The organism is Shewanella algidipiscicola, assembly GCF_003605125.1.
Lineage (GTDB): Bacteria > Pseudomonadota > Gammaproteobacteria > Enterobacterales > Shewanellaceae > Shewanella > Shewanella algidipiscicola.
On record NZ_QPQT01000008.1, the window covers coordinates 115,344 to 173,014 of the forward strand.

Annotated in this window: 49 protein-coding genes, 2 tRNA genes and 1 pseudogene (1 of these 52 only partly in view); 7 read left to right on the plus strand and 45 right to left on the minus strand. The window is 45.4% G+C overall.

Translation table 11 applies throughout. The annotated features are described in order from the left end of the window. Positions 1-511 precede the first annotated feature (511 nt). Both nlpI and pnp read right to left on the minus strand, forming a co-directional pair. Positions 512-1,402, minus strand: a complete 891-nt coding sequence (nlpI, locus tag DVO77_RS10460; RefSeq protein WP_110458458.1) for a lipoprotein NlpI — start codon at positions 1,400-1,402, stop codon at positions 512-514. A gap of 129 nt (positions 1,403-1,531) precedes the next feature. Next, the gene (gene pnp / locus DVO77_RS10465; protein ID WP_119978314.1) at positions 1,532-3,634 is read right to left on the minus strand and encodes a polyribonucleotide nucleotidyltransferase; all 2,103 of its coding nucleotides are present in this window, start codon (positions 3,632-3,634) and stop codon (positions 1,532-1,534) included. Positions 3,635-3,828: 194 nt separating this feature from the next. Between pnp and DVO77_RS10470 the strand changes: the two genes are divergently transcribed. Continuing rightward, entirely contained in the window at positions 3,829-5,862 is a 2,034-nt protein-coding gene (locus DVO77_RS10470; protein ID WP_119978315.1) for a putative bifunctional diguanylate cyclase/phosphodiesterase, read from the plus strand. Positions 5,863-5,985: 123 nt separating this feature from the next. On the opposite strand, the gene rpsO is transcribed toward DVO77_RS10470, so the two are convergent. The 14 genes from rpsO to rlmE all read right to left on the minus strand — a co-directional run bounded on the left by rpsO (position 5,986) and on the right by rlmE (position 19,561). Then, the gene (rpsO, locus tag DVO77_RS10475; protein ID WP_119978316.1) at positions 5,986-6,255 is read right to left on the minus strand and encodes a 30S ribosomal protein S15; all 270 of its coding nucleotides are present in this window, start codon (positions 6,253-6,255) and stop codon (positions 5,986-5,988) included. A gap of 96 nt (positions 6,256-6,351) precedes the next feature. Next, positions 6,352-7,299, minus strand: coding sequence for a tRNA pseudouridine(55) synthase TruB (gene truB, locus DVO77_RS10480; protein WP_110458235.1), 948 nt, complete (start codon positions 7,297-7,299; stop codon positions 6,352-6,354). Further along, positions 7,299-7,721, minus strand: a complete 423-nt coding sequence (rbfA, locus tag DVO77_RS10485; RefSeq protein ID WP_110458236.1) for a 30S ribosome-binding factor RbfA — start codon at positions 7,719-7,721, stop codon at positions 7,299-7,301. Before rbfA ends, truB begins: the two co-directional genes overlap by 1 nt. Before the next feature lie 52 nt (positions 7,722-7,773). Then, positions 7,774-10,428: a translation initiation factor IF-2 gene (gene infB, locus DVO77_RS10490; protein ID WP_119978317.1), complete on the minus strand. Its 2,655-nt coding sequence runs from the start codon at positions 10,426-10,428 to the stop codon at positions 7,774-7,776. A 26-nt stretch (positions 10,429-10,454) separates the two neighbouring features. Further along, complete coding sequence (gene nusA, locus DVO77_RS10495; RefSeq protein ID WP_119978318.1) at positions 10,455-11,954, minus strand: transcription termination factor NusA; 1,500 nt, start codon at positions 11,952-11,954, stop codon at positions 10,455-10,457. A 27-nt stretch (positions 11,955-11,981) separates the two neighbouring features. Next, positions 11,982-12,437, minus strand: a complete 456-nt coding sequence (gene rimP, locus DVO77_RS10500; RefSeq protein WP_110458239.1) for a ribosome maturation factor RimP — start codon at positions 12,435-12,437, stop codon at positions 11,982-11,984. Between the two features lie 158 nt (positions 12,438-12,595). After that, positions 12,596-12,672 (minus strand) — tRNA-Met (locus DVO77_RS10505). 103 nt (positions 12,673-12,775) lie between these two features. Continuing rightward, positions 12,776-12,861: transfer RNA gene (locus DVO77_RS10510), tRNA-Leu, on the minus strand. A 118-nt stretch (positions 12,862-12,979) separates the two neighbouring features. Then, positions 12,980-13,324, minus strand: coding sequence for a preprotein translocase subunit SecG (secG, locus tag DVO77_RS10515; protein WP_119978320.1), 345 nt, complete (start codon positions 13,322-13,324; stop codon positions 12,980-12,982). 1 nt (position 13,325) lies between these two features. Next, entirely contained in the window at positions 13,326-14,108 is a 783-nt protein-coding gene (tpiA, locus tag DVO77_RS10520) for a triose-phosphate isomerase (RefSeq protein WP_110458241.1), read from the minus strand. Between the two features lie 182 nt (positions 14,109-14,290). Further along, the gene (glmM, locus tag DVO77_RS10525; protein ID WP_110458242.1) at positions 14,291-15,622 is read right to left on the minus strand and encodes a phosphoglucosamine mutase; all 1,332 of its coding nucleotides are present in this window, start codon (positions 15,620-15,622) and stop codon (positions 14,291-14,293) included. Positions 15,623-15,755: 133 nt separating this feature from the next. Next, positions 15,756-16,541, minus strand: coding sequence for a dihydropteroate synthase (folP, locus tag DVO77_RS10530; RefSeq protein WP_119978321.1), 786 nt, complete (start codon positions 16,539-16,541; stop codon positions 15,756-15,758). 338 nt (positions 16,542-16,879) lie between these two features. Continuing rightward, entirely contained in the window at positions 16,880-18,877 is a 1,998-nt protein-coding gene (gene ftsH / locus DVO77_RS10535) for an ATP-dependent zinc metalloprotease FtsH (protein ID WP_249038152.1), read from the minus strand. Positions 18,878-18,931: 54 nt separating this feature from the next. Continuing rightward, positions 18,932-19,561 carry a 23S rRNA (uridine(2552)-2'-O)-methyltransferase RlmE gene (gene rlmE, locus DVO77_RS10540; RefSeq protein WP_110458245.1) on the minus strand — a complete coding sequence of 210 codons (630 nt, stop codon included), beginning with the start codon at positions 19,559-19,561 and terminating at the stop codon, positions 18,932-18,934. Positions 19,562-19,652: 91 nt separating this feature from the next. On the opposite strand from rlmE, the gene yhbY reads away from it, so the two are divergent. After that, a complete protein-coding gene (gene yhbY / locus DVO77_RS10545) occupies positions 19,653-19,952 on the plus strand; it encodes a ribosome assembly RNA-binding protein YhbY (protein ID WP_110458246.1) in 300 nt (99 codons plus the stop codon). Positions 19,953-20,014: 62 nt separating this feature from the next. On the opposite strand, the gene greA is transcribed toward yhbY, so the two are convergent. The 8 genes from greA to dnaK all read right to left on the minus strand — a co-directional run bounded on the left by greA (position 20,015) and on the right by dnaK (position 31,205). Beyond that, a complete protein-coding gene (greA, locus tag DVO77_RS10550; protein WP_110458247.1) occupies positions 20,015-20,491 on the minus strand; it encodes a transcription elongation factor GreA in 477 nt (158 codons plus the stop codon). A 318-nt stretch (positions 20,492-20,809) separates the two neighbouring features. Next, entirely contained in the window at positions 20,810-24,031 is a 3,222-nt protein-coding gene (gene carB, locus DVO77_RS10555; protein ID WP_119978323.1) for a carbamoyl-phosphate synthase large subunit, read from the minus strand. Positions 24,032-24,051: 20 nt separating this feature from the next. Next, positions 24,052-25,224, minus strand: coding sequence for a glutamine-hydrolyzing carbamoyl-phosphate synthase small subunit (gene carA / locus DVO77_RS10560; RefSeq protein WP_119978324.1), 1,173 nt, complete (start codon positions 25,222-25,224; stop codon positions 24,052-24,054). A gap of 161 nt (positions 25,225-25,385) precedes the next feature. Then, the gene (gene dapB / locus DVO77_RS10565) at positions 25,386-26,201 is read right to left on the minus strand and encodes a 4-hydroxy-tetrahydrodipicolinate reductase (RefSeq protein ID WP_119978325.1); all 816 of its coding nucleotides are present in this window, start codon (positions 26,199-26,201) and stop codon (positions 25,386-25,388) included. 121 nt (positions 26,202-26,322) lie between these two features. After that, entirely contained in the window at positions 26,323-26,940 is a 618-nt protein-coding gene (bamJ, locus tag DVO77_RS10570; RefSeq protein WP_110458251.1) for a BamJ family beta-barrel-assembly machinery protein, read from the minus strand. Positions 26,941-27,021: 81 nt separating this feature from the next. Further along, a complete protein-coding gene (locus DVO77_RS10575) occupies positions 27,022-27,813 on the minus strand; it encodes a M48 family metallopeptidase (protein ID WP_373317373.1) in 792 nt (263 codons plus the stop codon). A gap of 258 nt (positions 27,814-28,071) precedes the next feature. Next, positions 28,072-29,202: a molecular chaperone DnaJ gene (gene dnaJ, locus DVO77_RS10580; protein WP_110458253.1), complete on the minus strand. Its 1,131-nt coding sequence runs from the start codon at positions 29,200-29,202 to the stop codon at positions 28,072-28,074. Between the two features lie 89 nt (positions 29,203-29,291). Next, entirely contained in the window at positions 29,292-31,205 is a 1,914-nt protein-coding gene (gene dnaK / locus DVO77_RS10585; RefSeq protein WP_119978327.1) for a molecular chaperone DnaK, read from the minus strand. Between the two features lie 299 nt (positions 31,206-31,504). On the opposite strand from dnaK, the gene DVO77_RS10590 reads away from it, so the two are divergent. Beyond that, on the plus strand, positions 31,505-32,425 hold the full coding sequence (locus DVO77_RS10590; protein ID WP_110458255.1) for a DMT family transporter: 921 nt from the start codon (positions 31,505-31,507) through the stop codon (positions 32,423-32,425). Between the two features lie 213 nt (positions 32,426-32,638). On the opposite strand, the gene DVO77_RS10595 is transcribed toward DVO77_RS10590, so the two are convergent. The 4 genes from DVO77_RS10595 to DVO77_RS10610 form a co-directional block, all read right to left on the minus strand. Beyond that, positions 32,639-33,913 carry a glutamate-5-semialdehyde dehydrogenase gene (locus DVO77_RS10595; RefSeq protein ID WP_119978328.1) on the minus strand — a complete coding sequence of 425 codons (1,275 nt, stop codon included), beginning with the start codon at positions 33,911-33,913 and terminating at the stop codon, positions 32,639-32,641. 53 nt (positions 33,914-33,966) lie between these two features. Next, positions 33,967-35,085, minus strand: coding sequence for a glutamate 5-kinase (gene proB / locus DVO77_RS10600; RefSeq protein WP_119978329.1), 1,119 nt, complete (start codon positions 35,083-35,085; stop codon positions 33,967-33,969). A gap of 238 nt (positions 35,086-35,323) precedes the next feature. Then, positions 35,324-36,613, minus strand: a complete 1,290-nt coding sequence (locus DVO77_RS10605) for an NCS2 family permease (protein WP_119978330.1) — start codon at positions 36,611-36,613, stop codon at positions 35,324-35,326. A 943-nt stretch (positions 36,614-37,556) separates the two neighbouring features. Next, positions 37,557-39,095 carry a M17 family metallopeptidase gene (locus DVO77_RS10610; protein ID WP_119978331.1) on the minus strand — a complete coding sequence of 513 codons (1,539 nt, stop codon included), beginning with the start codon at positions 39,093-39,095 and terminating at the stop codon, positions 37,557-37,559. 257 nt (positions 39,096-39,352) lie between these two features. Here DVO77_RS10610 and DVO77_RS10615 point away from each other — a divergent pair, with 257 nt between their 5' ends. Beyond that, entirely contained in the window at positions 39,353-40,813 is a 1,461-nt protein-coding gene (locus DVO77_RS10615) for an aminoacyl-histidine dipeptidase (protein WP_119978332.1), read from the plus strand. Between the two features lie 259 nt (positions 40,814-41,072). Here the strand turns inward: DVO77_RS10615 and DVO77_RS10620 are convergent, their stop codons facing one another. Then, on the minus strand, positions 41,073-42,032 hold the full coding sequence (locus DVO77_RS10620) for an alpha/beta hydrolase family protein (RefSeq protein WP_119978333.1): 960 nt from the start codon (positions 42,030-42,032) through the stop codon (positions 41,073-41,075). 99 nt (positions 42,033-42,131) lie between these two features. Continuing rightward, the gene (locus DVO77_RS10625) at positions 42,132-42,674 is read right to left on the minus strand and encodes a DUF4287 domain-containing protein (protein ID WP_119978334.1); all 543 of its coding nucleotides are present in this window, start codon (positions 42,672-42,674) and stop codon (positions 42,132-42,134) included. A gap of 589 nt (positions 42,675-43,263) precedes the next feature. Between DVO77_RS10625 and DVO77_RS10630 the strand changes: the two genes are divergently transcribed. Together DVO77_RS10630 and DVO77_RS10635 are read left to right on the plus strand one after the other, a co-directional pair. Next, positions 43,264-43,539, plus strand: a complete 276-nt coding sequence (locus DVO77_RS10630; RefSeq protein WP_119978335.1) for a tyrosine-type recombinase/integrase — start codon at positions 43,264-43,266, stop codon at positions 43,537-43,539. Next, a pseudogene (locus DVO77_RS10635) lies at positions 43,536-44,640 on the plus strand (IS91 family transposase). The gene DVO77_RS10630 and the pseudogene DVO77_RS10635 overlap by 4 nt, the downstream one beginning before the upstream one ends. 308 nt (positions 44,641-44,948) lie before the next feature. On the opposite strand, the gene DVO77_RS10640 reads toward DVO77_RS10635, so the two are convergent. The 5 genes from DVO77_RS10640 to DVO77_RS10665 form a co-directional block, all read right to left on the minus strand. Beyond that, a complete protein-coding gene (locus DVO77_RS10640; protein WP_162924181.1) occupies positions 44,949-45,188 on the minus strand; it encodes a hypothetical protein in 240 nt (79 codons plus the stop codon). 314 nt (positions 45,189-45,502) lie between these two features. Further along, positions 45,503-45,718, minus strand: a complete 216-nt coding sequence (locus DVO77_RS10650) for a TIGR02450 family Trp-rich protein (protein WP_045572420.1) — start codon at positions 45,716-45,718, stop codon at positions 45,503-45,505. Between the two features lie 215 nt (positions 45,719-45,933). Then, the gene (locus DVO77_RS10655) at positions 45,934-46,221 is read right to left on the minus strand and encodes a hypothetical protein (RefSeq protein WP_119978337.1); all 288 of its coding nucleotides are present in this window, start codon (positions 46,219-46,221) and stop codon (positions 45,934-45,936) included. Between the two features lie 125 nt (positions 46,222-46,346). Continuing rightward, positions 46,347-46,589 (minus strand): hypothetical protein, encoded by a 243-nt coding sequence (locus DVO77_RS10660; protein WP_119978338.1) that lies wholly within the window; start codon positions 46,587-46,589, stop codon positions 46,347-46,349. Positions 46,590-46,739: 150 nt separating this feature from the next. Then, entirely contained in the window at positions 46,740-47,150 is a 411-nt protein-coding gene (locus DVO77_RS10665) for a hypothetical protein (RefSeq protein ID WP_119978339.1), read from the minus strand. Between the two features lie 653 nt (positions 47,151-47,803). On the opposite strand from DVO77_RS10665, the gene DVO77_RS10670 reads away from it, so the two are divergent. After that, positions 47,804-48,244, plus strand: coding sequence for a hypothetical protein (locus DVO77_RS10670; RefSeq protein ID WP_119978340.1), 441 nt, complete (start codon positions 47,804-47,806; stop codon positions 48,242-48,244). Positions 48,245-49,381: 1,137 nt separating this feature from the next. On the opposite strand, the gene dinB is transcribed toward DVO77_RS10670, so the two are convergent. The 10 genes from dinB to DVO77_RS10720 form a co-directional block, all read right to left on the minus strand. Next, positions 49,382-50,461, minus strand: a complete 1,080-nt coding sequence (gene dinB, locus DVO77_RS10675; protein ID WP_110457786.1) for a DNA polymerase IV — start codon at positions 50,459-50,461, stop codon at positions 49,382-49,384. 275 nt (positions 50,462-50,736) lie between these two features. Further along, positions 50,737-51,204 carry a bacterioferritin gene (gene bfr / locus DVO77_RS10680; protein WP_110457787.1) on the minus strand — a complete coding sequence of 156 codons (468 nt, stop codon included), beginning with the start codon at positions 51,202-51,204 and terminating at the stop codon, positions 50,737-50,739. Positions 51,205-51,213: 9 nt separating this feature from the next. Further along, positions 51,214-51,687: a bacterioferritin gene (bfr, locus tag DVO77_RS10685; RefSeq protein ID WP_119978341.1), complete on the minus strand. Its 474-nt coding sequence runs from the start codon at positions 51,685-51,687 to the stop codon at positions 51,214-51,216. Positions 51,688-52,002: 315 nt separating this feature from the next. Then, positions 52,003-52,224 (minus strand): (Na+)-NQR maturation NqrM, encoded by a 222-nt coding sequence (nqrM, locus tag DVO77_RS10690; protein WP_110457789.1) that lies wholly within the window; start codon positions 52,222-52,224, stop codon positions 52,003-52,005. A 104-nt stretch (positions 52,225-52,328) separates the two neighbouring features. Beyond that, positions 52,329-53,345, minus strand: coding sequence for an FAD:protein FMN transferase (locus DVO77_RS10695; RefSeq protein WP_119978342.1), 1,017 nt, complete (start codon positions 53,343-53,345; stop codon positions 52,329-52,331). A gap of 116 nt (positions 53,346-53,461) precedes the next feature. After that, a complete protein-coding gene (gene nqrF / locus DVO77_RS10700) occupies positions 53,462-54,709 on the minus strand; it encodes an NADH:ubiquinone reductase (Na(+)-transporting) subunit F (RefSeq protein ID WP_110457790.1) in 1,248 nt (415 codons plus the stop codon). A 47-nt stretch (positions 54,710-54,756) separates the two neighbouring features. Then, positions 54,757-55,365 carry an NADH:ubiquinone reductase (Na(+)-transporting) subunit E gene (gene nqrE / locus DVO77_RS10705; RefSeq protein WP_110457791.1) on the minus strand — a complete coding sequence of 203 codons (609 nt, stop codon included), beginning with the start codon at positions 55,363-55,365 and terminating at the stop codon, positions 54,757-54,759. Between the two features lie 5 nt (positions 55,366-55,370). Beyond that, positions 55,371-56,003, minus strand: a complete 633-nt coding sequence (locus DVO77_RS10710) for an NADH:ubiquinone reductase (Na(+)-transporting) subunit D (protein WP_110457792.1) — start codon at positions 56,001-56,003, stop codon at positions 55,371-55,373. Continuing rightward, positions 56,003-56,797 carry a Na(+)-translocating NADH-quinone reductase subunit C gene (locus DVO77_RS10715; RefSeq protein ID WP_110457793.1) on the minus strand — a complete coding sequence of 265 codons (795 nt, stop codon included), beginning with the start codon at positions 56,795-56,797 and terminating at the stop codon, positions 56,003-56,005. Before DVO77_RS10715 ends, DVO77_RS10710 begins: the two co-directional genes overlap by 1 nt. Further along, on the minus strand, positions 56,790-57,671 hold the 3' portion of the coding sequence (locus DVO77_RS10720; protein ID WP_110457794.1) for an NADH:ubiquinone reductase (Na(+)-transporting) subunit B. 318 nt of this gene lie beyond the right edge of the window; the window shows 882 of its 1,200 coding nt (coding positions 319-1,200); its start codon lies beyond the right edge, outside the window; the stop codon is at positions 56,790-56,792. Before DVO77_RS10720 ends, DVO77_RS10715 begins: the two co-directional genes overlap by 8 nt.

Here is a 57,671-nt window from a genome sequence, read left to right on the forward strand (position 1 = left end):
GTTGAAAGGCTGGGCGGCATCAGGGTGAGAGATAATAGCGAATGTTCTTCGCTTATTGATTTCGTTAAGGAAAGTCTGGTCAGCCATTAAAAGTTCTTTTTTAGTTGGTACACGAACCGAGCACGCGTTACTGTAACCCATGGGGCGACTGCGTTAACCAATTCGTTAGGTGAATAATCATTGGCGCCTATTTTCACCGATTTAGGCGTTATAAACAATCAATGCGGTGCAGATAGATTGGGCTTTTTTACTAAAACCTAAGATCAAGATGTGAAGTTTAGTGTAACACTAACACTAAACTTCAATCATAAAGACATAAATCTAACGTCATATTACCTAAAGAAATAATGCGATAAGATGTTTATTGTTTGGTATATGACTTATCAACCATTTGAAAATAAAGGTTATTATAAAATAACCTCACTTTTCTCGGTTACAAGAGCAATGATAAGACATTGAACAAATAATCATTCTTCCAGCCAAAACAATGTAATTGATCTCATTAGAATAATCACTCTTGGTTTAAGCTTTGGCTGATTTTAGCTAACTCAACTCTGGCATATCTATGTTCGACAAAATCATAAATATTGGTGGCCAGCGCTAAACGAAAGTAATTAGCCGCATCATTATAGCGCTGCTGCTGTTGTGCCACTTTGGCAATATAAAAATAAGCTTCACATAGTCGCTCAGCATATTCATTAGGGTGTGTTAACCCCTGCTTGGCTAAGTCAAACACTTGTTCTCGGCTAGCATCACCTAAGTAATAGTCAATTATAATCGTTGACCAAGCACTATCTGCCAATTTATGACGGTGGGCCCGTAAATGCTTTTGTGCGCGTTCAATATCGATTTTAGCTTCAATTATGTATAACCATAATGCACGGTAACCATCTTGCTCATCACCATCATAAAAGCTCTGCATATCACTTAGCGCTAACTCATTACGTTCGCCGTAGTAGAGTGCAATACCGCGATTTAAATAGGCATAGTCATAATCGGGGGAAAGATCTAATACGGCATCGAAAGCTTCATAGGCACTCTCAAACTCACCTTCTTGAGTATAATAAATACCAAGAAAATTATAGGCATCGGCTAAATTTGGCTGTAGTTTTAACGCTTGATGAAAATCAATACGGCTTAAAATGCGTAACCCAACACTGTCGTAAATGACACCACGATCATAATGAAAGCGAGCGCGTTGCTCTACGGTCAATTCAGCTGAAGCTAAGATGTCATTTAGGCGGGCAAGGGTCACTTCTAACTTATAATCGGGCATCACTGGTGCAACAATCAGTTGGCCCTGCTCTGCATTTTGTCCTAATTGAGTCGATACACATCCTGTAAGCAGTATACTCAGAGCAGCCATCACCGCGACTGTAGTTGTACGCAATTGATAAGTCATCCATTTAACCTTATTTGCTTCGCTAATAGCCTCAATCATAGCAATCCCTAATAGCAACGGCTATCTGCATTTTAAAAATTCCAATAAAAAAGGAGACCTAAAGGTCTCCTTTAATTAGAAGGCGAAAAATTACTCGCTAGCAGCTTCCGCTTTAGGTTGCGCTTCTTTCATTGAAAGACGCACACGACCTTGGCGATCGACTTCCATTACCTTCACTTTTACATCTTGACCGACTTCAAGGAAGTCAGACACATTCGCTACACGCTCTTCAGCGATTTGAGAAATATGTACTAGGCCATCTTTACCAGGAAGAATGGTAACAAACGCACCAAAATCAACGATACGTACCACTTTACCGTTATATACAGTGCCCACTTCAACTTCAGCAGTGATCTCTTGAATACGACGAATCGCCTCTTGAGTCGCTTCACCGTTTGACGATGCGATCTTAACAGTACCATCATCTTCAAGCTCGATAGTCGTGCCGGTCTCTTCGGTTAGCGCACGGATAGTTGCACCACCTTTACCAATCACGTCACGGATCTTCTCAGGGTTGATCTTGATAGTGGTGATACGTGGAGCGTGATCAGAGATATCGTCACGATGTGAACCAATCGCTTGGTCCATCACATTGAGGATATGTACACGAGCGCCATAAGCTTGTTGCAATGCAATTTGCATGATCTCTTGTGTGATACCTTCAATCTTGATATCCATCTGCAATGCCGTGATCCCGTCACGAGTACCCGCCACTTTAAAGTCCATGTCACCTAAGTGATCTTCATCGCCTAGAATGTCAGAAAGTACGACGAAATTATCACCTTCTTTAACAAGACCCATAGCAATACCTGCAACAGACGTCTTGATCGGAACACCCGCATCCATTAACGCTAACGAAGTTCCACAAACAGAAGCCATTGAACTTGAACCGTTAGATTCAGTGATTTCTGATACGACACGAACACTGTATGGGAACTCTTCAGCAGATGGCATAACCGCATTAATACCACGCCATGCTAGCTTACCGTGACCGATTTCACGACGCTTTGGTGAACCAACCATGCCTGTTTCACCAACAGAGTATGGAGGGAAGTTGTAATGCAACATAAAGCGATTAGTATATTCGCCCATGATGCTATCAACTTTCTGTGCATCGCGCTCGGTACCTAAGGTACAAGTTACTAATGCCTGAGTTTCACCACGAGTAAACAGTGCACTACCGTGAGTACGTGGCAATACGCCAGCCATCACACTCAGTGCACGTACCATATCAGGTTCGCGACCATCGATACGAGGGTTACCAGCGATAATACGGTTACGTACGACACTCTTTTCTAAGCTGCCAAGCAACTTGTCGAGCTCACGTAAATCAACGTTTGCATCTTCTTCAACTAACTTAGCAACGGTCGCTTCTTTTAATGCACTAACGGCATCACGACGTTCATGCTTAGCAGTGATTTGGTATGCCGCAGTCATATCCGCTTCGGCCAATACCTTAATCTTCGCCACTAAGTCTTCATCCGCTTTTGGCGCAGTCCAATCCCAGTCAGGCTTACCAGCTTCTGCTTTTAGCTCGCGAATCGCATCGATAACTAATTGCTGTTGTTGGTGGCCATAAACCACACCACCTAACATAACTTCTTCTGGTAATGCATCGGCTTCTGATTCAACCATCAGAACGGCACCTTGAGTACCAGCAACAATCAAATCAAGCTGGCTATCAGCAAGTTGACTCACATCAGGGTTTAATACGTACTCGCCGTTGATATAACCAACACGAGCAGCACCCAAAGGACCATTGAACGGCAGGCCAGAGATAGCTAATGCCGCAGAGGTACCAATCATAGAAATAACATCAGGATTGATTTCAGGATCGACAGAAAGCACTGTGATAATTACCTGAACTTCATTCTTGAAGCCATTTGGAAATAGTGGACGGATTGGACGGTCAATAAGACGTGCAATCAGTGTTTCGTTTTCAGATGGACGACCTTCACGCTTGAAAAATCCACCAGGGATCTTACCTGCTGCGTATGTCTTTTCCTGATAATTAACGGTTAGCGGGAAAAAGTCACGACCTGGCTCTTCAGCTTTCTTTCCGACAACAGTGACCAGTACTGTTGTATCACCCATACTTGCTAAAACAGCAGCGTCAGCTTGACGTGCAATAACCCCAGTCTCTAATGTGACTGTATGTTGACCATATTCAAAACTTTTTACGATTGGATTCACGTGAACCATTCCTTAATTTAATAACCTTATTTTCCCGTGTAAGTATACTTCAAGTCTATTCAATAGATAAAGAGCACATGTGGATGACAAAGCTTAATCTTTTCTCTAAAGTGGAAAGATTAAGTGGTTTTCTGCAATCTCTAGCGGCTTTTTTTGTAATATACTGTAAAGAGTCGCCAAAATAGGAATGGCAAATGAGCGCGAGTTTCAAGTCATTAACATGGAAACAGACAACCTTAGTGGTATTTTCGGCGCTTTTTTTTGCCATTGCCATTTTCATTGTCGAAATTGCACTCGTCAGCGTTTCGGCCAGACAACAATTGATCGAAGCGCAATTTGAACTACTCAATTCTGTTGAGCAGCCTGCCGCAAACGCAGTATGGGCACTGGACGATCACTTGGCCAAGCAAACCTTAACGGGTGTATTAAAGGTCGAACATGTCGCACAAGCCAGTATACAACTTGAAGACGGCATACAATTTGTCACCATGGCCAATACGCCAAGCGACAGAGGTATCATAGGTCTACTTAGTCAAAGACTGTTTAGTGACCTAAAACAAACATCGCGGACATTACACCGCCCCTCAACATCCGATGTTGCCATATCACCAGAAATTATCGGCACCTTGATTGTTCGTTATAACACTCAACAATTAACCGACTCACTTCTGTCACAGCTTAAATTTAGCTTCTTGGCCACTTTACTAAGGGCGCTGTTGGTAACTTTGGTACTATCGGTACTGTTTCATCGTTTTTTAACTAAACCAATAGCGCAAATAAGCGAAGCGATTGATAAGATTGATCCCGAATCCCCCGATGAAAACTTATTGCCAATGTCACCTGAGCATAAGGATGATGAACTAGGTTTAGTCACCTCTAAATTTAACCAAATCCTCATTCAGTTTGGTCAGACTCAAAATAAACTCCGTAAAATGGCGACCCGTGATCCGCTTACGGGACTTTCTAACCGCACCTTATTACTCGAAACAATCGCCATATCAATACAGCGTGCGCGCGTTCATCAACAAGCTTTTAGCCTACTCTTCATCGATCTGGACCGCTTTAAAAACATTAACGATTCACTGGGACACGCCATGGGGGATCAATTCCTCGCCAGAATCGCTAGAGTCTTAGAACGAGCGATTGGTGACACAGGCACGGTCGCAAGGCTCGGCGGTGATGAATTTGTTATTTTAGCCAATGAAGCTCATACACCAGATCAAGCCGCAGATATAGTCGACAAACTGTTAATGGAACTCAACCTCCCACTGCAACTTAACGAGCACACTATCCATCCTGCGGCATCAGTGGGTATCGCACTATACCCAGATGATGGCTTAACCGCCGAAGACTTGATCCGCCATGCCGATATTGCCATGTATAGCGCCAAAGCAGCCGGAACAAATCAGTGGGCATTCTTTAAACAGCAAATGACTGAGCGCGCCGCTGTAAGGCTAAGAACAGAAGCCTCATTACATGATGCCTTTAAAAACAATGAGTTTTTATTGCACTTTCAACCCAAGTTTAATATTAAAACCGGTGAGGTTGTCGCCTGTGAAGCGCTAATTCGTTGGAAAAAAGAGGAACGCCTGATCAGCCCTATGGCATTTATTCCCATCGCGGAGGAAACTGGCATCATCATTCCAATAGGGCGCTGGGTTATAGAAGAAGCCTGTAAAACTCTCAAGCATTGGCAACGACGCTATAACGTAGCATTACCAATAGCCGTCAATGTGGCCTCACAGCAGTTTGCAGACCCCAGTTTAGTACCCGATATTAAACAGCTCGCCTTGAGGTACCAAATAGAGCCACATTTACTTGAGTTTGAGATCACCGAAACATCATTGATGAATGATATTGAATTAGCCATCAATAAACTTGAGCAGCTAAAGTCGGCTGGTTTTAGTATCGCTGTAGATGACTTTGGTATCGGTTACTCATCTTTGTCTTACCTCAAGCATCTGCCGATCACCACCATGAAAATCGATCGCTGCTTCGTAAATGACTTGCCACACGAAAGTCCGATAGCCTCGACAATTTTAATGTTAGGCCAACAACTTAATTTACACATTGTGGCTGAGGGCATTGAAAATGAGGCCCAATTAAATTGGTTAAAGCAGATGGATTGTGAAATTGGTCAGGGATTCTATTACAGTCAACCGCTGCCATTAGATGAATTTGAAGCTAAGTATATTGCGCCAAACACCGCAACGATTAGTCAGATATAAACCAAAGAACAAGAGAAATAAATAGCGAATATATCGTCTACATTTTTAATTAAGTTTGCTGAAATATAAGCAAAAAAAAGGAGGCTAAGCCTCCTTTATTTACTACCATACACTAATGTAATATTAGCGACGTAGACCTAGCTTTTTGATCAGTTCTTGGTAGCGAACGTTTTCAGTGCGCTTAAGGTAAGCAAGAAGCTTACGACGTGAGCTAACCATACGAAGCAAACCACGACGTGAGTGATGATCATGGATGTGCTCTTTGAAGTGACCTTGCAGATGGTTGATCTGTGCAGTCAAAAGAGCTACTTGAACCTCAGTAGAACCAGTATCATTCTCACAACGACCGAAATCAGCCAAAATTTGTGCTTTTACTTCTGTACTTAGTGACATTTTTATCTCCAAAAATAATATAAATACTTTAGCCGATCACTAACTCAGCCAAAGAGAGCGCGATATAGTAACGATTTTAGCCATCACTTGCAAGCATTAAGCCTGCTCATCACGTAAAACAATCAGGCGCTTGGGCGCTAGCAAACCGTCATCATTCATTTCACCAATACCAACAAATTTGTGCCCATCACCAATGGTAATTCTCACTAATTGGTCAATAGGTAAATTGGCTACCTGAACCGGATTACCATTCATGAGGTAATGCGCCAACTCACTAGATACATTGATCTCTTTAAAGCTACTAACCGCGGTATCCATTGGTAGCAATAACGGGTCGAGTAGCTCTTTCGGTGGGCGCTGCTCACTCTCAGCCTGAGCTAATAGCGCCTCTAGCTGCTCAAGAGTGACCATTTTGTCATAAGGGTAACCTGCCACACCAGTGCGGCGCAGCATGATGACATGGGCCCCGCAACCGAGCATTTCGCCTAAATCATCGGTAATTGTGCGAATGTAGGTACCTTTAGAACAATGGATCTCCAAGGTTAACTCATCACCATCTAGCTTAATAAAATTAAGCTCATATACGGTTATAGGCCTTGCCTCTCTAGGCACTTCAATCCCTTCACGCGCATACTTGTACAATGGTTGACCTTGATACTTCAATGCCGAAAACATTGAAGGCACTTGCATGGTCTCACCGCGAAAAGACGCTAACGCCTCTTCAAGTTGTGCCTGAGTAAAATTGAGTGGACGCGTTTGCACCACTTCACCATCTGAATCACTCGTATCGGTGCGTACACCCAGTTTCGCAGTGACTAAATAACGCTTATCAGCATCAAGTAGGTGCTGCGAAAACTTGGTTGCTTCACCAAGGCAGATGGGTAACATACCCGTGGCTAATGGATCCAAAGCACCGGTATGTCCGGCCTTAGCGGCATTGTATATGCGCTTAACACGCTGCAAGGCAAAATTGGAGCTCATCCCAGTGTCTTTATCGAGTAGCACTATGCCGTCGATAAACCGACCTTTAGGTTTACGCGCCATTACTTATCACCTTGCTCAAGTTCATCTGTGTCTGTTGCGTCAGAGCCATGCTCTTTCGCTTTAGCCTGATCAGAGCTGATCACTTGGCTAACCAAGTTAGACATGCGCATACCTTCAACCAAGGATGCATCATAGATAAATCGAATTTCAGGCATCACACGCAGCTTCATACGGCCAGCGACCAATGAACGAACATACCCAGCGGCGGTTTCTAATGCAGCAAGCTTCTCCTCCACCACAGCTTTGTCCTCTTCAAAGAAGGTAACATAGACTTTGGCGTAACTGAGATCGCGAGACACATCGACGTCATTAACGGTAACCATACCAATACGCGGATCTTTAATATCACGCTGTAACACTTGAGCAAGCTCTTGCTGAAGCTGCTGAGCAATACGACGAGTACGACTAAATTCTTTTGCCATAATTATTGCCATCTCTTAACTAAAAAAGGCGGCTTGCGCCGCCCCTTTTTGATTATAAGGTTCGAGCGATTTCGATCGTTTCGAAGACCTCTATCTGATCGCCAACTCTGACGTCATTATAGTTCTTCACACCGATACCACACTCCATGCCACTACGCACTTCGCTAACATCATCTTTAAAGCGACGCAATGACTCAAGTTCACCTTCGTAAATAACCACGTTATCACGCAGTACACGAATTGGCGCGCTACGCTTGATGGTACCTTCGGTAACCATACAACCAGCAATTGCACCAATCTTAGGCGACTTAAACACATCACGAACTTCAGCAAGACCAATGATCTCTTGCTTAAATTCTGGCGCTAACATGCCGCCCATTGCAGCGCGAACTTCATCGATAAGATGATAGATAACGCTGTAATAACGTAGGTCAACACTTTCGCTGTCGATAGTCTTACGCGCTTGTGCATCGGCACGAACGTTAAAGCCAACCATAATCGCGTTTGATGCAGCAGCAAGTGATGCATCAGTCTCGGTCAATCCACCTACACCGCTCGCAATGATGTTAACTTTAACTTCATCGGTAGACAGCTTGTTAAGTGAATCAGAAATCGCTTCGAGTGAACCTTGTACATCGGCCTTAAGCACGATGTTAAGCTCCTGAACTTCACCTTCGGTCATGTTAGCAAACATGTTTTCAAGCTTAGACTTCTGCTGACGAGCAAGTTTCACATCACGGAACTTACCTTGACGGTACAGTGCAACTTCACGCGCTTTACGCTCATCACGTACAACAGTGGCTTCGTCACCGGCTGATGGTACACCAGACAAACCTAAAATCTCGACAGGAATCGATGGACCCGCTTCAGTGATAGCATTACCATTCTCATCTTTCATCGCACGGACTTTACCGTACTCAAGACCACACAGAACAACATCACCTTGTCTTAGGGTACCTTCTTGAACCAGTACAGTAGCTACAGGGCCACGGCCTTTATCAAGTTTAGATTCCACAACAACACCAGCAGCCATACCTTCACGAACCGCTTTAAGCTCTAATACTTCGGCTTCAAGCAAGATCCCTTCAAGTAATTCGTCGATACCTTCACCTGTCTTAGCTGACACGTGACAGAACATGTTGTTTCCGCCCCAATCTTCAGACATTACGCCGTGCTGAGATAATTCAGACTTAACGCGATCAGGATCAGCTTCTGGCTTATCAATTTTGTTCACGGCAACGATAAGCGGAACGCCGCCGGCTTTAGCGTGTTGAATCGCTTCAATCGTTTGTGGCATCACACCATCATCTGCCGCAACCACCAAAATTACAATATCGGTTGCCTTAGCACCACGAGCACGCATAGCGGTAAACGCCGCGTGACCCGGAGTATCCAAGAAAGTGATCATGCCATTTTCAGTTTCAACGTGGTAAGCACCGATATGCTGGGTAATACCACCCGCTTCACCTGAGGCCACTTTCGCACGACGAATATAATCGAGTAACGATGTTTTACCGTGGTCAACGTGACCCATAATGGTGACAACTGGCGCACGAGGCTCTAGCTTAACGTTTCCATCACGATCAGCAAGTACTTGATGCTCTAGCTCGTTTTCACGAGTCAGCACAACCTTGTGGCCCATCTCTTCGGCAACCATCTGCGCAGTTTCTTGATCAAGCACTTGGTTAATCGTAACCATAGAGCCCATCTTCATCATCTGCTTGATGATCTCTGTGGCCTTAACGGCCATCTTCTGAGCTAACTCAGCAACCGTTACCGTTTCGCCAATGCTGACATCACGGCTAACAGCAGCGACAGGCTTGTTAAAGCCATGGTCCATTGACTCTGGAGCGTTACGCTGATTACGGCCATTACGGTCACGTCCGCCACGGGTATCTTTACCGCCACGCTTCTTATTCGTAGCAGCCTTACCGCCAGCAGGTTTACGTGCACGACGACCACGTTTTTCCGCATTCATATCGGCAGTATCTTCAGCCGCACGCGCTTCGGTAGACGTAGTGACGTGATGATCGGCACTTTTCTCCGATTCTTTACGTAGGCGTTCTTCTTCCGCCCAACGCTTCTCGTTTTCTTCTACTAAACGACGTGCTTCATCCGCAGCCGCTTTAGCTTCTTCATCAAGCTTTTGTTTTGCTGCTGCTTCTTTTGCTGCTAACAAACGCGCTTCTTCAAGTTTGGCTGCTTTCTCTTCAGCAGTTTCTGCAACGGCAGGCTTAGCTTCAGCGGCTTTTTTAGCTTTGGCTTTGGCTTCTGCTTCGGCCTTAGCTTTTGCCGCTGCATCGGCCTTAGCTTTAGCTTCTGCTGCCGCTTTGGCCTTAGCTTCTGCTTCTGCTGCAGCTTGAGCTTCAGCTTCTGCCTTGGCTTTAGCTTCTGCTTCAGCTTCTACAGCTGGATCGCGCTTAACAAAAGTACGTTTCTTACGTACTTCGACTTTCACGTCTTTAGATTGACCGCCACTGCCTGCAACACTGAGTGTTGAGACAGATTTACGCTGTAATGTCATCTTGGTTGGCGCTGCATCGCCACCATGCTGTTTCTTCAAAAAGTCCAGCAGTTGCTGCTTTTCTTGTTCTGAAACAGTATCGCTTTTACTTTTCTTAATACCAGCCTCGGAAAACTGCTCAACTAAACGTTCAGCACTCTTGCCAACTTCTACGGCCAGTTTTTCTACTGTAGTTTCTGCCATCTGTAAAATCCCCTCTGTTGATCGACTTATGCTTCTTCGCCAAACCAACAGATATTGCGGGCTGCCATGATGAGCTCACCAGCCTTTTGTTCTGTTAATTCTTCAATCTCGATCAAATCATCAATGCCTTGTTCGGCTAAATCTTCAAGCGTAATTACGCCTTTACTTGCCAGCACATACGCCAAATGACGCTCTAAACCTTCTAAGGCAAGTAAATCTTCGCTCGGCTCAGCACCATCGAGTGCTTCTTCGGACGCCAGAGCCCGTGTAGAGATAGCGGCTTTCGCACGTTCTCTCAATGATTCAACGATATCTTCGTCGAATCCGTCGATGTCCAGTAGCTCAGTTTCAGGTACATAAGCAATCTCCTCTAATGAAGTAAAACCTTCATCAGCAAGAACCTGAGCAAAATCTTCATCGACATCCAATGCGCTAACAAACAAGTTAACCACCTTCGCACTTTCTGCTTGGTGTTTCGCTTGCATATCAGCCACTGTCATTACGTTTAGCTCCCATCCCGATAACTGGGTTGCTAGACGTACGTTTTGACCGTTACGGCCAATAGCTTGCGCCAATGAATCAGCTTCAACAGCAATATCCATTGAGTGGTTATCTTCATCAACGATGATAGATGCCACATCTGCTGGTGCCATAGCGTTGATAACAAACTGTGCTGGATTGTCATCCCAAAGCACAATATCAACACGCTCGCCACCTAACTCATTAGAAACGGCTTGAACACGTGCACCACGCATACCAACACATGCACCGATAGGATCGATACGACGGTCGTTAGATTTAACTGCGATTTTGGCTCGAGAACCAGGATCACGAGCAGCTCCCATGATTTCAATCATTTCGTCTGCAATTTCAGGTACTTCAACACGGAACAGCTCCATGAGCATTTCCGGTTTAGTACGTGTTAAAAACAGCTGCGCACCGCGTGCTTCTGGACGTACGGCATATAGCAATGCACGAACACGGTCACCAGGACGGAAGCTTTCACGTGAGATCAAGTCTTCTTTAAATAACACTGCATCAGCATTGTTACCTAAATCAACCACGACACTTTCACGGTTACTCTTCTTCACCACACCGGTGATCAACTCACCTTCTTTCTCGCGGAATTGATCAACGATTTGTGCACGCTCAGCTTCACGCACTTTCTGTACGATCACTTGCTTAGCTGTTTGGGTCGTTATACGGTCAAATACCACAGATTCGATCTCATCTTCGATATAATCACCGACTTGGATCTCTGGGTCTTCGTATTTTGCCGCTTCTAATGTAATTTCGCGAAATGGATTTTCTAACGCTTCACCATTATCGTCAACCACCATCCAACGACGGAAAGTTTCATAAGCACCCGTTTTACGGTCGATAGCGACACGAACTTCAATATCACCTTCATACTTTTTCTTGGTTGCTGTGGCGAGCGCTATTTCTAACGCTTCAAAAATCTTTTCGCGCGGCACGGCTTTCTCATTTGAAACCGCCTCAGCGACTAGCAGAATCTCTTTATTCATCCTCTTGCCTCGTTCACCTTGAATCCATCAAAACTTAGCGATTAAGTTGCCTTTGCGGATGTTATCCAGGGCAATAATCAGTTCGTTGCCATCGACAGCCAGAGTGAGCATCTGCCCCTCTACACCCACGACGGTACCTTTTAAATTACGACTACCAGCAACAGGCATAGTCAATTGAACCTTTACAGTTTCACCGATGTAGAGCGCATATTGTGCCGCATTAAATAACGGTCTATCTACACCTGGCGAAGAAACTTCTAATGTGTATTCGGTTGAAATGGGGTCTTCGACATCGAGCACTGCACTGACTTGGCGACTTACGTCGGCACAATCGTCAATAAAGATGCCTTTTTCATTGTCGATATAAACACGCAAGATTGAATGTTTACCCGCATGTACGAATTCAATACCCCAAAGACTGTGGCCTAATGCTTCAACTGGTGCGATAAGCATCTGTTCCAGTTTACTTTCTAAAGTTGCCAAGGTTACCCCCCGAAAAACAAAAAAGGGCCTAAAGCCCAGTATGACATCGCTAAATAGCGATATTTTAAAAGTCCAGATAACAAAAAACCCCGTAATCACGAGGTCATAACATTCAGAACCTGTAACAGAAATGAAGAATATCTTCACTACTGGGAAGCTGGTTGCGGGGGCCGGATTTGAACCGACGACCTTCGGGTTATGAGCCCGACGAGCTACCAAACTGCTCCACCCCGCGACAACTGCTGCAATTATATGGATAGTGCCCCATATTTGCAATAATAAAGCTGCTTATATAGCGACTTTATTTAACTCAGACCAATGTGATATTGACCTAAATTTGGTGCGGATGGGGGGACTTGAACCCCCACGAGCATAGCTCACCACCCCCTCAAGATGGCGTGTCTACCAATTCCACCACATCCGCATGTGATTGTTACATTTCACTACTTTGTCTCTATTTGTTTGGTAATGAGGATTACCAAGAGACTCAACAGTCACGCCAATCATGTTGACGTCTTGATTTAGCCTACTGCGCTAAATCTTTAGTCAGGAATCTTATCTTCTGACTGAGTTTTGGTTTCAGTTGGATCAGTCACTTGCTCAGTAACTGCTGCAGCGTCTACACCTAAATCTTTCCACGATTCTTCACTCTTAGCGTGATTCGCACTTAAGTTACCTATGGTTAGACTTAATGCAAAAAATGCAATTGCCAAAATGGCTGTAGAACGTGTTAAAAAGTTACCCGATCCTGAAGATCCGAATAACGTTGCTGATGCTCCGGCGCCAAAAGAGGCTCCCATATCAGCACCTTTACCCTGTTGGATTAAGATTAGGCCGACTAGACCTAGTGCAACCAACAAGTATATAACCATTAGAACTTCGTACATATTATGCGCTCATTGCTATCGAACATAAACTTAAAAACTCGGTAGAGTTTAAGCTTGCACCGCCTATCAGTCCACCATCTACATCAGGTTGAGCAAATAGATCTGCTGCATTACTCGGCGTTACGCTACCACCGTACAAAATCCTGATATTCTCTCCAATGAATGGAGACACTTCAGAGAGACGCTTGCGTATAAACGCATGTACTTCTTGTGCCTGCTCTGGCGTAGCGCTCTTACCTGTTCCTACGGCCCATAATGGTTCATAGGCGATAATCGCGTTATCAAAAGCCATGGTACCATTTTTTTCAATGACTATGTCTAGCTCTTCGGCAATCACTTCAAAAGTGCGTCTTGCTTCTCGAGCTGGACCTGACTCACCAACACATAAGATTGGGGTCAAACCATGCTTTTGAGCTGCAGCAAATTTTTCTGCTACAATATCACTGGTTTCGCCGTACATACGACGACGTTCGGAGTGACCGATAATAACATATCGACATCCTGAATCTTTTAGCATTTGTCCCGACACTTCACCAGTATAAGCACCGAAGTCATGCTGACTTACGTTTTGTGCACCCATTCTGACAAGGCAACCATTTAAGGCTTCTTTATTAGCATCGAGCTGCTGCCGTACACTTTCAAGAAATATACTTGGCGGACATAAGACTACTTCCGCAGAATCATTTTGAAGCTTGGTAGCGAATTTATTAAATAGCTCTTGCGCGAGTTGCGCTGTGCCATTCATTTTCCAGTTACCAGCGACCATTGGGCGTCTTAGTGCCATCACTGTCTCCTTCTGAAAGCGGCGTGAATAATAGCGAACCACTTGTTAACTTACAATACCTAAATCGCGAATTTTTACTATAAACGCACCGCTCGGCTACTTTTTACCCTTAACGGGCAGTAAACGAACAGGATTTAACCTTGCAAAGATTAAATCCTGTTGATCTTACGCGTAAAAACTAATTAGACCAATGCCCTGATAGCATCGGCAATCCTATTTGCGTGACGAGTCACATCACTGGCAACATCTCCCTCAACCATCACACGGATCAACGGCTCAGTTCCCGACTTACGTAACAATACCCGACCGCGATCGCCCAGTCGTTTCTCAACCTCAGTTTTAGCCGCTAACACGCTATCGGCTTTGAGTGGATCATGGCTGCCTTCAAAACGCACATTAACCAAAACTTGTGGTAGCATTTTAATGCCTTCGGTCAGCTCTTCCAACGTCGCTTGCTTACGGCACATTGCTGCTAAGACTAAAATACCCGCAATGATACCGTCACCTGTTGTACCGTGATCTAAATTCAAAATATGACCTGAATTTTCGCCGCCAATACGCCACTGGTTCTTCTTAAGCATCTCCATTACATAGCGGTCGCCGACTTTAGAGCGAGCGAAAGCGATGCCTCGCGCCTTAAGGGCAAGATCTAACCCTAGGTTGGACATTAAGGTCCCGACAACGCCCCCTTTAAGTACGCCTCGGTCCTGTGCATCACAGGCCAAAATATACAGGATCTCGTCGCCATCGATCACCTTACCATGACGATTGACCATCATGATGCGATCGCCATCGCCATCGAGTGCAATACCTAGATCGGCTTGTTCTGCGATGACAGTTTCACGGATCTTACCCATTGCAGTAGCGCCTACCTCATGGTTGATATTGGTACCATTAGGCGATGCGCCAATTACAACGACATCGGCGCCAAGCTCACGAAAAACATTAGGGGCAATATGATAGGTGGCGCCATGAGCACAATCGACCACAATTTTGAGCCCTTTGAGGGTATGTTCGGCGGGGAAATTGCCTTTACAATATTCAATATATCGACCGGGGGCATCTTCGATGCGTGAGACTTTACCTAGTAGATGAGATTCAACACAGACAAGTGGCTTTTCTAGTTCAGCTTCAATCTCAAGCTCAATGGCATCGTCTAATTTACTACCATCATTGGAAAAGAATTTAATACCGTTATCGTAATAGGGATTATGCGACGCACTGATCACTACGCCCGCTTCTGCTCTAAAGGTACGGGTTAAATAAGCGACCGCAGGTGTTGGCATAGGTCCCATTAGCATCACGTTTAATCCGGCAGCAGATAGACCCGCTTCCATCGCTGATTCAAATAGGTAACCTGAAATTCGCGTATCCTTACCGATAATCACCTTATTGGTACCAGAGCGCGATAATACCCTACCCGCTGCCCAGCCCAGCTTTAATGCCAATTCAGGCGTCATTTTGCCTGAGCCGACCTTGCCTCTAATGCCATCGGTGCCAAAAAACTTTCTCACAATATTAACCCCTTGAGTCCTTTCTTAGGACTTCATTTTTTACAATGTGTACTGATAAGCATGACTGACTAAGCGACCCCAAAGTGCCGATACTTAACCACAAATGCTGTATTTTATCGCTTATCTAGCTCACTTACAGTGTTTTATAGTGCTCCATTGCCTGCATAACGGCAATCATGTCCATAGTCTCTTTTACATCATGCACTCGAAGAATATGTGCACCGCGCTGAAGACTCAACATACCGGCGGCTAAACTGCCAGCTAATCGCTGCTCGACATTTGCTGATAATAATTGGCCGATCATACTCTTACGCGATAACCCTATCAGCAGTGGCAATTCAAAATGCTTAAACTCAGCCAAACGATGCAGTAACTCGTAATTGTGTGCCAAGCTTTTTCCGAACCCGAAACCTGGATCTAGAATAATGTGTGAGCGAGGTATTGAAGCATCTATACAGGCTTGAATACGTTCAACAAAAAATTGAGTAACATCAGCAATAACATCATTATATTGAGGCTGTTCTTGCATAGTACGAGGCTGACCTTGCATATGCATTAAACAAACAGGAACGCCTAGGGCTGCAGCCGTTGTTAACGCGCCCGGTTCTTGCAGTGCCCTGACATCATTAATAAGATCTGCTCCAGCTTTAACCCCCTGCGCCATCACCTGCGCTTTACTGGTATCGATAGATATCCATACCTCGTGACGAGCATGAATATATTCTACCAGTGGGATCACTCTATCTAGCTCTTCTTGTAAAGAAACCTCTACCGCACCAGGGCGGGTAGACTCGCCGCCAATATCAATAATGTCGGCACCAGCAGCAATCATCTGCTCGGCATGCTGGCAAGCGTGTTCAAAATGCGAGTACCTGCCGCCATCAGAAAAAGAATCTGGTGTGGTATTTAATATCCCCATGACTCTAGGTTGGCTTAAATCTAATGTTTTCTGTCTACTAACTAATTGCAAAAGAGGATCCTCGACATTATGACTATTTTACGCTGAGCAATATTAACCTGTACTGTCAATAAGGCTCAATAAGTTGCACCTCAAGCATAAAAAATTGAAATATCGCTAAAAAATAAATTGAATTTCAATGTGGCATCTAGCAAATGCCAATAGCCTCATACTCAAAACAGTCTGCTTAACTGCTGGCTAACAAACCTATCTCAAAAAGGTTTCTCACATTATGCCTTAAAACAAGAAAACCCCTTACGGGGTTCTCTTTTAGTAGCGATATATATTAATAGGCTAACTTATTTGGTCACAGGAGACTCATCACCATCTTTAACGTCACCTTGATCAGTCACATCCTTTGGCGTTACCGCATCATTTTGGACATCTGAAGAGCTAGCATCACCTGTCGCGGTATTGGTGTCACTGGCGGACTTTTTGCCACCTTTATCACCACCATTGCTACCATTCTCATCCAAGTTCCAATCGGCAGGCTGACGCACTTCACGACGTGCCATTAGATCTTCTATTTGAGCCGAATCAATGGTTTCATACTTCATTAACGCATCTTTCATGGCATGAAGAATGTCCATGTTATCAGTCAAGAATTTTTTAGCTCTGTCGTAATTAGAATCGATCAGCATCTTGACTTCATCATCGATGATTTTTGCGGTCTCATCTGACATATGTTGCGATTTACCCATGCTGCGACCTAAGAACACTTCGTTCTCATCTTCAGCATACAGTACAGGCCCCAACTTTTCTGAGAACCCCCACTGAGTCACCATGTTACGAGCGATAGACGTTGCATACTTAATGTCTTGCGATGCACCAGTAGAAACTCGCTCACTACCATAAATCAACTCTTCAGCAAGACGTCCGCCGTAGGCGACCGAAATCTGACTTTCAAGCTTTCTGCGGCTCTGACTTATGGCATCGGCTTCTGGCAAGAAGAAAGTCACACCTAACGCACGGCCACGTGGAATGATAGTCACCTTGTGCACAGGATCATGCTCAGGCACTAAACAACCCACAATCGCGTGGCCTGCTTCATGGTAAGCAGTCATCTCTTTCTCTTCTTCCGACATCACCATAGTGCGACGCTCAGCGCCCATCATGATTTTATCTTTGGCACTTTCAAACTCTTCCATGCCCACCACTCGGCGATTATTACGGGCAGCAAACAATGCCGCTTCGTTCACCAAGTTAGCCAGATCAGCACCTGAGAAACCAGGTGTACCACGGGCAATCACGCTGGCTTTAACATCGTCAGCCAGAGGCACTTTACGCATATGCACTTTAAGAATTTGCTCACGACCACGTACATCAGGTAAGCCTACGACCACCTGACGGTCAAAACGACCTGGACGCAGCAGTGCAGCATCGAGCACATCTGGGCGGTTAGTCGCCGCAATAACAATAATACCTTCGTTACCCTCGAAACCGTCCATTTCAACCAACATCTGGTTTAGTGTTTGCTCACGCTCATCATGCCCACCACCGACACCCGCGCCGCGCTGGCGACCAACGGCATCAATCTCATCGATAAAGATGATACAAGGCGCTGACTTTTTAGCCTGTTCAAACATGTCACGTACACGTGATGCACCGACACCCACAAACATCTCTACGAAATCAGAACCCGAAATAGTAAAGAAGGGGACTTTAGCCTCACCAGCAATCGCTTTAGCCAGTAATGTTTTACCTGTACCTGGAGGACCGACAAGTAAAACACCTGTTGGAATGCGACCGCCTAGCTTTTGGAATTTAGTGGGCTCTCTAAGGTAATCGACCAGCTCTTTAACGTCTTCTTTGGCTTCGTCACAACCTGCAACATCGCCAAACGTCGTCTTAATCTGATCTTCACTCATCAATTTGGCTTTACTCTTACCAAATGACATCGCGCCCTTACCGCCACCGCCTTGCATCTGGCGCATGAAGAAAATCCATACCCCGATGAGCAGTAACATAGGGAACCAAGAGATAAATATCTGAGTTAAGAAGCCAGATTCTTCCGCTTCTTGCCCCTTCATTATCACCCCTTTGCGATCAAGATCATTAATCAGATCTTGGTCATACATCGGCATAATAGTGGTAAATTTCTCGCCGGTTTTTTTAGTCCCTTCGATAGTACGCTGATCACTTTTGATCTCAACAGTATTAACCTGTCCGGCACGCACATCGTCCAAGAATGTTGAATAATCCATCTTCAACGAATTTGATGAAGAGGGGGAGTAGCCCTGAAACACTGACATCAACACTACGGCGATGACAACCCAGAGAATTAAATTTTTTGCCATATCACTCAAAATTACTAGACCTCATACAGTCTTGCGGTTACTGACGTTAGGTTACTACAACTTGTATCCTGTCGCCACAAGATAGACTTCACGCGAACGCGGTCGCGAAGAGTCTGGCTTACGTGTTTTAACGGTTGTAAATGCTTCTTTAACCGTTTTCATATAATCGTCAAAGCCCTCCCCCTGAAAGACTTTGACCGCGAAACTGCCATTTGGTGCCAACACTTGATGACACATATCTAATGCAAGTTCGACCAAATACATGGCCCGCGGCTGATCGACGCCGCCTGTACCACTCATATTGGGCGCCATATCAGATAGCACGACATCAACTTTAGCATCACCGACACGTTCAAGTAAGGCCTCGAGCACTTTATCTTCTCGAAAGTCTCCTTGTAAAAAATCGACCCCAACGATAGGGTCCATAGGTAAAATGTCACAGGCGATGACTTTACCCTTATCACCAGCCAGTTTAACCGCGATTTGCGACCAACCTCCTGGTGCAGCTCCTAAATCAACCACAGTCATTCCTGGGCGGATTAATTTATCTTTCTGCTGAATTTCTTCAAGTTTAAACGCGGCACGCGAACGTAAGCCCCGTTTTTGCGATAATTTAACATAGTGATCATCGAAATGTTCCTGCATCCAGCGAGAGGAACTTGCTGTTCGTTTTTTACCTGACATTTAAAATCCGTAACAAATATGAGTTACACAAAGGCTATATGAGGGTAGAATAGCGTTTTTTCAACAGTAACTCAGCATAAAGTTGGTAGAAATGAACTTAACAACCAAACAAAAACAGCACTTAAAAGGCTTAGCACATAACTTAAAGCCTGTTGTACAGCTTGGTTCCAATGGTCTGACTGAAGGTGTACTGGCTGAAATTGATAATGCACTCTCTCATCATGAATTAATCAAAGTGAAAGTAGCCTCTGGAGACAGAGAGCTAAAAAATGCAGTCGTTGACGCCATCGTACGCGAAACACAAGCTGAAAAAGTTCAGCTTATCGGTCACGTATTGGTCCTTTTCCGTCAATCTCCAGAAATGAAGATTGCCATTCCTAGAGCAAAGTAAATTCATTTTGCTTAATAAAAAAGCCGCTATTAATTAGCGGCTTTTTTGTATCACCTTGTCGACTAGATATATTCAACTTTGATGATTTCAAAATCACTAGTGCCACCCGGCGTGGTGATTGAGATTTCATCATTGACGTTTTTACCTATCAAACCACGGGCGATAGGTGAACTAACCGACAACAAATTTTGTTTAATGTTGGCTTCATCTTCACCCACAATGCGATAGGTGAACTCTTCTTCGGTATCGATATTTAAGATAGTCACTGTCGTCCCAAAAATCACTCGACCAGTATTTTCCATCTTAGTCACATCGATGATCTGTGCATTAGACAGTTTACCTTCGATGTCACGTACACGCGCTTCACACAAACCTTGCTCTTCGCGGGCCGCATGGTATTCAGCATTTTCTTTCAAATCACCCAGCTCTCTGGCAATGCCGATCGCTTCAGCAATCTTAGGACGCTTATCAAACTTTAAAAAATCTAACTCTTTACGTAGTTGTTCAGCGCCAACTACAGTCATCGGAACCTTATTCATAGGAACGATCGTCTCCTTAAAAACAAAAGCATCCTAGCCAGCCTGACCCAAGTTTAGGCCACTGACTAAGCAAAATAACGCATGGAATACCCCTATTCTATACCGTGATGCCACTAGATGCTATTGAATCACGCTCAGTTAGTCGTAAGCCCATAAGAACGGTGTTTTTTACTCCGCCTAGCTGAACATATAGCAGGGGCTGCACAGCGTGAATGTAGGCAAACTATGACGAAACAGCAAGAGCCACAAGGGTCATCATTGTAAAATAACCCCATGAAAAAGGCCGCTATCGCGGCCTTTTCTTAGCTCAATAACGCCTTAACCAGTAATACGCTGGTGCAACTCTTGCACCGACGTCACATTGGTACGGTCATCTGCAGCGTGCGCCATGCACGTGGCAAAAGCCGCGTTCAATGTCGTGGTGTAGTTAACCTTATAACGCAATGCACCGCGGCGAAGTTGACGTGAGTCTTCAATCGCTTGGCGACCTTCGGTGGTGTTCACTATGTAGGTGTATTCATCGTTCTTAATGCGATCAAGAATATGAGGACGACCTTCGTGTACCTTGTTAACTAAGCGAGGGTTGATCCCTGCCTCGCCCAGCACCACAGCAGTACCGTGAGTGGCATCAATTTCATAGCCAAGTTCAATCAATTTAGCCGCTAAATCGGCAACACGATTCTTGTCGCTGTTACGCACAGATAATAACGCACGACCAGACTTAGGCACTTCCGATGTCGCACCAAGCTGTGCTTTAGCGTAAGCTTCGGCAAACGTATCACCCACGCCCATCACTTCACCTGTTGAGCGCATTTCTGGGCCAAGCAGAGGATCGACACCGGGGAATTTATTGAACGGCAATACCACTTCTTTCACTGAGTAGAAAGGCGGAATCACTTCTTGAGTAAAGCCTTGCGATGTTAGTGATTGGCCCGCCATCACGCGCGCGGCAATCTTAGCTAACGGCACACCCGTCGCCTTAGAGACGAATGGCACGGTACGTGCTGCGCGAGGGTTAACCTCAATCATGTAGATGTTGTTATCTTGCACCGCAAACTGCACATTCATCAGGCCGACCACACCCAGCTCCATTGCTAGCTTGCCAACCTGCTCGCGCATTTCAGCTTGAATCGCTTGGCTTAGGGTGTATGGTGGCAGTGAACAACCCGAGTCACCAGAGTGAACTCCCGCTTGCTCGATATGCTCCATAATCGCACCAACCACCACGATTTCACCGTCGCAAATAGCGTCGATATCCACTTCAATCGCGTTGTCAAGGAAACGGTCTAGCAGCACAGGCGAGGCATTAGACACGCTAACCGCTTCATTAAAGTAGCGACGCAAATCCTGCTCGTCATAAACAATTTCCATTGCGCGCCCACCCAGTACATAGGATGGACGTACCACGAGCGGATAGCCGATACGCTCGGCGGAAATCACCGCGCCTTCAACCGTGGTTACGGTATCATTTTCAGGCTGTTTCATCTCAAGGCGTTCAATCGCTTGCTGGAAACGTTCGCGGTCTTCGGCTCTGTCGATGGCATCAGGGCTGGTACCAATAATAGGAACCCCAGCGGCTTCTAAATCACGAGCCAACTTAAGTGGCGTTTGGCCACCATACTGGACAATCACCCCTTTGGGCTTTTCGATACGCACTATTTCAAGCACATCTTCAAGGGTTATCGATTCGAAATACAGCCTGTCAGAGGTGTCATAATCGGTTGATACTGTCTCTGGGTTACAGTTGACCATAATGGTTTCATAACCGTCTTCACGCAGTGCTAATGCGGCGTGAACACAACAGTAATCAAACTCAATCCCTTGACCAATACGGTTTGGCCCACCACCAATCACCATGATTTTTTCACGATCTGATGGGTTAGCCTCGCACTCTTCCTCGTAGGTAGAGTACATGTAGGCCGTATCGGTTGAGAACTCTGCGGCACAAGTATCGACGCGCTTGTACACGGGATAGATCTCATGGCGATAGCGCAATTTACGCATCTCGGCTTCACTGACACCTAACAGCACGGCAAGGCGAGAATCGGCAAACCCTTTACGCTTGAGCTTGTATAAGAAATCCTTATCCATGCCCGACATACCGAGTTCTTTGACTTGCATCTCTAGCGTCAGTAGCTCTTCAATTTGAATAAGGAACCAAGGATCGATATTGGTCAGCTTAAAAATTTCTTCTAAGCTCAATCCCGCGCGAAATGCATCGCCAATATACCAAATACGGTCTGCACCAGGCTCTTTTAACTCATGTCGAATACGAGACAAGGCATCCTTATCTTGAATATCGATGATAGTGTCTAGACCATTAACGCCCACTTCTAATCCACGCAGCGCTTTTTGCAGCGACTCTTGGAAAGTACGGCCAATCGCCATCACTTCACCCACGGACTTCATCTGGGTAGTTAAACGGTCATTGGCACCGGCAAATTTTTCGAAGTTAAAACGCGGCACTTTAGTGACAACGTAATCGATTGCAGGCTCAAATGAGGCTGGAGTCGCGCCACCAGTAATGTCGTTGCTTAGTTCATCTAGGGTAAAACCAACGGCAAGTTTTGCGGCGATTTTAGCAATGGGGAAACCTGTGGCTTTAGATGCCAATGCCGATGAGCGAGACACCCGAGGGTTCATCTCGATGATCACCATACGGCCATCTTTAGGGTTGATACCAAACTGCACATTTGAGCCACCGGTTTCAACGCCAATTTCACGCAGTACCGCAAGTGATGCATTACGCATCAACTGATACTCTTTATCCGTTAACGTTTGCGCCGGAGCCACTGTAATAGAGTCCCCCGTATGCACGCCCATCGGATCGAAGTTTTCGATTGAACACACGATAATACAGTTATCGTTGCGGTCACGAACCACTTCCATTTCATATTCTTTCCAGCCAATTAACGACTCATCGATAAGCAATTCATTGGTTGGTGAAAGGTCTAGTCCTTGCGAACAGATCTCTTCGAACTCTTCCTTGTTATAGGCGATACCGCCGCCGCTGCCACCCATGGTAAATGAGGGACGAATAATACAAGGGAAACCGACCTCATCGAGCACGCCATAAGCGTCCTCCATGCTACGGGCGATACCGGCACGCGGACATTCAAGACCGATAGCCTTCATTGCCTCATCGAAGCGGCTGCGATCTTCCGCTTTGTCGATAGCATCGGCTGTCGCGCCAATCATCTCGACATTAAATTCACTCAATACACCTTCGCTTTCTAGGCGCAGTGCACAGTTAAGTGCGGTTTGACCACCCATGGTAGGCAAAATGGCGTCTGGACGCTCTTTGGCAATAATATTGCGCACCACTTCCCACTGAATCGGCTCGATATAGGTCGCATCGGCCATTTCAGGGTCGGTCATGATAGTGGCAGGATTCGAGTTAACCAAAATAACTCGGTAACCCTCTTCACGAAGTGCTTTACAGGCCTGAGCGCCCGAGTAATCGAACTCACACGCTTGCCCAATCACAATCGGGCCGGCACCTAAGATTAGAATACTTTTTATATCTGTACGTTTTGGCATTACTGAAACCTTCTCCCGGACTACTTAGCGTGGTGACGATATTGTTCAATCAACTCAATAAAGTGATCAAACAAGGGGGCCGCATCATGTGGACCTGGACTCGCTTCAGGGTGCCCCTGAAAGCTAAAGGCAGGCTTATCGGTAAGATGGATACCTTGCAACGAACCATCAAATAACGACTTATGCGTCACTCTGATATTATCGGGTAGGCTCGCTTCATCAGCAGCAAAGCCGTGGTTTTGGCTGGTGATCATCACGTTGCCGAGTTCGATGTTGCTCACGGGATGGTTAGCACCATGGTGACCAAACTTCATCTTTAAGGTTTTAGCACCGGATGCTAGCGCCAGTAATTGATGCCCTAAACAGATACCAAATACAGGAACGTCGGTTTTTAAGATATCTTGAATCGCGCTAATGGCGTAATCGCATGGCTCTGGATCCCCTGGGCCATTGGATAAAAACACCCCATCAGGATTCATCGCTAACACTTCGCTAGCAGGCGTTTGGGCGGGAACCACAGTCACATCACAACCGCGGTCGACTAACATACGTAAAATATTGCGCTTCACACCATAGTCATAAGCAACGACTTTAAATTTTAGTTCTGCTTCTGGTGTGTCATCCGGCAGACCGCCGACCAGCCGCCAACTGCCACTGCGCCACTGATATTGCGTGTCAGTGGTCACTTCTTTGGCTAAATCCATGCCTTTTAATCCGGGAAAGGCTTTAGCGGCAGCTAGGGCTTTGGCTTCATCCATATCACCGACAACGATAGCGCCAGCCTGCGCGCCTTTTTCCCTTAAAATACGCGTCAGTTTACGCGTATCAATATCAGCTATGCCGACAACATTATTGGCTTTAAGATAATCACTGAGGGATTGCTGATTTCTGAAGTTACTGGCCATTAGTGGTAAATCTCTAATGACTAATCCGCATGCATGCACAGCATCTGATTCGGTATCCTCACTATTGGTTCCTGTGTTACCAATGTGTGGGTAGGTTAAAGTTACAATTTGACGAGAATAGGATGGATCAGTAAGAATCTCTTGGTAACCAGTCATTGAAGTGTTAAAAACGACTTCTCCAACTGCCAGTCCATCAGCACCAATTGCAGTGCCAGAGAATACGGTTCCATCTTCGAGTACGAGTAAGGCAGACTTTGTCAACGCGACCTCCGAAAAGAGCCAAGCCATTGTATAATAGGGTTTTATCTTGCTTTTAAAATACCAATTTCCGCTGAAATACGAAATTTTGACAAATTCCGTCAATTCTATAGGTCAAGTAGCAACTCGTCTATAGGTAGCTGGTAGTTTATTTCAAAAAAAAACGCCATATGGGCGTTTTTTATTAAATACTAATCTTTCAGGCCTAACACCTGTTGCATGTCATAAAGACCCGGATCTTGATCGCCAAGCCAAAATGCGGCGCGCATAGCACCATTGGCAAAGGTCATTCTACTGGATGCTTTATGGGTGATCTCCAAACACTCACCGATGTCGGCAAACATCGCCGTGTGCTCACCGACTAAATCGCCAGCACGGATCGTTGAGAAACCTATGGTCTCGCGCGAACGCTCTTCCATTATGCCCTCTCGGCCATAAACGGCACATTTTTCAAGATCGCGGCCTAGCACATCAGCAATCACCTCGCCCATCTTAAGCGCTGTACCAGAAGGCGCATCCTTCTTGTATCTGTGATGACCTTCGATGATCTCGATATCGGTATAGTCGCCCATCACCTCGGCGGCTAATTCCAACAAACGCCACATCAGATTCACCCCAACAGACATATTGGGCGCCATCACGATAGGCGTGGTTTCGCCATATGCAGCAATCAGCTCTTTTTGAGCATGGTTAAAGCCTGTGGTACCGATAACGATACCCTTACCATTGCGTGCACACCAATCGGTATGTACCACGCTGGCTTCAGGAGAAGTGAAGTCGATCAAAATATCAAAGTCATCGACAGCTTGATCAAGCGAATCGGTGATCGCCACATTCATCGCCCCGACACCAGCAAGCTCACCCGCATCGACACCTATCAGTGTCGAGCCAGCACGCTCAATCGCAGCACCTAAAAAGATATTGCTACTCAGTTTGGCCGATTCAATAAGAGTTCGACCCATTCGGCCGCTGCCACCAGTAATAGCGACTCTTACTTGCTCTGTCATCTACTTCTCCCTTCGATCTATATTGCGCTGTTTTACGGTTTATTATTATGTCCAATAGACCACAAAACTCGCTTTAAATACAATACAAAAAAAAGCCTAAGCAATCGCTTAGGCTTTTTTATTAAAGTATATCGAGCAACTCAACTTCAAACACTAACGCCGAGTATGGCGGGATTGATGCACCAGCACCACGCTCGCCGTAAGCTAGGTGATGCGGAACATACAGCTTCCACTTAGACCCAACAGGCATAAGTTGTAGTGCTTCGGTCCAACCGGCAATCACGCCAGACACTGGGAACTCGGCAGGTTGATCACGTAATACTGAGCTGTCAAATACGTCACCACCGATAAAAGTACCATGGTAGTGAGTACGAACAGTAGAATCATAAGCAGGCTTATCACCATTACCTTCGGTAATGATCTCATACTGCAGACCAGACTCTAGGGTCACGACACCTTCACGTTGTTGGTTTTGCGCAAGGAAAGTATCACCTTCAGCAGACGCAGCTGCTGCTGCAGCTTCTTGTACCTTCTGAATACGCTGACTAATTTCAGTGAAGGCAGTTTGAAGATCTTGCATAGAAACCGCACTCTCTTTACCGTCAAACGCATCAGATAGACCAACTTGTACAGCTGAAATATCAATACCTTCAAAAGAGTTTGCCGCTAATTGCTCGCCTAGTTGGCGACCGACACCGTAGCTGGCATGCTGTTCAATTGTGGTGAACTTGTCAGACATAATGATAATACTCTCATTTATTCAATTAATTTCGCGGCGGATCCTACCATACTATGCAACAAAAAACTCGCGAATAGCCAATTAGTCACAGCTATTTTTTACCTTAGCTTGGCTTGCCTGATATAAGGGCATCACCTTAGGTTGCATCTGCTGTAAATCGGCAATACGACGTCCGTGGGACGGGTGTGTCGAGAGCAACTCGGGGCCTTGGCTGCCCCCCGCCTTGGCCATATTTTGCCACAGTTTAATGCTTTGACTGGGGTCGAACCCCGCCCGAGCCATTAACTCAACGCCCATAATATCGGCCTCACTTTCTTGCTCTCGACCATAGGGCAGTACAAAGCCCACTTGGGCACCCAAACCCAGCGCCGCCATATAAAGGTCGCGATTGCTCACCCCGCTGACATCCAGTGCCGCATTCGCCAGTTGCATGCCAACCCCTGTCATCTGCGCCCGAGAGACTTGCTCATTACTGTGATTGGCTAGCACATGTGCCACCTCATGCCCAATAACGGTTGCAAGCTGATCTTGATTCGTCGCCACTTTGAGCAAGCCGGTATACACCCCAATATGGCCACCAGGCAATGCAAAGGCGTTTATCTGCTCAGACTCAAATAGCACCACCTCCCATTTGGGTTGTCCGACAGGCAATACCGCGGTAATGCGAGAGGCGACGCAGCGAACATAGGCGATACGTTGCTTATCTTTACTTAAGGCTTGTTGCTGTTTCATCTGCTCAAATGATTCGGCACCCATTTGATCCATCTGCTGCGCCGAAAACAGCAAGGTTTGCGATCGCCCTGTGGGCGACTGATTTGTCGCGCAGCCGGCTAATATGACTAGTATTACCACTGTTATCATCTGTTTCATCATCAATTCCTTTAGGGGCCACCAGCCAGCAACTATGCCACAAAATGCAACGGATACTCTATCATCATAATACTCGCCCTAATCACAACAATCTTTCGTCATAATAGTGCCTCGATATCATGGCTAAAGGAGCTAGAGGCTACGGGCTTAATCGTTTGTGATAATGTCGAGTAAAGTTGAGCCGTTGCAGCATATATTAGCGAGAGTAGGCCATAAAAAAACCTCGCATTGCGAGGTTTTTTTAGATGTTAACGCTTAGCATTAACTATTTAAGTCTTGAAAGAACTTTTTCACACCATCGAAAAAGCCTTCAGCTTTAGGGCTGTGCTTTTTTGCCGACCCCGTCAGTGTTTTGTCAAAATCACGCAGTAACTCTTTTTGCTTTTCGCTTAAGTTGACTGGTGTTTCCATCACAACTTTACACAGTAGGTCACCCACTGCATGGCTGCGAACCGACTTCACCCCTTTGCCGCGTAAACGGAACATACGTCCTGTTTGTGTCTCGGCTGGGATCTTAAGGCTCACCTTACCATCAAGGGTGGGCACTTCAATCTCACCGCCCAGGGCTGCTGTGCTAAATGAGATAGGCACTTCACAGTACAGGTTGTTGCCATCACGCACGAAAATAGCATGTTCTCGCACCGTGACTTGAACATATAAGTCACCTGCTGGTGCGCCAAACTCGCCCGCTTCACCTTCGCCAGAGAGACGAATGCGATCGCCAGTATCCACCCCAGCTGGGATTTTAACTGACAGGGTTTTACTCTTCTCGACGCGACCTTCGCCATGACACTTGTTGCAAGGATCTTTAATGATCTTGCCACGACCATGACATGTCGGACAGGCTTGCTGTACGGCAAAGAAACCTTGGCGCATCTGCACTTGGCCTTGGCCATGACAGGTGCCACATGTGGTTGGCGATGAGCCTCTTTTCGCGCCACTACCATCACACGCATCACATGCTGCAAGGGTAGGAATGCGTAGTTCTTTGGTTAAGCCCCTGACCGCTTCTTCAAGGGACAGTTCGAGGTTGTAACGTAAGTCACTACCGCGCGCTGCTTGACGCTGACCACCACGACGGCCACCACCAAAGATATCGCCAAACACATCGCCGAACACATCACCGAAATCGGCACCGCCGCCGAATCCGCCGCCACCACGATTAGGATCGACGCCCGCATGACCAAACTGATCATAGGCGGCTTTCTTATCGCTGTCGGTTAGGATTTCGTAGGCTTCTTTTACCTCTTTAAAGCGGGTTTCAGCCTCTTTGTCACCCGGATTACGATCTGGGTGAAACTTCATGGCTAGCCGCTTATAAGCCTTTTTAATCTCTCGTTCGCTGGCGTCACGACCCACGCCTAATACTTCGTAATAATCTCGCTTTGACATAGTCTTATACTTTCTGCGCTAGAGTTGTACGAACGGGCGTTAGAGTTTCCCCATAACGCCCGCTGAAAATAATTTAGGCTAAGCCTGAATTATTTTTTGTCGTCTTTAACTTCTTCGAACTCAGCATCGACAACATCATCAGCAGACGAATCAGTTGATTTTTCAGCTTGTTCGCCTTGGCTTGCTTGCGCCTTAGCTTGAGCAATTTCCATCAACTTAGCAGATGCTTCCATCAGTGCTTGAGTCGCTTTCTCGATAGCTTCTTTGTCGTTACCTTTACTGGCGGCATCAACATCGGCCATCGCAGCTTCAATTTTCTCTTTGTCTTCACTTGGTAGCGCATCACCTGCTTCTTCGATCTGCTTCTTGGTCGCATGTACCATGCCATCGGCTTGGTTACGGGCGGTTACAAGCGCTTCGAATTTAGCATCTTCGTCTGCGTGTGCTTCAGCATCACGAACCATAGCTTCAACTTCTTCTTCACTTAGACCAGAAGAGGCTTTAATGGTGATAGCCTGTGCTTTACCTGTCTTCTTGTCAGTCGCAGACACATGCAAGATACCATCAGCATCGATATCGAACGCCACTTCAATTTGTGGCATACCGCGTGGTGCAGGCTCGATACCTTCTAGGTTAAATTGACCTAGAGACTTGTTGGCACTTGACTGCTTACGCTCACCTTGAAGTACGTGAATCGTCACCGCACTTTGGTTGTCATCTGCTGTAGAGAAGGTTTGACTCGCCTTAGTTGGGATAGTCGTGTTCTTCTCAATTAGCTTAGTCATTACACTACCCATGGTTTCGATACCAAGAGAAAGTGGTGTAACGTCTAGCAATAGTACGTCTTTTACGTCACCAGAAAGTACACCAGCTTGAACTGCTGCACCGATAGCTACCGCTTCGTCTGGGTTAACGTCTTGGCGGATCTCTTTACCAAAGAAGGCAGAAACTTCTGCGCGTACTTTAGGCATACGAGTCTGACCACCAACCAAAATCACTTCGTTTACATCCGATACTGATAGATCAGCATCAGCCAAAGCCACTTTTAGAGGCTCAAGTGTACGAGCGATCAAATCTTCAACCAATGACTCAAGTTTAGCGCGAGTAACCTTAACCACTAAGTGCTTAGGACCTGTCGCATCTGCCGTAATGTAAGGCAAGTTAACTTCAGTCTGTGTGGTGCTAGAAAGTTCAATCTTCGCTTTTTCAGCAGCTTCTTTTAGACGCTGCATTGCTAGCGGATCGTTACGTAGATCGATTGACTGCTCTTTCTTGAACTCATCAGCTAGGTAGTTGATTAGACGGTTGTCAAAATCTTCACCACCTAAGTGAGTGTCACCGTTTGTGGCCAGTACTTCGAATGTTTGCTCGCCATCTACGCTGTCGATTTCGATGATAGAGATATCGAATGTACCACCACCTAAGTCGTACACAGCAACAACGTTATCGCCTTGCTTCTTATCGATACCGTAAGCCAATGCCGCAGCAGTTGGTTCGTTAATAATACGTTTAACTTCAAGACCCGCGATGCGACCAGCATCTTTAGTCGCTTGACGCTGTGAGTCGTTAAAGTATGCTGGAACGGTAATTACCGCTTCTGTTACTGGCTCACCTAAAAAGTCTTCGGCAGTCTTCTTCATCTTTTTCAGAATTTCTGCAGACACTTGTGGTGGCGCCATTTTCTTACCGTGCGCTTCAACCCATGCATCACCGTTGTCAGCACCGATGATCTTAAATGGCATGATGTCTACATCGCGCTGTACTTCGTCATCTTTAAAACGACGACCAATAAGACGCTTAATCGCAAAGAAGGTGTTCTTTGGGTTTGTTACCGCTTGGCGCTTAGCTGGCTGACCCACTAATACTTCTTCACCTGTGTAAGCGATGATTGAGGGAGTCGTGCGATCGCCCTCTGCGTTTTCAATTACGCGAGCCTTGCCACCATCTAATACTGCAACACAAGAGTTGGTTGTACCTAAATCGATACCAATAATTTTACCCATGGAGTCCTCCAATAAAAACTTTTAACGAATGCTAAATTTGTCATCTGATTCAGATATGGGGATAGGCGTCGTGATTTTCAAGCCTTACTATCCAAACCAATATCTTTCCTTAACACCCTATATTGGGCCACCAGAGATGATTACAAGGGTTAAAAATATAAAAATTAACTTAATTGAACATTTTTTTGGCTGAAAGCCAGTTCACCCGCCATTTGATGGGTATAATGTAAACAATTAACCACCCTCGACAGCCTACGATAATCCTACCGTGAGCTATTTTCAGTTAGTGAGATAAATCAGTGAAATCATCGAGCCAAGCCTATTTGTATGCCATAGGGGCCGTACTATTATGGTCGACCGTCGCCACCGCATTTAAATTAGCCTTAAGCCACTTTACGCCGTTGCAATTGGTGTTTATTGCCGTCTCCAGCTCCATTGTGGCACTGACGATTATCTTATTAATTATGGGCAAGCTTCACCTAATTCAACGCCAATGGATGAGCCGCCCTTGGTTTTATCTACAAAGTGGGCTGCTCAATCCGTTTCTCTATTATTTAGTGCTGTTTAAGGCCTATGATCTGTTACCGGCGCAGCAAGCGCTGTCGCTCAATTACACTTGGGCCATTTTGCTACCGCTATTATCTGTGCCACTGCTCAAACAAAAGCTACGCAAAAGCGATCTCACCGCGGCGCTTATCGCCTATCTTGGGGTGTTCATCATCGCAACAGACGGCCATATTACCGATATCCACTTTGATAGCGCAGCTGGGGTCATGCTCGCATTGACCAGCACAGTACTCTGGTGCCTTTATTGGATAATCAACACCAAAGACAGTGGCGACCCAGTGGTTAGCCTGCTACTCAGCTTCTTAATGGGCTTGCCCTTTATTGTCGTCACTCTGCTACTGACAGAATCGCTGCCCACCTGGAACACCAACGCCTTTGGCGCTGCGGTTTATGTGGGATTATTTGAGATGGGGGTCACTTTTGTGCTGTGGTTAGTGGCTCTGAAAAAAGCCGATCGCACTGCCAGCATGAGCACACTAGTGTTTATCACACCAGTATTATCTGTAGGCTTTATCGCTTGGATATTACAAGAAACCATAACCCGCTCGACCTTCATCGGCCTTGGATTAATTTTATCGGCATTGGCACTGCAGCAACTGCTACCACAGCTAAAACGCCGCCCGCCCAAGGCGCCCGTTTCACCTGGGTTATAACAGGCGCTTCCCCCGTCGAAGCTATCTATTAGCCATTTAAATCAGCTTGTTAAGCTTGATTTAAGTGCTTGTACTAAGCTCCCATCAGCAAAGCGTCGAAACATAAAAAAAGAGAAAGCAATTTAGGGTAACTGCTTTCTCTTTAAGCTGCGTTAATTTTACAGGCTTTGACTTTGTAGTGGTCAACGGCACTTAGGTCAACGGTCAACGCCATTAGCGACGGGCGGTATACTCTCCAACCCCAATCCACTTATACGTGGTTAAGGCTTCAAGCCCCATAGGGCCACGCGCATGCAATTTCTGCGTCGACACCGCCACCTCGGCGCCAAGGCCAAATTGGCCACCATCGGTAAAGCGCGTACTCGCATTCACGTATACCGCTGAGGCGTCGACCTGATTAACAAAGTAGGCCGCAGCGTGGATATTGTCAGTTAATATTCCCTCCGAGTGGCCACTAGAATATTGACGAATATGGGCAATGGCGGCGTCAATATCATCGACCACCTTAATACCTAATGTGAGTGCCAACCACTCCTGAGCATAGCTCTCCTCAGTGGCATCATGTATATCAACCGCAAAGCCATCAGCCAAGGCTTTGGCCTGTGGACAGGCATAAAAGCTCACGCCTAAGTCAGCCAATTGACGATACAATTTAGGCAGTAACTGGGCGGCAATGTCTCGATGCACTAACGCGGTATCCAGTGCATTACACACAGTTGGACGCTGCACCTTGGCGTTGGCAATCACCGCTATCGCTTTATCGATGTCGACCTCTTTATCGGCATACAGATGGCAAATGCCGATCCCGCCCAATATCACCGGGATAGTCGCTTGCTCGGCGCATAAGCGCTGCAGATGTTGGCCGCCACGGGGCACTATCATGTCGATGTAACGGTCGAGCTTTAATAGCCCTGTCACTAAGGCGCGATCGGCACTTTGGATCAACTGCACCGCATCGGCAGGTAAACCTTGCGCGGTTATGGCCTCACGAATCGCATCACTGAGCGCCACATTCGACTGCAAGGTTTCCTTGCCACCGCGTAAAATGACCGCATTGCCTGTCTTGAGGGCCAGCACCGCAATATCGACGGTGACATTTGGCCGCGCCTCGTAAATCACCCCAACGACCCCTAATGGCACACGGCGACGCGACAAACGCAGCCCGTTATCGAGCAACTGACTTTCTAACTCGGTCCCCACAGGATCGGCAAGGCGTATCACATTGTCGATATCGGCAATGACATTATTAAGCCGGGCCTTATCGAGCAGCAAACGATCGATCATCGCATCGCTCAGACCGCTTGCGCGCGCATTAACCACATCCTGCCGATTAGCCGCGAGAATGGTGTCACTATGGGCGGTCAATGTGGCGGCGATGGCGCTTAATAGCTGTTGTTTCTGCTCGCCACTGAGATTAGCCAGTGCATAGCTTGCCTGTTTTGCTTGCTGACCCAGTGCCTGCAAATAGGCTTGATGATGTTCGAACACACCCTTACTCCTCAAGTTATCTCAGCTGTTATTGATATTAATATGGCGTACCTTTACAGCACCACCATATCGTTACGATGCACAACGGCAGCGCCATAATCGTAGCCAAGGATAGAATCAATTTCCTCAGAGTGTCTGCCGGCAATGGCCAGCAGATCCTTGGCGCTGTAACGACTCATACCCCGCGCATATTCACGCCCCACTTCGTCCACCAGCTGCAAGGTCGCGCCACGTTCAAATTGACCACTAACACTGACAATGCCTTTTGACAGTAAACTACGCCCTTTTTGGGTGACGGCCACAATCGCGCCACTGTCGAGCACTAATTTTCCCTTAGTGGCAGGCCCAGCTAAGATCCATTGTTTACGGCTTTCAAGTGGGTTTTCTAGCGCGGTAAAGTGCGTTCCGACCGCCTCTTTACAGACCGCATCTTGGATAACCCTTGGTCTGTGCCCTGACGCGATGACCACTTCAATACCGGCGCGGCGCGCAATATCGGCGGCCTGCAACTTGGTCGCCATGCCGCCCGTTCCTAAACCAGACACGGCTCCGCCTGCAAGCCGACGTAAACTGTCATCAATATTAACCACCTGTTTAATCAACTTGGCATCAGGATTAGCGCGAGGATCGGCATCGAACAACCCTTTTTGGTCGGTTAATAAAATCAAAAGATCAGCATCACACAATAGCGCCGCCCGAGCCGATAAATTATCGTTATCGCCCACTTTTATCTCGTTGGTCGCCACCGCATCATTTTCATTAATGATAGGAATGATGCCATTGGCTAATAATGCATTAAGCGAGTCTCTGGCATTGAGATAGCGTTCTCTGTCATGCAGATCGGCGCGGGTCAGCAACATCTGCCCGACATGCAACCCATAAATACTAAACAGTTGTGACCACGCCAGAATAAGTTGTCCCTGCCCCACTGCGGCCAATAGTTGCTTATTGGCCACTGTATCGGGCAGGCTGGGGTAACCTAAATGTTCGCGCCCAGCGGCTATGGCACCCGAAGTACACAATACCACTTCAACGCCTGACTTCATTAAGCTTGCCATCTGGCGTGCCAGCTCAACCATATGTGCCTTATCTAACTGTCTAGAGCCAGATGTCAGCACACTGGTACCCAATTTCACCACCACACGGCGGTAACCAATCTCACTTAAGTTCATTTTTATAGGGGAAGAAAAAACCGAAGTTAAGGTTATACCCAATCCCTTGCAAAAATGGTAGTGAACAAGATAAAAGTTTAGCGCTATATCGACATGGATAAATTAGCCCCAATAACCCAATAAAAAGAGCCATACTGTGTATGACCCTTAATGACATTGCGGTAAATAAGCGAGTTAACCTATCACCATTGCGTGCTTAAATGCCGTTAAATAACACCCACGCCATTAATAGCTAACATTAGCCGTAGATAAACTTAGCTAAAAATAGAACGGCTAATACCGCCACCCCTAAGCTCAAATCTTTATAACGACCACTCAATAACTTAATCGCCGCATAGGCAACAAACCCCATGGCTATCCCCGTTGCAATCGAGAAAGTCAGCGGCATTAAGATACATACCACCACTACAGGAGCCGCTTCGGTTAAGTCATCCCAATCAACATGCATTAGGCCCGACATCATTAAGATAGCCACATAAAACAAAGTGCCTGCGGTGGCGTAGGCTGGCACCATACCGGCCAGCGGCGAAATAAACAGCGATAATAAAAACAGTATCCCAACCACCACGGCGGTGAGTCCAGTGCGGCCACCGGCACTGACACCTGCGGTACTTTCAATGTAACTTGTGGTTGTTGAGGTGCCTAACATGGCACCAGCAATGGTCGCTGTGCTGTCGGCAGTCAGCGCGCGGTTCAATCTAGGCAAGCGGCCTTTATCATCCAGAAACCCACCACGATGAGCAACAGCCACTAAGGTGCCAGAGGTATCGAACAGATCGACAAACAATAAGGCAAATACCACCGAGAGCATGCTTATCTCTAGGACACTAGAGAGGTCCATTTTCATAAAGGTCGGTGCAATAGAAGGTGGCATCGCCATCAGGCCATTATATTGCACATCGCCAAATAATACGCCCAGCACGGTAATAGCCAGAATACTGACGATAACGGCCGATTTCATGCCGTGATGCACCATGGCGATGATAAGAAAAAAGCCCAGCACCGCCATCACAGCTGGAAATGCCGTCATATCCCCCATACTGACCAAGGTCGCGGGGTTCGCCACCACAATACCGGCACTCTTTAGCCCAATTAACGCCAAAAACAGGCCTATGCCCGCCGCAATACCTAAACGTAGCGACATAGGAATACTGTTAACAATCCACTCGCGAATTTTGACTAAAGATAACACCAGAAAACAGACCCCAGACAGGAACACTGCACCTAGTGCTGTTTCCCAGCTGTAACCCATTTCACCGACAACTGTGTAGGTAAAAAAGGCATTGAGTCCCATGCCAGGTGCTAATGCGATAGGGTAATTAGCCACTATGCCCATAATTAAACAGCCAATGGCGGCCGCAAGACAGGTGGCCACAAATACTGCGCCGTGATCCATCCCTGCATCGGCAAGCATCATAGGGTTAACGAAAATGATGTAGGCCATGGTTAAAAAAGTGGTTAATCCGGCCACCACTTCTTGCTTCAAACTGGTTTGATGTGCTTTTAATTTGAATAGTTTTTCTAACATGGAACAAGGTTCCTTGAATAGTAAGTCATTGTATAGGGTAGTAATATCACTCAGTTTACTGGGATATCGCGCGCCGATTATACTCGACAACGCCCTTAATAACAGTCAATCAGAGGCAAGGATGCAGAACACTGAATTTTAGGTAAAAAAAAGCCTGCTCAAAGAGCAGGCAAGACATGTATCAAGTGTTCCTAACGGAAAGAGTTACCGCGCTAGCGGATGACACTGGCATATCATTCATGGGTCAATACGAACAATATACAACTTGAGTCTAAAATTCCCCAACATTGGGGTAAGGTTGATGGATGATGCAACTACTTGCTATCAAATGAACTAGGTTCAATTGATAAAGGGGTAGTTAACCCTTAAAGGGACATAGCAAACAATCCGCCACGCAGAGCATCAGTGTTAAACCAAGTATTCTGCCAATAAACGTATTGCATTCCTGTATAAGACATAGTCAAAACTCCTAACAAAGTTGAATAAATGAAACTTGATATTAGTCGCTCAAATAGGGCGATATACCGCAGAGTCAACTTGTCGCTCGGTTCCTTGGAGAATTATCCATCCTGGATAGACTTATGTTGGATGGCCTATGCCAACCAACGAGGCTATTATAGCCAAAAGCGTAATTTTATTACAACCCCTTAGGGCGATTTTTTGTAAAAAAGGCTAATTTTGTAGTTTTAATACAACAAAGCAACTTTGGCGGCGCATTAAGATCACACTTTCTGGCATTTTTTGAACTAAAAGCGACAAGAGGCCAGCTTAAGCCAGCCTCCGCCATATAAGCTGGCTTAGCATAAAAAATGCCGGCTCATTCGACACACAAGATCAATGTTCCTCTGCTATTGCGCCAGTTACCCGACTCGGCCCAATTTCCCGCCCCTGCGTCAATCGACGCCCACATCAAGTGGGCGCGAGTGCCATTGTCGCAAACACATTATTGATCGGCACACATATACTGAAACAGACTCACTAAAGGAGCCGCCGTCGGTTTACCATAAAGTGGCGAGCCTTCAGTGGCACTGCCTGCTATATCCACATGGGTATAAGCCAGCGGCTTATCACTCTTTAAGCCGTGGGCTTCTAATCCTGAAGCTTTAAGTAAAAATGCAGCAGGGTATTGATGACCACGAGCCGTGACCGAAGAAGGCGCATTATTGGATGACACAATATCGGCCGCCGCAGAGGGATCGATAAGCATCTTATAATCTTCACGGCGCAGACGAGACACCTCGATAGGCTCAGCCCACACTTCACTCACCTCTTGCAACTGCTCCGCCACACGCTGCGAACGCGCCACAGCATTTTCAACCACTGCAGTATAATTGCCATAACAGCGCACCACATGCCCTGTTAGGGTTGCGACCGAAAACAGCTGCGGCGCCACCGCATTAGCAGCCTTAATACGTAGATGCGATAGGAGATCGGCCAAGACTAAACGTCCTTCGGCATCGGTATTACCGATGCGCACGCGCGCGCCCGCATGACTACTGATGATCTCATCGGTAACAAAGGCTTCACTACCAATACTGTTACGCACCAACCCAAGCTCGGCAACAACCCTAATCCCCTTTGGCTTGAGTATCGCCAAGGTTTTCATCAATCCGGCAATGGCAGCAGCCCCGCCTTTGTCACGGCTCATGCCCGCCATGCCGCCACCGACCTTAATATCGGCGCCACCAGTGTCGTACACCACCCCTTTACCGGCAAAAAAGTAACTGCGGGTGATTTCATCATCGGCACAATATTCCACCTTAACGACCCTAGGTTGATGGCGCGATACCGCAAAAGAGGAGCGCCCAACGGCGCTCAGCAGAGGATAATCACGCTCAAGCACATCCCGGTCTTCAATTACGCTCACGCTTAAACCCGAATCTTGATACGCCTCGAGGCAATACTGTGCAAACGCGGGAGCCGACATCCGCTCGGGCTCGGTACCGCAAAGATCTCGCGCAAGATGGCGCCCAGCTTCGATGGCATTAAGTACCTTGGCCTGCACATCACTAACCAATAAACCAATAGTGTCGATACCATAGGTGAGTGCTACCGCTTCACGCAGCTCTAATGCTTGCCATAGCTCTTGGCCACAAGCCAAAGCCGCAACAGATAATGATTGACGATATTGGGGGGCGTTACTCGGTGAAATAATCAATAGTGGCTTACGAGCCCCTGCATCTTTAGCCAGCGCGATGCCTTGACGGGCAGCATCGGCATAAATACGCACATCTTCAACATCCTTGTCATGCCCCAGTACTGGCGCGACAATTAAACGCCCGCCAGCCAAACCGGGCGCAAATAATAAGGTAGCACTACGCCCTACTCGCGCATCGACCTTAGCGCCATGGCGGGCCAGTAAACTGATTTCGTCGATACCGATAGCATCGATACTTGACGTTACCACGATCAGTGCATCCCAGCCTGCACCTTCAAAAATGGCATCATTATCTTGTACATCAACAAACGTTATTGGATTCATATCCATTCCCTATGCTTGTGAACTCGATACCGCTCTGCGGCGGATCATCGCTGTCAAATTGTTGTGGCATTATTCACTTTATATAGCGATAAAGCCAAGTCAAATAAGAACTATTGTGAACCTATCTGGCAACTTTGTATGACAGATATCACAGGCAAAATCGACTTTAATCGACCCGAGTAAAATCACCCTATGGTAGACTGTGGCCAATTTTGACCTCAAAGACCTATATTAAAGAATGAAAGAGGAGTTTGTCCGTGAGCACATTAAGTCAATTGCAACCTCAAGCCTTGTGGCAGTGGTTTGAACAGATCTGCGCCATTCCCCACCCATCAAAGCATGAGCAAGCATTAAGTCAACACATTCAAAACTGGGCCAAAGACAAAGGGTTCAGCGTTGTCGAAGATAAAGTTGGCAACCTAATCATTAAGAAACCCGCCACACCAGGCATGGAAAACCGTAAAGTCGTCGCCCTGCAAGCCCATATCGATATGGTGCCGCAAAAAAATGCCGACAAAGAACATGATTTTGAAAACGATCCTATCGAAGCCTATGTCGACGGTGATTGGGTAAAAGCCAAGGGAACAACTTTAGGCTCAGACAACGGTATCGGCATGGCGTCGGCGCTGGCGGTTCTAGGCAGCGACGACATTGCTCACGGCCCATTAGAAGTGCTACTGACCATAGATGAAGAAGCAGGCATGACCGGCGCATTTGGATTAGAAGCGGGTTATCTTGATGCTGAGATCTTGATCAACACCGACTCGGAGCAAGAGGGTGAGATCTACATGGGCTGCGCCGGTGGCGTTGATGCTCAAATCAGTGTGCCTATGGTATGGCAAGCGCCAGAGCCAACAAACGCAACCTATACCCTGTCGATATCGGGTCTCAAAGGCGGGCACTCAGGGGTAAACATTCATTTAGGCCGCGGCAATGCTAATAAGCTCCTCGCCCGCTTTTTATTTAATCACGCCGATGAGTTAGCACTTGAACTGACAAACTTTACTGGCGGCTCGCTGCGTAATGCCATTCCTCGCGAGGCAAGCGTCAGCTTTATGCTGCCCAGTGAAAATGTGGCGCGCCTAAATGAGTTAATGCAAGCATTTACCCAACTCGTTCGTCAAGAGTTAGCCATCGCCGATCCAGATATGCAGTTAACCCTGCAAGAGGCTCCAGCCGCGAAACAGGTAATGAGTGAAGATGTGCAGCAAACGCTTATCGATCTGCTGCATGCATGCCCTAATGGCGTGATGCGCATGAGCGATGAGATAGCAGGTGTAACAGAAACCTCTTTAAACGTTGGCGTGATCTCAACCGAAGCAGAATTTGTCAATATTCTTTGCTTAATTCGCTCGCTTATCGATTCTGGCCGTGAAGAAGTGGAAGGCAACCTAACAGCACTGAGCAACTTAGCGGGCGCAGAGGTGGAGTTTAGCGGTGCTTACCCCGGCTGGAAGCCAGACAGCAGCTCCCCTGTGATGGCGATTGTCAAAGACACCTATGAAGCGATTTACCATAAAGAGCCAACCATTATGGTGATCCACGCAGGGCTTGAGTGTGGCTTGTTTAAGAAGCCTTATCCTGAGATGGATATGGTCTCCATTGGCCCCACCATCCGCTATCCTCACAGCCCAGATGAGATGGTATTGATTGAGACCGTCGAACAATACTGGAAACTGCTTCTAGCCGTACTCGAACGTATTCCAGCAAAAGCCTAAGCGGCGATTCATAAAAAAGGCGCCTATGAGTCATCATAGGCGCCTTTTTTGTCGGCAAAAATACATAACAATTTGTCAGCATATTGAATAAGTTTAAATAGCTTGCAGTAAACTCCCCCCCGAGAATTAACCACAATGAATGGCGCTTCTATAGGGAAGGTGTTTGTTTCTTCACATTCGATGCAAAAAGCTTGCTTGGGTTATATGACAAACGCCAAACCCTCAAAACTTAAATCTTTCTAAAACTCGATAGCATTAATCACTCTGCATCGAGTTGTTCTGTGTTGTTTAGCTGTCCCGTTAACCATGCTTTCATGTCGGCAATAACTTTTTTCCGTTCATTTTGGCCAGCACCATTGCTAAATCCATGGTCGAGTTTTTCATAAGTGAGATAATCAATGTTTTTATTTCCGGCTTTTCGTAACGCCATCATCATTGCATCAACAGCCTGCGGCGATACCGATAAGTCCATCCCCGCCTGAACGATAAGCAAAGGAGAATTTACTTTTTGAAGCACATCAAACTGGTCGATAGATAACATTTGATGCCACCAACTATAACCATGCCCGCTCACCTCAAGATTCAACGATGGTTGACTGTTAAGTACATGCTCAGAAAACCCCTTAAAGCCTTCAATGCTATCTCTGGCCGCTGCGCGGTTTTCATACTCAGAAGTGATATTGTATAAAACGTCATCGATGAACCAACGACCACCACCATTAAAGGAGATCGTTGCATCTACATCTTCATTGCTTGAGGCAAACAAATTGGCGACAAGCGCTCCTTCGCTCCCGCCGAGGACGATTAAATTACGGTATCGACGGTCCTTACGTACCCTATCGATAACGGTATTGATGTCCGCAACACGTTGCTTTGGACTATCGTTTTGAAGATATTGAACCGGGCAATCTTTTCGCTCTGTATCTGGGCTGTAATTGAGCTTCTTGTCAATTCCGTATTTTTCGATGAGAAGAAGATCAGCTGTCGGCCAGACATCTTGGTAGTCACTGAATATCGACTCAATTTGTAAAACACTGTTGCAGCTAGAGCCTTGAAGAATAAGCAACAACACATCACTGGGAGACTTATCAGGCTGACCTAAAAGATAATAATTTATTTGAGAGCCATCGAGCCTAGCCACGGTCAAAGACTCAACATCTCTAGCATATGTATTAAGCGTAATAAACAGCAATATTATAGGTATAACTACGAACTTCATTTAGTACCCCCAATGAGAGCAGATAATCGCTGACTCAACAGTGAAACTGCACCGAGTAAGCCATTAACCGACTCGTTTGATTGACTTTATCTATTTTGACTACACAGATTTTTCGTATGCTTTTGATACCCAACCAATAACCTCAGCATCGACGTCAGATATGCTCTTTAGCTGTATTCTATGAGTACACATAGTACCAAATGGACCTGAATCCTCTAAGCGACCTTGAACCGCGATATCTTTGAGTTTCAAACCTAAATCTATTCTCGTTTTCGTTGCAGGTTTGATTAAGGCAAACTGTTTTTTTCTGATAAAACTGACACTTCCTTTTTTTGGCGTAATGACGATATCTTCACCTAACTTATTTATTTCTAAAAGAAGCATGTCATAAATTGGTTTAAGCAATGCTTTACCCTTATATTGCATTGACACCAAATCATCGGGAGAGTCAGTTTTATCTCTGGATAAGGTGACAATAGTATTGGCAAATCCATGCGTCACACCATGCTTTGTTTTTAAAAAAGTGACCGCCGCCGAGTGCTTTTCAAGGTTTTCTTTTTTCAATATTTGAATCCATTCTTCTAGCTTTTTGCCAGTTTTCTCAGGCATATTTTCAATCATGGTTTGCAGTGCTTTATCCATATACTCCACCTTTCAATTCAAAATATTACGCCGCATTAAGGCATAAAAACGCTACCACTAAACCTAAACCATTGCGCCATAAACACAAGCCAATCATGGTTAATTCTGAGTATGTTTTGGCACAAAAGTAAGCAGGCAGCTAAGTGAAGTCTTAGTGTATTCAGATCAAGGAAGCCAGTACACGAGTCACTCCGCCAATCACTACCCAAACAAAGTAAAAAAAATGCCATACCCTCACTGCAAGGCCAACACACTTCGGGGCATAAGTGAGTCAGCGCAGGCTCGCTGACTCAAAGATGGACAAAAGTATCTTGGCCTTCGAATGAAGGTGTTGGCATTTTTGTGGTTTAACATTTGGCTGAGTTAGTGTTGGTAGAGTGTCTTTGAAATTTGTATCTTCACTGTTATCAATCGCCTGTCCGGCAGGGAGTGTGCAGATACTGCTGCTACACGCCGTGAATCCATCCGTGGAGGCTCGACGATGGCATCCCTGCCATCAACGTCCGCAGCCGCATCTACACTGGGTTATTCTGTCTCTTCGATTTTGCTTCATTTCGTGCGAGTAGCTAGTTAAAAAGCTAACTCGGTTTTGGACAAAGGCGGCATCCAGAAAGCACTAAAAAAAGTGATTACTGAGTGCAATATTCATAAATCTATCAGCACGCATAATCTACGCCACAGCTATGCCACTCACTTGCTAGAACAAGGATTAGATCTGCGCTCTGTTCAAAGTCTGCTCGGCCATAACAGCCTAAATACTACTGCACGCTATACACGACTTACCCAGATCACTCGCAAGAACACGGTCAAAGCAATTAACCTGCTGACGGATGGTTTAGCGCTGAAATGGGAGTGTGGCGTATGAAGTTCGTCGATATTTTACATGCTCATCTTGATGCGTTTAATCAGACATACGAGCAACAGATAACAACCGCGATGCGACAAGCCATTTATTCGATGCTCAGCTGCCGCACCAATACTGAACGCACGAGTCATAGGGCATGTCAGAGTTGTACTCATACCACTGATTATCCACTCTCATGTGGTCACCGGAGCTGCCCTCAATGCCAGCACAACACCACGGCAGATTGGCTAGCTAAACAACAAACTAAGTTATTGCCCGTTGAGTATTACATGGTGACGTTCACTTTACCTTTTGAGCTTCGAATCATTGCAAAACATCAACCTGAGTTGCTCTATCAAGCTATGTTTTCAGTTGCGGCCAGTGTACTTAAAGACTTTGCACACAACTCAAAATCACTTGGCGGAGAGATAGGTTTCACGGGAGTACTGCATACCCACAGCAGACGCCGAGACTACCATCCGCATCTTAACTTCATCATTCCCGCAGGAAGCTTCAACAAAGGCAAAAAGCAGTGGCAAAAAGCAGTGGCAAAAAAGCAGAGGTAAATATCTGTTCAACGCCTTTAATCTCGCCACGGTGTGGCGAGCAAGATTGCTGGAATACCTGACAAATAAGCTAGATATCACACTGTCAGCAGTTACCCCAAAGAAGTGGGTGGTAGATTGCCAGCATGTTGGCAAAGGCTTACCTGCACTGAAGTACTTATCAAGATACCTCTATCGCGGTGTATTGCCTGATAAAAATATCATCAGTAATATCGATGGGCACGTCAGCTTCGAGTATCTAGACAGCCAAACTCAAACCAATAAAGTGCGTACCTTACCCGCGATAGAGTTCCTATGGTTAGTGCTTCAGCATGTTTTGCCCAAAGGGTTACGCCGAGTACGAGATTATGGATTACTTAGCGGGAATTGCAGCAAACTGAGGCAACAAATACAGTTGATGATCGTTGTCGCAGGGGCGGTATTTCCCCTAGTCGAAGAGGCAAAACGCATTGCGGCAATACGGCCTTGTTCTTGCTGCCAGCAGCCGATGACATTTATGGGCGTACATGGAAAAAAGCAGGGGCGACTGACAAGCTTTCATAGCCAGAGCACTTAGCAATCTAACGCTACTGTTTAAGCGGTAAGATAACAGGATTTTGAAATTTTAGATCTCTAGAAGTGAAACGCAGGAGGTGATTAAGCTTTTGAAACTATAGACTTACTTATTGGCTGTCGGTGCTAAGGGATAGCTATGGCTAGCCAAAAGTGTAAATTAAGCTCCCCGACCTAAACCAGCGTGAGATCTCACGCCGCTATTTACTATATAAAGGTATCACTTCCTACAAACCCGGGCTTGTTCAACACTCGGGATAAGGACGCGGCTACGCGCGGCCTATCCTTATTAGTTAGGCTTAGACTTAAGCTTTATAAGTCATTTAGATTAAAACCTGTATTAACCGCACAGCGCTCGATACTGTCCAAATAGTTTACTAACGCAGAGTTCTTCTCATACACAATCTGCGCATAGTCTTTAGGCGGAATATGGTCAATATAGTCTGTCGACAACATTACATCTTCAGACCAAGTATTAGAATGAATATGATCTCGTCCGATATATATTGCAGCAATGATTTGCATTTGTACCTTAGGGGTAAGCTGTCCCATGAAAGCGCTAGCTTGTTGAAGAGTTAGCGGAGCAGTGCTTTTTAAAGTATTTATCGCGTTATAAATTGGCATTGGTGTTCCTTTATGTGTTTTATATATCCACCAACACACATATGGGCTATTCAACTAATATTCAAGGGGTTATGCCCAAATTCATCCAAAGGTGTGAAACCTAACGCCCGCTTAAGGGGCAGACAACGCTACTACCAACTTTCCGCATAACACCGTAACCACAAAAACCAACGCATAGTAAAAATGCCACGCGTTGGCTGTCCCTCTTGAAGCGTTTGTTAGGTGTATTGCCCAAATGCCGATTATGTCCAACCTTGAGACCACTTTTGTTCATTTTTTAGCTCTAGCCAATCAATGGAATATTCATTTTTGGAAAGAACAGATTCTAACTTACACAAAGTTACCGAACCGTCCTCTTCATACTCAACTTCTGACACCAAAAAGTGTTTCTCTCGATTTATCGGTTTTACAGCTGTCCATTTGCTATTGCGCAATTTTACCGGATTAATCTGATTCATTTTCAACTCCATAACATTATGAATTCATTTTGGATAATTCATTATTTTACGGACATTTTGAAAAATAAGTTCAATTGATGGCTGCGTTACTAAAGAACACCTAACGCCTTGTTAAGTAGCAGCTAACTACCACGATACTCAAACAAAGCCACCGTAATCTCTAAACTCAACCAAACCAAAATCGCCAACTGTTAGCTGTCTGCTTGAACAATTTGTTATGTGTGTTTTTCAAACTTAGCGATATGACGTTTATACTTTTTCTCACGCCACCACCAGATTACGAAACTAAGAGGAAAGGCACCAACCGATGCCCAAAAGCCACTGATTAATATATCGATAGTTTGAACCCAACTCCAAGCTACTTCTGATATAAATATAGGATCAATGCTCTGACCTATCATCACACCCAAAATAGCAGGAAATGACATACAAACAGCAAATCTAAAACACCCTTTTTCTCGTTCGAATTTCCACTTAGAAAATTCGTCATCCGGATCTTTCATCAACTCCTCCATAAGTTAATTACCACAAACACATAACGCCTCGTTAAGAGGCAAATAATATGTTGGCTAAAATAAGCGACGCAGGAGCAAAAGCCAACTGTTATTTGTCCTGCTTTAACGACTTGTTAGTTGTTGATTACACTAGACTTATTTTTAGCACTTGTAAGATAATTAGCACCAATTGAACCAATATAAAATAACACCCCAAAGACACTAATATCAATTAGTAGTTTTTGAATATCAAAAGCATCTGAAAATAAAGAATACTCAAAAGCGAATAAATAAAATATACCCTTTGATCCAAAATACGCAGTTAAAAAGGGGATTAAAAAGTTAAGTAAGGATTTGTTTGATTGATTAATTTCCATATTCATATCTCCATTATTGATTTAATTAACTCTGCTAGAAAAAACAGCTAACGCCACCTTAAGCGGCAAAAAATTGTTTGCTAAAATGTTGAACGAAGTGAAAACAGCAAACTGTTTTTTGTCCGTTTGAAGGTCTTGTTATATGCCGTATTATGCTAAGATATCAACCTTCCCATTTAACTGTTTACCGTCAAGATCTTTAAATTTATTTAAAACACCTGATAAAAAGTCAGTATTCTCACCAATGCTTTTTTTAAAATCTATGGATTTTTCAACTTGCCCAATTAAGTCTACTTTGATTTTACCTATTTTTTCGGGATCATTATTATATTGTTCAAGTACATTTAATGGTATAAATGGCACTACATCAAGTAAAGCACTTTCCCCTGATTTAATTAATGTATTAATTTCATCAATTGATATGTTTCTCATATCAATCTTTGTAGGTTGTGAATTATTTTGGTTTATGTTTTTTTCTACAGCAATAGATTCAGTCGGCATTTTATTGCCGCTAGCTGCTGTCGTAATGGAATAGTTTTGCCCTACATTTAAAATATTCATATTAATTCCTCATGTATTAATAGATATTTGATATTAATGCAAAAGGTGCACCATGTTAGATATTATACTAATGACTATTTTAGGCATATAACGCCGCTATAAGCGGCTTGTAATTGTTGGCTAAAATGTTGAACGGAGTGAAAACAGCCAACTGTTACAAGTCCGTTTGATTGCCTTGTTATGCGTAAAGTTGTTATGACTACAAACAACGCAATTTATATAAGCTTTCGTGGCAGCCCTACCGTAGAAGCAAAAAACACCCACGCAGTGCGACACACCAAGCCTTGAATTTTGAGCCACTCAAATAGAGTGACGTTTTTCACCAAGCCTACCTTGGCGAAAAACTGTTTAGCTAAAAGCTGAAACAAAATATTTAGCACTCAAGTTACCAAACTAAAGACAAGGCAACAAACGCGATAATCTTTATAAAGTGCCGACAGTCAAAAACAATTTACACTGAATTCGCGCTGACGCATAACGCCTAAATAACAGGAAAATTGAGTTGGACGCTTTTTTGCGGTTCTTTGCAAAAAATCGGCAAACTCTATTTTTCCTAGTTTATTTTCTTGTTATGTGTGTCTAGCAGAACACTCACAACACTGTTGGCACAAATTTCGCTTGATAATTGAAAACTTATTATTTTAGAGGCTAAAATGCAAATTACCAGTACTACTTATATGACTCCGGCAAAAGAAGCATATAAAACCGGCAATTCTTTGCCGGACAATAAAACCCAAAGTGCTATGGTTGCGCAAGAAGTATCCTCTATACATGAATTAGCCCAATATATAGACCCAAGTAATATGTCTCGAAATGAAGCTGCCATATTATCTGGTGCATTATTTCCCGATGAACCTAGTGCGACTTTTGGTGCACAAGCCATTATACTAGTAAATGATAATGGTACACTACGGAATGCAACTAAATCAGACGCAATCATGAATGAAAAATTTGATATGTTCGAGTCGATAAAAGGGCAAATGGAATTTAATCAGCAACGTGGTATATCAAATGACAACTTAGAGCTTGCTCAAGATTATTTACATAAATTGCAAATAGCAAAAACCTCTCCGTCAGTTAACATATACACATAACAGCTTATTGATTAGCAGCAGGATAACCTCCTGCTTTCTTGTAAGTCTCTTCGTCAAAATATCACTTGTAAGTGTTTGTTGTAAATATATTATTTAACAAAAAAGTCAGGTTAAATATGACAATTTAACAGATAAAAAAGATGCATAGGTGTTTACGAGGTCTGCATAGCACTTTTATATATATTACAAGCTATTGATAATAATGAGTTAATGTTTAAAAGTTAGTATTATCGATGCGCCAATCAAACGATTTATGCATCTTTTTCATAGTAATTATCTTAACTTGAACTATACATGGCTCTTCGTCGAAGGTGGTGGTAAACGTAGCTTTTAAGATAAACTTCTTCGTACAATTTCATATTCCCGATAGTCATGAGCGAAACCCTTTTATACCAGAAAGTATTAGGCCTAAAGGCTCCATGTGGTAGTCTTTAAGGCATACTACAAGGCAAGTTACTAGGGCCTTATCTTTTGCTTTCCGCATTAGTAAATATAAGGTAAACACAGAAACACAAAGTTCGAATGAGTAATTGTTCTAAATGATAAAGGGGCAAAAGCTTCTTAGCCTTTAACTCACTAGTCGTATCAAATGAAGTCCAATCGAAGAAGCGTTAGAGATAGGTGTAAGCGCGGTTTTGGCCCTTGGCGGCATGGATGCCGCCGTGGAGCGTATAGGGATATATTCACAGCGAGCCAAAAGAGCGCTTACACATAAGCCTGCTGCAAGCAATTAACTCACATTGAAGGTTCGACCTTCAAACACACTTAACAAATAAGATGTAGCCGAACGCTACTATAGCTAATCCCAAAAATTCCAAGCCTTAATTTCAAGGCCAGCAAACTTTGGGGCAAAACTAGGTTAGCTTTTAATGCGTTATTAGTCTCAAATGAAGTTAAATCGAAGAGAGTCAATATCCCAGTGTAAGCGCGGTTTTGGCCTTCGAAATCATGGATGATTTCGCAGAGCCCACATGGATGTGCTCGCGGCGTGCCAAAAGTGTGCTTGCACACAAGCTCACCGCAGGTGATTGATTGCAATGAAGATACGACCTTCAAGCCCACTTAACCAACTCCCACCCAGCCAAACGCTACTTAAGCTAATCCAAAAAATGACAAACCTTCATTTGAAGGCTAACCCTAAAACCCGAGATCCATCTGTGCAGCATTAAATTCATCTTCACTGTCACTGATGACAGCAGCACTCTCTAACCCTACCGACACACCGAGCAAGCGGATGCCGCGTCCCTCTTGGCGTGCTAACGCTTGCGATAACAGGTCATAAAACAATTTAACCGACACCTGATCGCTGCGATGCTCTATCGTGGTCTGTTTAAAATCATCAAATTTAAGTTTAACCACTTGCTTATGAATACGTCGCGCCGACGCGCTGCGACTAATGCGTGCCCCTAACTCTTGGATAAGTTGCGGCATAACCGATTCACACTGCTCCAAGGTATAGATATCCTTGGCCAGCGTAGTTTCGACTCCCACCGACTTTCGTTCCCGATGAGGCGAAATACTGCGATTATCGATCCCTTGTGCTCGCTCGACTAAGACACCACCAAACTTACCGAAACGCTCGATTAACGCCGTTTTAGAACACTGCTGCACATCCAAACAGGTGATTAATCCCATCTGCGCTAACTTGGCGGCAGTGACTTTTCCCACTCCGGGGATCTTTATCAGGGGTAAGGTTTTAACAAACTCGGTTACGGCATCTGGAGTGATCACATATTGGCCATTAGGTTTATTGAGATCGGAGGCAATTTTGGCTAAAAATTTAACCGGGGCGATCCCAGCCGATGCTGTGAGACCTGTAAGGTCAAATATCTCTTGCCTGATCGCTTCTGCAATTAAGGTCGCAGAGCCTTTATGGGCGTCGCAATCGGTGACATCTAGGTAGGCTTCATCGAGCGATAAGGGTTCGACTAATTCGGTATAGCGATTAAAGACGCTGCGGATCTGAGTGGAGACCGCTTTATACACATCCATCCGACCCGGCACCAAAATTAAATCGGGACACAACTTTAAGGCATAGGCTGAGGCCATAGCCGATCGTACACCAAATTGCCGAGCCTGATAGTTACAGGTACTGATCACCCCGCGGCGATCGCTGCGCCCGCCCACGGCTATCGGCTTGTCTCTTAACTCGGGAAAATCTCGCATTTCAACTGCCGCATAAAAGCAGTCCATGTCCACATGAATAATCTTTCTCAATGGGCATTACCTCCACCCGCAAGAATACTGTATATTTAAACAGTGCACAAACACTTATCCATGCCAACTCACCTAAACCGGCCACAGCAGTAGACTTAAAGGCCCTACCGCCTTAAGCGTAAACAAAAAACCACAGCATTATGCTGTGGCTTAGATCTAACGTTTTAGCTATCGGCTACTTTTATCCGCCATGATTAGAACAACCAAAGTGAACTTGGAGCAATTCAAATAACCGCGACTTGCACTACCTTAGTTGCAGCCCACAGCTTATAACCTTACATCTTAGACTGCAGGTAATTTTGCAGCCCAATTTTATCGATGAGACCCAGTTGTTTCTCTAACCAATACATATGATCTGACTCGGTTTCCTCAAGCAGTACCTCGAGTAACTCGCGTGAAGCATAATCTTTATGGGCTTCACATAAGGCGATGGCTTTACGCAGGTTATCGGCAACTTGATACTCATAGTTAAGATCATTTTGCAGCATCTCTTGCGGATCTTTGCCTATGTGCAGTGCTTCACGGCTGGCTACATCGGGCGTCCCCTCGAGAAACAGTATGCGCTCGACCAACTTTTTAGCATGTTCACGCTCATCGTCTGACTCATGGGAAATGCGCTCATGTAGTTCAGTTAAGCCCCAATCATCGTACATCAGCCCGTGTACAAAATATTGATCCATCGCCGACAGTTCACCAGTAAGCAATTGATTAAGTGTATTAATGACGTCTTGATTACCTTTCATCCTAAACTCCTACTCTGACTCTATCTGCGCTTGTAAATAGTTCTGAATCCCTGTCATCTTAATCAAGTCTTGCTGCGCTTCAATCCAATCAAGATAGGCCTCTTCATCTTCGAGAAGATCTTCTAGGATTTCACGGCTGACATAATCTTGCTCAGACTCACACAGACTTATCACGTTACGTAGTTCAATCAATTGTGCTTCTAGCATGGTTTTATCGCATTGCAGCATCTCTTGTGGATTTTCGCCAATATGCAGTTTTTCAAGTTGCTGCAGATTAGGTAGACCTTCGAGAAACAATACCCGCTCAATTAACTTGTCGGCATGTTTCATGTCCTGAATCGACTTTTTATAACATTTTTCGTTGAGCTCTTCTAAACCCCAATTTTTGTACATACGCGCATGTAAAAAGTATTGGTTAATGGCGGTGAGCTCAAATGTCAAAATCTTATTGAGATGCCGAATGACATTCGGATGACCTTTCATAGCAATTATCCTTATGTTCTATGAGAAATAGTGAATATCTGACCACGTTACTAACGCTGACAGTGTCGATGAGCCTCATGCTCTTACTCTGCTGGGCAATAATTTGTAATACTACTCTCAAGCTACTGGATCACGCCAATGAATACAATGTTGTGAGGTGGGACTTAGCAAGATTCACCAAGGGATCCTTGGCCGTGATGGAATAACAGTATAGCCTAAAGTGATAACAACAAATGGTGAGACACCGCGAATGCGGCATTGAGAAGGCAATAAAAGGCACCGATATCGGTGCCTTTGTGACATAAAATTAAGTGATTATATGATACGGTCTTGATTAAACTTGTTACTGCGCTCTTCTTCAGCCATTTTAGCCTTGCGCTTGTCACATGGATCGTCGCAATCACACGCTTTGTCGATGCCTAAAGCACCTAAGCCACCACAGCTACCCGCAACCGCTTTCTGCTTAACGATATAACCAACCGACATTAATACAAAAAAAAGCAGTAATACCACAAAAGCCGCTAAAAAAGTGCCCATCATATACTCCAAATGCATACCACCTACAAGGCAGACAATATGCGTCAAAAATCAATTGGGTGACGCTGTCACACCTCTAGGTGCGTGACAGCGTCTATATTGTATCACAAGCCAACGAAGGGCTTAAATGCATCACTGTAATAGACCTTGAAACCATTAGGCTGCTTTTCAATTAACATAACGGCAAGATGGTGTTCTTGCGCCAGAGCTAATGAGTCTTCGGTGCCCATCACCATCATCGCAGTCGCGTAACCATCCGCCATCATACTTTGCTTGTGCAGCACAGTGACAGAAGCGAGACGATGATTCACCGGATACCCAGTTCTAGGGTCAATAATATGGGTGAAGCGTTGACCGTCTTCTTCGTAGTAATTACGGTAATCACCAGAGGTTGCCATCGCCATATTGCCAGGTGTTATCACCTGCTGCACCTGACGTTCATCAATATCGGGCTGCTCGATCGCAATACGCCACGGACTTTCATCGGCTTTAGTGCCATATAGGCTGACTTCTCCGCCTATTTCAACCAAATAGCCTTTAGGCTGATATTTAGCCAAAAGATGAGCCACTTTATCGACTCCAAAGCCTTTAGCAATGGAAGATAAATCGACATATAAATCTGGGTTGTCTTTACGCAGTTTTAACCCATCAACACTTAAATGCTCGATGCCAGTTTTTGCTCTGGTCTGGGCGATTAGCTCGTCGCTAGGCACTTTGACAGGGCGCTTATCGGGACCAAAGCCCCATAGATTCACCAGCGGCCCTAATGTGATATCTAATGCCCCGTCGGTGATCTCAGACAAATCGATCCCGGCTTGGATAACTTGGGCTGTATCAGAGGACACCTCAATAGTGCTGGCTAAGGCCATCTGATTAAAACGCGACAGCTCGGAGTTACTCCGATAGGTCGACATCTGATTGTTGACCTGTTCCAGTGCAAGCTCAATTTCCGCCTGTAACAGTTGTTCATTAGGTTCCTGCCCACCACTGACAAACTTAATATGATAGGTGGTGCCCATAGTCTCACCAGACAGAGAGATCATGGGTGCCGATTGGCTACACGCTGAAACAAAAAAGGCTAGTCCAATTAAGACTAACCTATTGATAAAGGTCTTAAACATAATGACCATATTCCTTAATAATCACTCAGATAAACAATGGATTTCACCACAGAACGCCTAAGCGTCCAGGGTGAAATCACATAAAGCTGAGTCGATATTATCACAAGAACCTGCGATTAACCGCCGAAGTCATCCAATAAGATGTTTTCATCTTCAACGCCCAAATCTTTTAGCATACCGATAACAGCCGCATTCATCATCGGAGGACCACACATGTAGTACTCACAATCTTCTGGTGCTTCATGGTCGCGCAGGTAGTTTTCATACAAGACGTTATGAATAAAACCTGTGTAACCATCCCAGTTATCTTCTGGTTGTGGATCTGACAAGGCAACATGCCACACGAAGTTAGGATTCTCCGCCGCTAGGCCGTCAAAATCTTCGACGTAGAACATCTCACGCTTCGAACGCGCACCGTACCAGAAGCTGATCTTACGCTTAGACTTAAGACGCTTGAGTTGGTCAAAGATGTGTGAACGCATTGGGGCCATACCAGCACCACCACCGATAAAGACCATTTCGGCATCGGTATCTTTGGCAAAGAACTCACCAAATGGACCAGAAATCGTCACCTTATCACCCGCTTTTAGGCTCCAGATGTACGACGACATCTTACCACAAGGCAAGCTCAGGTTACGTGGAGGCGGCGTAGCAATACGCACGTTCAACATGATGATACCTTCCTCTTCAGGATAGTTCGCCATCGAGTACGCACGAATGGTTTCTTCGTCCACTTTTGATTCAAGATTAAAGAAACCAAAGTGTTCCCAGTCACCACGATATTCTGCTGGTACGTCAAAATCAGCATATTTAACATGGTGAGCCGGCGCTTCAATCTGAATGTAACCACCAGCGCGGAAAGGCACTGATTCGCCATCAGGAATTTGCAGCTTAAGCTCTTTAATGAAGGTTGCTTTGTTATCATTAGAGATAACTTCACAATCCCACTTTTTAATACCGAAGATCTCTTCTTCTAGTTCGATCTCCATATCGGCCTTCACGTTTACCTGACACGATAAACGGCAGCCGTTACGAGCATCGCCTTTAGAGATATGATCGCGCTCTGTTGGCAGAATATCACCACCACCAGACTTAACAATCACTTTACACTGACCACAAGAGCCACCGCCACCACAAGCAGATGAAACGAAAATACCGTTTTCAGCGAGTGCGCCAAGGAGCTTACCACCGGCACCGGTTTTAATTGCTTTGCTAGCATCATCATTGATGCTGATTGTGATATCACCACTTGGTACCAGCTTTGATTTGGCAAATAAAATAACCAATACCAACACTAGTACAATGGCAGTAAACATACTCACACCGAGATAGACGTCGATTGGAGTAGATTCAATAATACCCATGAACTTATCCTTTAAGGTTCAAAATCTGAAGCCGTTAAGGTGTCTCTTTACAGAGACACACCTGAGAACGACATGAAACCTAACGCCATTAAACCCGCGGTAGCAAAGGTAATACCTAAACCACGTAGACCATCAGGTACATCAGCATACTTTAACTTCTCGCGAATACCGGCTAGCAAGACAATTGCCAATGCCCAACCGATACCAGAACCTACACCAAACACTAAACTTTCGGTCAGGTTGTAGTCACGCTCAACCATGAAAGAGACCGCACCAAAAATCGCACAGTTTACCGTGATTAACGGTAAGAAGATGCCTAGCGCGTTGTATAGTGGTGGAAAGTACTTATCCAGTGCCATCTCGAGGATTTGCACTAAGGCGGCGATCACACCGATAAAGGTGATGAACTTCAAGAAGCTCAAGTCAGCATCAGGAACGCCTGCCCAAGCAAGTGCACCTGGGGCTAAGATCCCTTGATAGATAATTTGGTTAACGGGTACTGAAATCGCCAGCACCACAATAACGGCAACACCTAAGCCCATGGCGGTGGTGACTTTCTTCGATACCGCCAAGAAAGTACACATACCAAGGAAGAAGGATAACGCCATGTTTTCAATGAAAACAGAACGGACTAAAAGACTAATATAATGTTCCATAGCGCTTACCCTTTTGCTTCTACTTGATCAGGCTTCATAGTACGGATAATCCAGATCAACGCAGCAATCAGGAAGAACGCACTCGGCGGTAGCAACAACAAGCCGTTTGGCTGATACCAACCACCGTCAGAAATCTTACTTAAGATCTCGACGCCAAATAGAGAACCGTTACCAAATAGCTCACGAATGAAGCCGACGGACAACAGGATGGCACCATAGCCTAAACCATTACCGATACCGTCCATGAAACTCATCATCGGCGGTGTCTTCATCGCGTAAGCTTCAGCGCGGCCCATTACGATACAGTTGGTAATAATCAAACCAACGAATACCGACAGCTGCTTAGCAACATCATAGGCATAAGCTTGTAGGACTTGGTCTACCACGATAACTAGCGACGCGATAATCGTCATCTGCACGATAATACGCACACTGCTTGGAATGTGGTTACGGATCATCGAGATGAACAAGTTAGACAAGGCCGTTACTGCAGTCAGTGCGATAGTCATCACTAATGCCGTTTCCATCTTACTGGTCACAGCCAAAGCACTACACACACCCAAGATCTGCAACGCAATCGGGTTGTTACTAATAATAGGTCCAGTCAGAACCTGTTTAAGTTCTTTAGCGTTAGCCATTAGCTCAGCCCTCCGTTGCGCGCCTTTTCAATAAAGCGAGCGTAACCTTCTTCACCCAACCAAAACTCGAGTGAATACTGCACACCATTACTGGTTAGGGTCGCACCCGATAGCGCGTCAACACCGTGTACCGAGTTTGCGATAGCAGGGTTTTTGGTCACTTTAATCGCCAGGTTGCCCTGCTCGTCATAAAGTTTTTTACCTTCCCACTTAGCAATCCACTGCGGGTTTTGCACTTCACCACCTAGACCCGGGGTTTCACCCGCTCCGGTGAAGTCGTAATAAACTAAACTACGTACGGTATTGAGATCAGACTCGACCGCTAAGAAAGCGTACATGGTTGACCACAGGCCATAGCCCTTCACCGGAATGATCACAGTTTGCAGCTCACCTTTGTCATCGTTTACTAAGTAAACAACGCCAGTGTTAGCCACATTCTTAACCGATGCGATATCATTTTTAGGTTTAAATGAGGTCTCAGGGTTACGCGCGGCTTTATCGGCGTCAAAGGTGTTGGCATCGCCATCAACCCACTCACCCGACTTAAGATCGACCAGCTTAGCTTCAACATACTTATTGTAGGTGGCTAATATTTGATCTTTCTCAACGCTACCTGACTTAGTGTCCACCAAGCCAGCCGCTTCAAGAATGTACTTTTGCTTATCAAGCAGCTTGTTTTCTTGTTGCGTCGGTTTTAGCAGTACCGCAGCGGTAGATACAAATACCGAGCAGATGAAACATAATCCAACAACAACAAACAGTGTTCTACCGAACGAATCTTTATTACTAGCCACGTGCAATCCTCCGCTTGATATTCGACTGAACCACGAAATGGTCAAATAATGGAGCAAACAGGTTCGCGAATAAGATGGCCAACATCATGCCTTCAGGGAAAGCAGGGTTGATAACACGAATGAACACCGCCATAGCACCGATAAGGATACCGTAAGCCCATTTCGCATTATTAGTGAATGACGCAGAAACTGGATCTGTCGCCATAAACATCATACCGAACGCAAAGCCACCTAACACCAAATGCCAGTACCAAGGCATAGCAAACATAGGGTTAGTGTCGCTGCCAATCGCGTTAAGCAGTAGCGATACCGCGATCATACCGGCAAGCACACCACCCACAATGCGCCATGAAGCGATACGGGTATAGATGATAACCGCGCCACCAATCAATATAGCGAGAGTCGACACTTCGCCCACTGAACCTGGAATGAAACCAAAGAAGGCATTCCACCAGTCTTGGGTGAGTCCATACTCAAGGGTGCCTTGCGCCGCTTGGCTCAGCGCAGTAGCACCTGAGTAACCGTCAGCAACGACCCAAGTGGTATCGCCTGACATGTTGAGCGGATAAGCAAAGAATAGGAACGCACGACCGGCAAGGGCTGGGTTTAAGAAGTTACGCCCAGTACCACCGAAAATCTCTTTCGCCACAACCACACCAAAGGTAATACCTAAAGCAACCATCCACAGTGGAATAGTGGCTGGCAGGGTGAGCGCGAATAGGATTGAGGTAACAAAGAAACCTTCGTTAACTTCATGGCCGCGAACTGTCGCAAACAACACTTCCCATATACCACCCACGGCAAAAGTCACCGCGTAGATAGGCAGGAAGAAACAGGCGCCGTACCACATTAATGCGGCCACACCTGAGTCGGC

What these genes read in the sequence shown, in the direction of transcription:
- DVO77_RS10610 (WP_119978331.1), bottom strand. Translation starts at nt 39,095, where the DNA reads ATGAATCCAATAACGTTTGTTGATGTACAAGATAATGATGCCATTTTT.
- greA (WP_110458247.1), bottom strand. Translation starts at nt 20,491, where the DNA reads ATGAATAAGGTTCCGATGACTGTAGTTGGCGCTGAACAACTACGTAAA.
- DVO77_RS10470 (WP_119978315.1), top strand. Translation starts at nt 3,829, where the DNA reads ATGAGCGCGAGTTTCAAGTCATTAACATGGAAACAGACAACCTTAGTG.
- nusA (WP_119978318.1), bottom strand. Translation starts at nt 11,954, where the DNA reads ATGAATAAAGAGATTCTGCTAGTCGCTGAGGCGGTTTCAAATGAGAAA.
- yhbY (WP_110458246.1), top strand. Translation starts at nt 19,653, where the DNA reads ATGAACTTAACAACCAAACAAAAACAGCACTTAAAAGGCTTAGCACAT.
- nqrF (WP_110457790.1), bottom strand. Translation starts at nt 54,709, where the DNA reads ATGGGTATTATTGAATCTACTCCAATCGACGTCTATCTCGGTGTGAGT.
- DVO77_RS10670 (WP_119978340.1), top strand. Translation starts at nt 47,804, where the DNA reads ATGCAAATTACCAGTACTACTTATATGACTCCGGCAAAAGAAGCATAT.
- ftsH (WP_249038152.1), bottom strand. Translation starts at nt 18,877, where the DNA reads ATGGCAAAAAATTTAATTCTCTGGGTTGTCATCGCCGTAGTGTTGATG.
- rlmE (WP_110458245.1), bottom strand. Translation starts at nt 19,561, where the DNA reads ATGTCAGGTAAAAAACGAACAGCAAGTTCCTCTCGCTGGATGCAGGAA.
- DVO77_RS10620 (WP_119978333.1), bottom strand. Translation starts at nt 42,032, where the DNA reads ATGAAGTTCGTAGTTATACCTATAATATTGCTGTTTATTACGCTTAAT.
- DVO77_RS10665 (WP_119978339.1), bottom strand. Translation starts at nt 47,150, where the DNA reads ATGAATATTTTAAATGTAGGGCAAAACTATTCCATTACGACAGCAGCT.
- secG (WP_119978320.1), bottom strand. Translation starts at nt 13,324, where the DNA reads ATGTACGAAGTTCTAATGGTTATATACTTGTTGGTTGCACTAGGTCTA.
- nqrM (WP_110457789.1), bottom strand. Translation starts at nt 52,224, where the DNA reads ATGGGCACTTTTTTAGCGGCTTTTGTGGTATTACTGCTTTTTTTTGTA.
- DVO77_RS10710 (WP_110457792.1), bottom strand. Translation starts at nt 56,003, where the DNA reads ATGGCTAACGCTAAAGAACTTAAACAGGTTCTGACTGGACCTATTATT.
- DVO77_RS10695 (WP_119978342.1), bottom strand. Translation starts at nt 53,345, where the DNA reads ATGTTTAAGACCTTTATCAATAGGTTAGTCTTAATTGGACTAGCCTTT.
- bfr (WP_119978341.1), bottom strand. Translation starts at nt 51,687, where the DNA reads ATGAAAGGTCATCCGAATGTCATTCGGCATCTCAATAAGATTTTGACA.
- nqrE (WP_110457791.1), bottom strand. Translation starts at nt 55,365, where the DNA reads ATGGAACATTATATTAGTCTTTTAGTCCGTTCTGTTTTCATTGAAAAC.
- rbfA (WP_110458236.1), bottom strand. Translation starts at nt 7,721, where the DNA reads ATGGCAAAAGAATTTAGTCGTACTCGTCGTATTGCTCAGCAGCTTCAG.
- carB (WP_119978323.1), bottom strand. Translation starts at nt 24,031, where the DNA reads ATGCCAAAACGTACAGATATAAAAAGTATTCTAATCTTAGGTGCCGGC.
- rpsO (WP_119978316.1), bottom strand. Translation starts at nt 6,255, where the DNA reads ATGTCACTAAGTACAGAAGTAAAAGCACAAATTTTGGCTGATTTCGGT.
- nlpI (WP_110458458.1), bottom strand. Translation starts at nt 1,402, where the DNA reads ATGACTTATCAATTGCGTACAACTACAGTCGCGGTGATGGCTGCTCTG.
- DVO77_RS10605 (WP_119978330.1), bottom strand. Translation starts at nt 36,613, where the DNA reads ATGTTAGAAAAACTATTCAAATTAAAAGCACATCAAACCAGTTTGAAG.
- DVO77_RS10575 (WP_373317373.1), bottom strand. Translation starts at nt 27,813, where the DNA reads ATGATGAAACAGATGATAACAGTGGTAATACTAGTCATATTAGCCGGC.
- DVO77_RS10625 (WP_119978334.1), bottom strand. Translation starts at nt 42,674, where the DNA reads ATGGATAAAGCACTGCAAACCATGATTGAAAATATGCCTGAGAAAACT.
- dnaK (WP_119978327.1), bottom strand. Translation starts at nt 31,205, where the DNA reads ATGGGTAAAATTATTGGTATCGATTTAGGTACAACCAACTCTTGTGTT.
- proB (WP_119978329.1), bottom strand. Translation starts at nt 35,085, where the DNA reads ATGAACTTAAGTGAGATTGGTTACCGCCGTGTGGTGGTGAAATTGGGT.
- DVO77_RS10640 (WP_162924181.1), bottom strand. Translation starts at nt 45,188, where the DNA reads ATGGGACAGCTTACCCCTAAGGTACAAATGCAAATCATTGCTGCAATA.
- folP (WP_119978321.1), bottom strand. Translation starts at nt 16,541, where the DNA reads ATGGGGATATTAAATACCACACCAGATTCTTTTTCTGATGGCGGCAGG.
- dnaJ (WP_110458253.1), bottom strand. Translation starts at nt 29,202, where the DNA reads ATGTCAAAGCGAGATTATTACGAAGTATTAGGCGTGGGTCGTGACGCC.
- dapB (WP_119978325.1), bottom strand. Translation starts at nt 26,201, where the DNA reads ATGACAGAGCAAGTAAGAGTCGCTATTACTGGTGGCAGCGGCCGAATG.
- truB (WP_110458235.1), bottom strand. Translation starts at nt 7,299, where the DNA reads ATGGCGCGTAAACCTAAAGGTCGGTTTATCGACGGCATAGTGCTACTC.
- bamJ (WP_110458251.1), bottom strand. Translation starts at nt 26,940, where the DNA reads ATGTCTGACAAGTTCACCACAATTGAACAGCATGCCAGCTACGGTGTC.
- infB (WP_119978317.1), bottom strand. Translation starts at nt 10,428, where the DNA reads ATGGCAGAAACTACAGTAGAAAAACTGGCCGTAGAAGTTGGCAAGAGT.
- DVO77_RS10655 (WP_119978337.1), bottom strand. Translation starts at nt 46,221, where the DNA reads ATGAAAGATCCGGATGACGAATTTTCTAAGTGGAAATTCGAACGAGAA.
- DVO77_RS10660 (WP_119978338.1), bottom strand. Translation starts at nt 46,589, where the DNA reads ATGGAAATTAATCAATCAAACAAATCCTTACTTAACTTTTTAATCCCC.
- tpiA (WP_110458241.1), bottom strand. Translation starts at nt 14,108, where the DNA reads ATGGCACTAAGACGCCCAATGGTCGCTGGTAACTGGAAAATGAATGGC.
- carA (WP_119978324.1), bottom strand. Translation starts at nt 25,224, where the DNA reads ATGGCTTGGCTCTTTTCGGAGGTCGCGTTGACAAAGTCTGCCTTACTC.
- bfr (WP_110457787.1), bottom strand. Translation starts at nt 51,204, where the DNA reads ATGAAAGGTAATCAAGACGTCATTAATACACTTAATCAATTGCTTACT.
- DVO77_RS10650 (WP_045572420.1), bottom strand. Translation starts at nt 45,718, where the DNA reads ATGAATCAGATTAATCCGGTAAAATTGCGCAATAGCAAATGGACAGCT.